The sequence below is a fragment of the Pseudomonas sp. SMSB3 genome (assembly GCF_052041965.1).
Classification (GTDB): domain Bacteria; phylum Pseudomonadota; class Gammaproteobacteria; order Pseudomonadales; family Pseudomonadaceae; genus Aquipseudomonas.
In genome coordinates, this window is record NZ_JBKGGV010000005.1 from 57,288 (window position 1) to 114,958 (window position 57,671).

Sequence of the window (57,671 nt, forward strand, 5' to 3'; positions counted from 1 at the left end):
TCCCCTCACGCCGACTTGATCACGCGAATCTACCCAAACCTTCCCACCCCAATCATCGACGAACTGCTGCGCCAGGCCTCGGCGAGCGAGGTGCAGGCCCTCGCCCAGGGCAAGGTGCCCAAGCGCCTGGGCGAAGAGGTACGCCTTTACCAACAGCAGATTCGCCTGGCGCGCGCTTATGAAGGCTTGTATCTGCAGGCAGTGCACAGCGAAGACACGGACCTGCTGATGCTGTACAGCGTTGCCCAATTGCCGAGCATGCCCCAGGGCCTGAAGATCGAGCTGCACGAAGGCAGGTTCCAGCCGCGCCTTATCGCCAGTATCGGCGATGACCAGGCAGCGACCGTACGCCTGGTGACGCGCTACGGATCGGCCTACACCAGCACTGCCCCCTTCCCCGCCGAGCCAGTGGCCAAGCAGCACGCCACGCTGGCCCACGCGCTGTGCGACGCATTGAACGACCCTGAACTGGCCACTGCTCCTGCGTTGCTCGAACGTTTACGTCAGGGGCCGCATCTGTCGCGCTGGATGTTGCGCAAGCAGCTGGGCATGCAGCGGGCCAGCTTCAGATCGCCCATGCGCTTGGCCGATGGCCGGATCGGCTATCGGTTGAGCCCCACCCCCTGGGTCGATGACCTGTCGCTGCTCGACCGATTCACTCGCCTGTATGTCCGGCTTACCCAGATAGGCGTCGCGCCCGCCACCGCCAACCAGTTGCTCAGCGCCTTGCAGGAACTGCCGTTGAGCGACGAGCAAGCCGATGCAAGGCTCGCACAGCTGGCCGACAGTGCCGTCACCTTGCAGGCCAGTCTGGATCAATGGCGCGCCAGCCCACCCGCGATTGCCGATGCCAACTTCAGCAGCTACAGCCGCGACACCCTGGAAAATGCCTTGTGGACTCACTGGATGCACGCCGCCGTTCCGGAATTCGATGCAGGACACGGCACCCTGTACCTGAACCAGACGTTCCTGTCCGAGTTCCCGACCGACTTCCCGCCTGGCTATGGCGAAGGGGTTCGGCATCTGCACCTGGACAACATCGCCATCGACCATGCGCCGGCAGGCAATCTTCCCAATGCTCGCGTCAGAGCAGTGCTGGAAAACCTGTTCCGGCATTTTCCCAATGTGCAGATGCTGGAAATCGATCGCCCCTTCGCCGCTGAAGCACCGCCGTTCGAGCTACAGGCCAACCTGGATCTGCTCGTCACGTACTTTACGCAGCTCAGAGAATTGCGCCTGATCAACCAGAATCTCTTACTGACGCCAGAGGCAATCGATCGACTGGCCCGCATGCCCCGCCTCGATCTGCTGGACCTGGGCGGCAATCTGCTGGCCCAGGGAGGGGAATTCGTGCCCAGTGCATGGCGCTTGCAGTATCTGGGCATGGAACGCATGTCGCTCATGCAGTGGCCGCAATGGCTGAACGCCGACCTCATGGCCCAGGTGGCGTACCTGTCCCTACGCGAGAATGCGCTTGTCACCGTGCCGGGCTACCTCAGACTCAACCCGCTGAGCGCAGGGCCTGGCACCGTGATCACCCTTGAAGCCAACCCGTTGCCCGAGGCGCTGGTACAGCACCTGGCCTTCAGCCAGGACGGCCTGCCGCGGGCATTCGTGTTCAACCTGGATCTGTCGGCGCCCATTCAAGCCAACCTGGCGACTCTTCAGGCGCAGCGCATCGAGCTGCGAGCATCGCTGCACCAGTGGGCGCTGCAGGGACCCGCCAGCAGAGTGCAAACCGCGACCGATCTCAGCGATTTCTGGGAAGCGCGGGTTCGCCAGTTAGGCCGTGCACCGCTGCATTTGCTGGATGTGCGGCTTGAAGACTTCCCGCCTCAGTTGCCTGCCTTCTACACCGAGCATGTCGATCATCTGATCCTGGAAGGACTGGATGCGAGCCGGCAGCAGCTCGACAGTTGCCTGCGGCAGTTTCCGCGCTTGGTCACCCTAGCGCTGTACGACAATGTCCAGGCCTTGCACAGCGTCCCGCAAGCCTTGGTTCATCTGCCATCCTTGACGGAACTGGAGCTGGTTGGCCAAGGCCTGGTCATCGATAACGCCACGCTGGAACTGCTGCTGCGCCTGCCAGCGCTGGAATTGCTGGACCTGACCGGCAACCGTCTGAGCGCTGACCTGGTTGCGCCAGTGCAGGTGCAGCGCCGGCTGAACCAGCTGACCTTGGCCGACACCGGACTGGAGGCGTGGCCTGCTTGGTTATACGACGTGATGCCTACGCAATTGCTCGACCTCGGCGACAATCTGCTGACCCACTTGCCTGCCGAAGTTCTGGCGGCCAACACCCTGGAGGGTGAACGCACGATTGTCGCGCTCGCTGGAAACCCGCTGGATGACCATGCACGGCAGTTGCTTGGCCAGGCAGAGGGCGCGCCAAGGCTGTATCTGCCGCACGGTTTCAGGCCAGGGTAGAGCGACGCCCACCGCCAAGATGATCTTATATACAGCCCGCCAGGACGGCTAAATAGCATGGGGCAACTCACATGACACGAGATTGCCCCATGATCGATCCGGCCCACCCTGAAGTCAGCGCCATCAGTCCTTTCCAGCAACTGGTCAGCAGCAAAGTCCCCGATTGGCTGACTACCCTTGAACCTGAACATCGGCAACTGATGCGCCAGTCGAGCGATCAGCGCGACCGGCAACTGGAAGCTGCTTGCCTGGCCAATCCCGACGTGGCCAAGGCCTTGATGAGCACATACGCCGAACACTTGCACGCCGAGGCCGCGCTCAAGGCGCTGCTGGCCAGCGTACCCGCCCTGGAGCCATACGCCACGGGCTTGCTGACGGCGGCCTTGGAGCAACGCTTCGAGCTGAAGCTGGATGTGTCGAACACTTACTTGATGAACCTGAGCCGTGCCGCCTCGTTGAAAACCGCACTGGGCAGACCGGGCGACGATCCCTTCGCCACTTCGGCCCGCGCCTTGCAGCTGGCGACGCAGTCCTTGCTGCACAGCGCCCTGCAGAACTTCGAGGCCTCCGAAGCCCAGCCGGACGGCTTGAAGGCCGGCGACCAGGCCTCGTGCCTGCTCGACAGCAACGATGTCAGCCTGTTATCCACAGCCACGCCGCTGAACATTGCCGCCGAAGACTTCGCCGCCCTGGCACGCGAGCTGGATCTCGGCGGCAAGTACCAGCTCATGCTCGATGCCCTCGACCCACCGGCCGGGCACGTCGATGCCGAGGCTGTGCGCGAGGTGTTCAGCGCAGCCGAACGTTCGGCGTTCAAACTGCAGGTGCACCTCGCCCTGCTGCGCGGCAAGATCGACCGGTTCATCCACGACACCCTGCTCAAGCTCGGCAGCGACGAGCCGGTCAAGCTCGACGGGCGTACATTGCTGTGCGGCACCATCGAGGTGCTGCAGACGCCCCTTACCGGCGCCATGACCATCGGCATCGATGCGCGCATCCCCAGTGGTGGCGGGCGCTTCCCGCCTGGGCCGACCTACCCCTACGACGGCTGGGTGGTACTGTATCTCCCCGGTCTGCCTGAGCCTTTGACACAACACGCCTCCAGGCTCGATGCCGAGGCCTTCCTGGCCAGGCACCTGTCGGCATTGCGCCAGCCAGCGGGCCTGCTGCTGGTGTCCGACCGGCACAAGCATGCATTTCTAGAAAAACTTGCCGACACCCTCGAGCCCTTTACCTGGAACGCCAGCGGGCAGTTGAAGGAGCGTGTACCCGACCCAAACGCGCAGGTACGCCTGCATGTGCATCCATTCACCGCGTCGATGCTGGAAGAACGCGTCACCCAGCGGCAACGACGCTTGCGCGACGATGGGCTGTTTCATGCTGTGCCTACAGCGATCCAGGATCAGCAGACCGCGCAAAGGCACCTGGCCTACTTCGAGGCCATCGCGCTCAACGTGCTTAACTTCGCCGGGATGTTCCTGCCACCGTTGGGCGCCGTAATGCTCGGTGTCACTGCCGTGCAGTTGGCCAACGAAGCGTTCGAGGGCATCGACAGCTGGCTGGACGGCGATCGCCAGCAGGCCCTGGCTTACCTGATGGACGTGATCGACAACCTCGCCCTGATGGCGGCTCTGGCTGGCGCTGGCCAGGGCGGCGAACGGCCGGTGGTCGAACACAACCCGGTAGAAACCCCGTCATTCATCGAGGAACTCAAGCCCGTTGAATCGCCTGATGGCGAGCAGCGCCTATGGCTGCCCGACCTCGCGCCCTTTGCCCACGACCAGGTGCTTCCTGCTGGTCTGGCGCCGGATGCATCAGGCCTGATCCATCATGCCGGCAAGACCTGGCTGCCCGTGGAAAACCGAGTCTATGCAATCAACAAGAGCGCCGCCGGCTATCGGCTCGAGCACCCCACTCGGACCAACGCCTATCAGCCCGAGGCCTTGCACAACGGTGCCGGCAGCTGGGTCCTGGAGAGCGAACAGCCGCGCACCTGGGACGGCCCGAGGCTGATGCGGCGCATGGGCCATCTCAGCGCGCAGTTCGACTCGCAGACGCTGCAACAGATCCTGGACGTGTGCGACATCCACGAAGACGTACTGCGCCGTGCGCTGGCAGATAACCTGCGCCTGCCAGCCTTGCTCGAAGACACCTTGCAGCGCTTCGCCATCGACCAGACCCTGCGCCAGCTGCCGGACAGCAGCACCTGGCACAGTGAATTCGCCAAGGCGTACGATCGGTTGCCGAGCCCCGAACACCCCTCCAGCCCCTTGGTGCAGCGCGTTTATCCACACCTGCCAAGTCCTGTCATCGATGAACTCCTGAGCGGTGTGAGCGCCGGTGAACGACAAGACCTGGACAGTGGAAAAATTCCACTGCGCCTAGGTGAGGAGATCCGCGCGTACCAGCAACAGATCCGCCTGGCCCGCGCCTACGAAGGTATTCATCTGGTCGGCGTACAGGGCTGGGACAGTGATCGCCTCGTCCTGCAGACGCTGCAAACCCTGCCGGGATGGCCTGCCGAGACCAAGGTGCAATTGCTGCAACGCAGCCACTGGCCTGACCAGCAGCACACCCTTGGGCCGCTCGACGAGCGCCCTTACATCACGCTGAGCCACGCCCAAACCGGCTACATCGTGCACGATGCCAACCAGCCCAGGGTTTCGGTGGCACCTTACGCCGATCTTCCGGCAGCGTTGCATGCGGCGCTGCCCGAGGCCATGGCGCAGCTGGGCTGCGACGATGCTGCAGCCCTACGGCATCTGCTTCGAACACAGCCCATGCTTGCCCGCGCCGAGTTGCGCCAAGTACTGGGCATGCAACCGATCCGGCCTGGCTACCGGCCTGCAATGCGCCTCGCCGACGGCCGTGTGGGCTACCCGCTGAGCAGCGGTGAAGATGCTGCTGAAGGCAGTACCCGCCAGCACCTGCTGGCAACCGCCCGCGCCACGGGTATTCCTGAGCGTACCGGCAGATCGCCCGAGCAAGTGCTGATGGCGATTGCCGGTCAAGGGCGCAACCGATTGCAAATCATCGAGCACCTGACCACGCTGCTGGGCGAGCGCGACCTGCTGGAGCGCCAGCTGGAAGACTGGAGCGAAGCGATTTCGCCGGCCTCGGATCAGGCCGCGCGCGCCTATGACAGCCTTCGGGAGTCGATCATGCAGCACTGGTACGACACCGCTCTTGAGGACGAGCATGCGCTCAATGCCGAGCTGAGCGTAGAGGGCGTGCCGCTGACGGATATCCCAATGACCTTGCCGGACTTCTTCTACCGGCGTATTCGCAGCCTGCGCCTGATCGACCTGCCCAGCGGCACCCTGGCCGGCTGGGGCCAAACCGAGCGCCTGATGCAACGCCTGCTCGGCCTGGTTCCGCAGCTGCAGTCCCTCGAAATCAGCCGGCCCTACAACCCTCGAGCGACGCCTTCACTGCTGCTCTCGAGCTTACCGACGATTCCCACGGCGCTGCCCAACCTACAGCGACTGGCACTGACCAACCAGAACCTGCTGTTGTCTGGCAGCCACCTCAACGAGCTGGCTAGGCTTGAGCATCTTGGCTATCTGGACCTGAGCGGCAACCGCTTGCAGCAAAGCGGCGATCGACCCAGCTTCCATCTGTTCAGCCTCGAGCACCTGGGGCTCGAGCGCATGCAGCTGAGCCAGTGGCCGATCGGAATCGGCAGCGATGCCCTGGGGCGCATCGGTCACCTGGCCCTCCAGGACAATAACCTGAGTTCGCTGCCCGCCTTCCTGCTCAACGAGGCCGACACCCTTACCCGTGCCCCGGCGATTTCCCTGCAGGGCAATCCCATCAATGAAACGCACCTGCAGCGCTTGCTGCTCAACGAACGCCCGGAAACCTCGCAGGTAGCGGTCGACCAACCGGCCACCTTGCAAGAACGTCTGGAACGCGTGCGCAGCGAACGCCGGCAAATGCGCGATGCCATCGATGGCTGGTCACAGGCGTCGAGTTCGAGCAATCCATTGACTCAGTCGGCCTTGGCAGACCGCCAGCGCATCGCCACGGCGATCAACCAATTCTGGGAGCGTCAGGAGCAGGGCCAGCGCTATCTGCGTCTGCACCTGGAAGACGTAGCGATCGAGCACTTCCCGCGCCGGCTACCAGCGTTCTTCGGCGAGCGGGTAACCGCGATGACACTGACTCGCCTGAGCGGCACGGCGTCTCAGCTCAGCGACCTGCTCGAGCGTTTCCCCTCTATCACCCGCCTGACCATCGATGCCCACCAAGCGCCCACCCCGGCCTTGGTCTCGGCGCTGCCACGCCTACGGCAGCTGACCTATCTTGAGTTTCGCAACATGGACCTCGAGATCGATCAGGCCATGCTCGATACCTTCGCCAGGCTTGAGCACCTCAACTCGCTGGACCTGTCGGGCAATCGGCTGGGCACTATCACCCAGGTGCCGGCAAGCCTGGCTGCCAACCTCACCTCCCTGGGCCTTACCCACATGAACCTGCAAAACTGGCCACAGTGGTGCAACGACCTGCTACCCCTGGAGCTGCTGGACCTGAGTTCGAACCAGATCACCGACCTGCCTGAACACATCCTGTCGAACCTCAACAACGCCATGCCGATCTCGTCGATCTCGCTGTTCGACAATCCGTTGCCCATGGAAACGATCCTGCGCGTGCGGGCGTTTTCCGACAGCCAGCGCAGCCTGTCCTTCGCGCTGGACATCCCTGACAACCTGATGCTGGTCAACACCTCCAGTGAAGAATCACTGAACCATCCGCATTTTCCGCTGCTCGGTGACGACACCCCCAGACTCAACGATTGGATGTTGGGCAATGCCGTGCAAAACGAGGCATTGCAAAGCTGTTGGGAGCAACTCGAAGGCAGCGCCCTGCTGCGCCTGGTCGGTCGACTGCACAATGCCGCACCGTTCGTCGATCCCACCACGCAAACCAGCTTCTGCGAACGGGTTCGCCTGATGCTGGTGGCTGCGGCAGCCAACGCCGAAGAACGGCCGGTGCTGGAGAGCATCGCCACAGCCGCCTTGCCAGACCCTGTAACCGGCTCGCAAACCTGCCACGACGGAGCCTTGCAGGAGTTCAACAATATCGAGCTGTACCTGATGGCCAAGCGCTTGGTGATCGATGCCGGTGACACCCTGGCCCAACTGCACCAGCGCCTGCTGCAACTGTTCCGTATCGAGCAACTGGAAAAACTCGCGAGTAATCGCTCAGGCTCCGGCGACCTGGTTTCCGTGCGCCTGGCCTACCGGCGTGAGCTGGCCAAGGAACTGGACTTGCCCATTGCCGACCGCATGCGCTTTCGCGGCGCCGCGAACCTGGCACGCGGGGAGATAACGCGGGTGCTGGAAAGCGTACGGCAGAGCGAGCGTGGCGAGCCCTTCATCGAATACCTGTTGGCCAACCCCGACTGGACCCTGCGCCTGCGCGCAGATCACGCGCCGCGCTTTGCGCAGATACAGGCGCGCTTCGGTCAGCGGGTGCTGGAGCTCGCCAACGCTGACCATGCTTTGGCAGAAGAACTGGTCCTGCAACAGGCGCTGCAGGACGACAGGGATCAGGAGGAACTGGAGCTGCTGCGCGAATTGACCATCGCCTTCGTGCACGGCGACTGATCTTCGCCCATGGCGTTGACGCGCGGGTTCGCTCGCGCGCCGACGCCGCTCAGCGTCCGTAACGCGCCTGCCCCCAGGCCAGCATTGCCTGCAACAACGCCTTGAGCACCTCGCGGGTAGGCTGGGCAAGGTCATTTCGATAAGCGAAGGGCTCACGTTCATTCATGTAGGTGCTTTGCGCCAGCTCCAATTGCACCGCATGGATGTGCTTGTCAGGGTCGCCGTAATGGCGGGTGATGTTACCGCCCTTGAAGCGGCCATTGAGGACATGGCTGTAACCCGGCGCCTCGCCGCACACCCGTTGCAAACGCGCGGCCAGTGCCGGATCGCAACTGGCGCCGTTGAAGGTGCCGAAGTTGAAGTCTGGCAACTTGCCGTCGAACAGGTGCGGGATGTGCGAGCGGATCGAATGGGCATCCCAGAGCAAGGCGTAGCCATGGGCCTCTCGCAGGCGCGCCAGCTCCTGTTCCAGCAGGCGATGATAAGGGCGCCAGATGCTTTCCAGGTAGCTGCTGCGCTGCTCCGCGCTCGGCTCAAGCCCTGGCTTGAACAACGCCTGGCCATCGAACAGGGTTGCGGGAAACAAGCCGGTGGTGGCGCCGGCATACAGCGGCGTATCGTCCTCGGGCCGGTTGATATCGATGACGAACCGCGAATACTGCGCGGCCACCACGCTCGCACCCATTTCACCGACGAAATCGTACAGCTCGGGGATATGCCAATCGGTGTCCGGCAGGCTACACGCCGTCTCCACCAGCCCATGCTCGACGCTTGGTGTGAGCTTCACGCCGGCATGGGGCATGCTGATCAAAAGCGGCACACGGCCTTGCTGGAATGTCAGTACCTTGTCCATCGTGTCTCGCTCACAGATTCAGTTCATGGCCCATGCGCACCACGCGCTTGGGCAGCTCGCCGCCAAGCCAGTAGGCCAACTCGGCCGGACGTTCGATTTGCCAGGCGACGAAGTCCGCGACCTTGCCGACCTCGAGCGACCCGTGACTATCGCCCAGGCCCAACGCCGTGGCGGCGTGCACGGTGACGCCGGCCAAGGCTTCTTCAGGGGTCATGCGAAACAACGTGCACCCCATGTTCAACATCAGGCGCAGCGACAGCCCAGGCGAAGTGCCGGGGTTGAGGTCGCTGGCCAGGGCCATCTTCACGCCGTGACGGCGCAGTGCATCGATCGGCGGCAACTGGGTCTCGCGCAGGCAATAGAACGCACCGGGCAGCAACACCGCGACCGTGCCCGCCTGGGCCATGGCAACGGCGTCCTGCTCGGTCATGAATTCCAGGTGATCGGCCGACAGTGCCTGGTAGCGCGCAGCCAGGCTCGACCCATGGAGGGATGACAGCTGCTCGGCATGCAGCTTCACCGGCAGCCCCAGCTCGTGCGCCTTGATGAACACCTTCTCCACCTGCGCCGGCGAGAACGCCAGGTGTTCACAGAACGCGTCCACTGCATCGACCAGGCCTTCGTCGGCGAGCGCCGGCAACAGCTGCTGGCAGATGTGCTCGATGAACGCATCGGCGCGCCCTGCGTACTCCGGTGGCAAGGCATGGGCAGCCAGGCAGGTGGCGCGCACGGTCAGCGCCAGCTCATCGCCCAGGCGCCGGGCGACCCGCAGCATCTTGCGCTCGTTGGCCAGGTCCAAGCCGTAGCCGGACTTGATCTCGACGGTTGTCACGCCATCGCGCATCAGCGCTTCGAGCCGCTGGCGGGCGCTGCTGAACAGCTGGTCTTCGCTGGCAGCACGGGTGGCTTGCACGGTGCTGGCGATGCCGCCCCCCTGGGCAGCGATCTGCGCATAGCTGACCCCTTGCAGACGCTGCTCGAATTCGCCGCTACGGTTGCCGCCGAACACGGCATGGGTGTGGCAGTCGATCAGCCCAGGGGTTACCCAGGCGCCAGCCAGATCGACACTGTGCGCGACTGCCGATGACGGCAGCTCGGCGCGTGGGCCGAGCCACTCGATGCGCCCGGCAGCGGTGATGATCGCCGCATCCTCGATAATGGCGTAACGCCCCCCAGCCATGGTGGCCGCGTGACAGTGCTGCCAGAGGGTTCTCATGTGCAATCTCCTTGACCTGCGGTGCAGCCCAATGGGGCGTGCTTGCCTGGGCGTGGCTTGCACCACAGCAGATACGAAACCACCAGGAAGACGACCCAGATCACGCCGACCAGCAAGGCCGCCTGGGTGTCGGGGAAGTAGCCAAGCACGGCGAAAATGAACAGCATGAAGACGATCGCCAGGGCCGGCCCGTACGGCCAGAAGGGCACGGGAAAGCGCAACTGGGCGGCGTCGCTACGGCTCATGCTGCGGCGCATGGCCACTTGCGTGAGCAGGATCATCAACCATACCCACACGGTGGCGAAGGTGGCGATCGAGGCAATCAGCAGGAAGACGTTTTCCGGGATCAGGTAGTTGAGCAGCACCCCGAGCAGCAATGCCGCGCCCATCACCACCACGGTCATCCACGGCACGCCGTGCCTGGACAACTGCCCGAAACTGCGCGGCGCATGGCCTTGCTGGGCCAGACCATACATCATGCGACCGGCGCCGAAGATATCGCTGTTGATGGCCGACACCGCAGCGGAAATCACCACGATATTGAGCACGGCAGCGGCCGAGCCGATACCCAGGTGGCTGAAAATCTGCACGAACGGGCTGCCTTCGCTGCCGATCTGTGGCCACGGGTACAGGCACATCAGCACCAACAGGGTCAGCACGTAGAACAGCAGGATGCGCAGCGGCACGGCATTGATCGCCTTGGGAATCACGCGCTGCGGATCCTTCGCCTCGCCGGCGGTCACGCCGATGATCTCGATGCCGCCGAAGGCGAACATCACCACGGCAAAAGACGCGATCAGGCCGCTGATGCCATTGGGCATGAAGCCACCATGCTCGACCAGGTTGGCCAAGCCCACGACGTGGCCATCACTGACCTGGCTGAAGCCGAAGACCATGATCCCCACCCCGGCGAGGATCATCGCGACAATGGCGCCGACCTTGAGCAGCGACAACCAGAACTCCATCTCGCCAAAAACCCTGACGTTGCACAGGTTCAGCGCGCCAATGACGAAGACGATGCCCAGCACCCAGATCCAGCGGGCCACTTCCGGAAACCAGAAGCCCATGTAGATCCCGAAGGCCGTGACATCGGCAATCGCGACGATGACCATTTCGAAGGCGTAGGTCCAACCCAGGATGAACCCGGCCATGGGCCCGAGGTAGGTGCTGGCATAGTGGCCGAAAGAGCCTGCTACCGGGTTGTGCACGGCCATTTCACCGAGCGCGCGCATGACCATGAACACGGCGGCGCCGCCAACCAGGTAGGCCAGCAATACAGCCGGGCCGGCCATCTGGATCGCCGAGGCTGAGCCGTAGAACAAGCCGGTGCCGATGGCAGAGCCAAGGGCCATGAAACGGATGTGGCGGGCCGTCAGGCCACGCTTCAAAGCTTGAGCTTGCTGCATATCACGTCCTTGAATTGTTCTTGTGGTCGTGAGATCGAGGGGGCCGCGAACCGGCCCCGAAACGTTACAGGCTAGGCAGAACCCCAGCCGGCAGCAGCCCGGTGAGGCTACCCTTGGCCAGCAGTGCGACAGCGGCCTCGATGTCGGGGGCGAAGAAGCGGTCGCGGTCGTAATGCGGCACTTCGCGGCGCAGGGCTTGACGCGCCTGTTCCAGCTTCGCCGAAGTCTTCAGACCTTTACGCAGGTCCAGCCCCTGACACGCGCCCAACCATTCGATGGCCAGCACGCCTCGGGTGTTCTCGGCCATTTCCCACAGGCGCTTGCCCGCAGCAGGGGCCATCGACACGTGGTCTTCCTGGTTGGCTGAGGTCGGCAGGCTGTCGACGCTGTGCGGATGCGACAAGGCCTTGTTCTCGCTGGCCAGGGCCGCTGCAGTGACCTGGGCGATCATGAAGCCGGAGTTGACCCCTCCGTTTTCCACCAGAAACGGCGGCAGCTGTGACATGTGCTTGTCCATCATCAGCGAAATGCGGCGCTCGCTGAGCGCGCCGATTTCGGCAAGCGCCAGGGCCAGGTTGTCAGCGGCCATGGCCACAGGCTCGGCGTGGAAGTTGCCCCCGGACATCACATCGCCTTCGGCGGCGAACACCAGGGGGTTGTCGGACACCGCGTTGGCTTCGATGCCCAGCACTTCGGCGGCCTGGCGGATCTGCGTCAGGCAGGCGCCCATCACCTGGGGCTGGCAGCGCAGCGAGTACGGGTCCTGGACCTTGTCGCAGTTCTTGTGCGACAGCGACACTTCACTGGCCTTGCCCAACAGGTCACGGAAACACGCCGCGGTGTCGATCTGCCCGCGCTGACCGCGCACCGCATGGATGCGCGCATCGAACGGCGCCCGCGAGCCCAGCGCGGCTTCGACACTCAGGCCGCCGCACGCGATGGCAGCGGCGTACAGGTCTTCAGCCTGGAACAGACCACGCAAGGCGTAAGCGCTGGACGCCTGGGTGCCATTGAGCAGCGCCAGGCCTTCCTTGGCGGCCAGGGTCAGCGGCTCGAGGCCCGCCAGCGCCAGCGCTTCGCCGGCCGACAGCCACTGCCCGCGATGACGCGCCTTGCCCTCGCCGAGCAACACCAGCGACATGTGCGCCAACGGCGCAAGGTCACCGGACGCGCCCACCGAGCCCTTGAGCGGGATGTGCGGATAGACCTCGGCGTTGACCAGGGCGATCAGCGCGTCGATGACCTTGCGCCGGATACCGGAGAAACCCCGGCTGAGGCTGTTGATCTTCAGCACCATGATCAGCCGCACCAGGTCGTCGTCCAGCGGCGCGCCGATGCCCGCGGCATGCGACAGCACCAGCGAGCGCTGCAGGTTTTCCAGGTCATGGCTGGCGATGCGGGTCGACGCCAGCAGCCCGAAGCCGGTGTTGATACCGTAGGCGGTACGGTCCTGGGCAATGATCTGCTCGACGCAGGCGACACTGGCATCGATCGCCGCTGCGGCGCTGGCGTCGAGCTGCAAACGTACCGGGGCAGCATGGATGGCGCGTAGCTGAGCCAGGGTCAAGGTGCCTGGCTTGAGGGTCAATTCGGTCACTTCGCTACTCCAATGGCAGGGGCCCGCAGGCCCTCTTGTTATTCAGTATGGGACAACGGCCTGCGCTCAGCCGGTGATCATCGGCAGGTCCAGCCCCTGCTCCTTGGCGCATTCGATGGCAATGTCGTAGCCGGCATCGGCATGGCGCATCACCCCGGTCCCTGGGTCGTTGGTCAACACCCGGGCGATACGCTCGGCGGCTTCGTCGGTGCCGTCACAGACGATGACCATGCCCGAGTGCTGCGAGAAGCCCATGCCGACGCCACCCCCATGATGCAACGACACCCAGGTGGCACCGCCGGCGGTGTTGAGCAAGGCATTGAGCAACGGCCAGTCGGACACGGCATCGGAGCCATCGCGCATGGCTTCGGTCTCCCGATTGGGGCTCGACACCGACCCTGAATCGAGGTGATCGCGGCCGATTACCACCGGCGCCGACAGCTCGCCGCTGCGCACCATTTCGTTGAATGCCAGGCCGAGCTTGGCGCGCAGCCCCAGGCCCACCCAGCAGATGCGCGCCGGCAAGCCCTGGAAGCTGATGCGCTCGCGCGCCATGTCGAGCCAGCGGTGCAGATGGGCGTCATCGGGAATCAGTTGCTTGACCTTGGCGTCGGTCTTGTAGATGTCCTCGGCATCACCCGACAGCGCCGCCCAGCGGAACGGGCCGATGCCACGGCAGAACAGCGGGCGAATGTACGCCGGCACGAAACCCGGGAAATCGAAGGCGTTGGCCACGCCTTGTTCCTTGGCCATCTGGCGGATGTTGTTACCGTAATCGAAGATTGGGACGCCCTGCTTCTGGAAATCGAGCATGGCCTGCACGTGCACGGCCATCGACTGCTTGGCGGCCTTGACGGTCGCGGCCGGGTCGCTCTGCGCGCGCTCACGGTACTGCTCCCAGGTCCAGCCGGCCGGCAGGTAGCCATTGAGCGGATCGTGGGCGCTGGTCTGGTCGGTGACCATGTCCGGACGCACGCCGCGCTTGACCAGCTCCGGCAGGATCTGGGCAGCGTTGCCATGCAGGGCGATGGAGATCGCCTGACCTGCGGCGGTGTAGCGGGCGATGCGTGCGAGGGCGTCGTCCAGGTCAGCGGCCTGCTCGTCGACGTAGCGGGTTTCGAGGCGGAAGTCGATGCGGCTTTGCTGGCATTCGATGTTCAGCGAGCAAGCGCCGGCCAGGGTCGCCGCCAGCGGCTGCGCGCCGCCCATGCCGCCGAGCCCTGCGGTCAGCACCCACTTGCCCTTGAGGCTGCCGCCGTAGTGCTGGCGCCCAGCTTCGACGAAGGTTTCATAGGTGCCTTGGACGATGCCTTGGCTGCCGATGTAGATCCAGCTGCCGGCGGTCATCTGGCCGTACATGGCCAGCCCCCTGGCGTCGAGTTCGTTGAAATGTTCCCAGCTGGCCCAGTGCGGTACCAGGTTGGAGTTGGCGATCAGCACACGTGGCGCATTGCGGTGGGTCTTGAACACCCCTACCGGCTTGCCCGATTGCACCAGCAGGGTTTCGTCGTCTTCCAGGCGGGTCAGGGTTTCGACAAGCTTGTCATAGCAGGCCCAGTTGCGCGCGGCGCGGCCAATGCCGCCATACACCACCAGCTCTTTGGGGTTCTCGGCGACCTGTGGGTCGAGGTTGTTCATCAACATGCGCAGGGGCGCTTCGGTCAGCCAGCTTTTGGCGGTCAGCGTATTGCCACGTGGCGCACGGATTTCAACGTCACGGTATTTATTGTTGTCAGTCACGGGAAGGTCCTTGGCGGGTGTCCGCAGGCAGATGTGTCGTCGCAGCTATACAAACACATCTTTACTTGTATGTACAAGCACGGACAAGCCGCAAGCTTGCCGCTTACGGCCCGCCGCTTACCGCAACGTGAGTTCTACCAAGCAGAAGCGGCCGTTTGCCTTGAGGAACTGAAGGTGGTCGTTGTCGTCCAGACGCAGGCAGTCGTACAAGCCAAGCGGGTGAACCGCCTGACCAGGCAGCGCCACCTCGACGCAGGCACTGGCCGCGAACAGCAGTAGCGTATCTGCCGAGCTGTACAGGTGATGGGTGCCATCGAACCACTGCAAGCGCGCGCGGTAGCGCTGCGGCGCATAGATCAGGTTGAAATCGCGGATCGGCCCGCCCAGCAGGTGACAATTGACCTGGCTCTCACCGGCAAACGCGAACGCGTCGTACGCCAGCAGCGGTCGGCTGAGCTGGCCGTCGACCAGCAAGCGCATGCCATCGCCTTGCAACACGCTGATGATCCGCTGATAACCGGTAAACACCGAGAAACCGCCCGACTCGGCGATGTCGGCAATCGACAGGCGCCAGCCGAAACCCTCCAGGCCTTGGCCATCGTCGCGGGTGATCTCTTCGGTGAAACCGCCGCCGTTCTTCCATGGCATGCGTGGATAATCCCGGGCCCGCAGCACCTGCAGACGCGTCATTTGCTGAAGCGCCCTTCGAGGCGATGACGCGAGCCCGGATGAATCAGGCGCGCGGCGGTGACCGGCTGGCGACCCGACCAGGTGCGCCGCCGAATCAACAGGCACGGCTCGCCGCGCTCGATCTGCAGCAGACGACACTCCTCCGGGTCGGCCAGAATCGCCTCGACCACGTGCTCGCCTTCGGTCAGCGGCGCGACCTGGGAAAGGTAGGCATAAGGCGTCTGACGGGTGAAGTCCTGCTTGAGGTAGTCCGGTGCGATGGCCGCGTTGACGTAACGGTCCTCGATCTGTACCGGCACGCCGTTCTCGAAATGCACGATCAGCGAATGAAAAACCCGTTGGCCCTCACGCATGTCCAGTGCCAGGGCCCGCTCGGACCCAGCGGCCTCTTCGACCAGCGTGATCACCTGACAGCTATGGGCATGGCCGCGGCCGGCGATTTCATCGGCGATGTTGTTGACCTCGAACAAGGCCGAGCGGGTCTTGGGCTCGGCGACGAAGGTGCCTACCCCCTGCATGCGCACCAGCAGGCCGTCGGCGGTCAGCTCGCGCAGCGCGCGGTTGATGGTCATGCGGCTGAAGCCCAGCTGGCTGACCAGCTCACTTTCCGACGGCACCCGATGGTGCGCGGGCCAGCTGCCATTTTCGATCTGCTGGACAATCATCTGCTTGACCCGGGCGTACAGCGGCGCCGGGCCTTCACCTATACGGGTGGCCAGCGCGGAGACAGGAGGTGTCGGCACGGCGTTGAGTCCTTGAGCAATGGAATGGTGGCTAGCTTGCCGCAGTTTACCCGGCAGGCAAACGCCTGTATATGTATATACAAGTACAACTACAACAGGACCCTCGCAGATGCCCGCGTATTTTGCAGAACGTGCCCTGCTGCCCAGCGGCTGGGCGACCAATGTGCGTCTGGAGGTTGGCAGCGACGGCCTGCTCAGCCGCATCGACGTCGGCGGCACCGCCGAATCGGCGCAGCGCCTTGCCGGGCCGCTGCTGCCAGGCATGCCCAACCTGCACTCCCATGCCTTTCAGCGCGCCATGGCCGGGCTGGCCGAGGTCGCCGGCAATCCCAACGACAGCTTCTGGACCTGGCGCGAGTTGATGTACCGCTTGGTCGGCAAGGTCACCCCAGCGCAGCTGCAGGTGATCGCCACTCAGCTCTATATCGAGATGCTCAAGGCTGGCTATACCTCGGTGGCCGAATTCCATTATGTGCACCATGACCCGGCAGGTAGCGCTTACGCCGAGCGTACCGAGCTGTCGCGGTGCATCAGCCTTGCGGCGGCCAGCAGCGGCATCGGCTTGACCTTGTTACCGGTGCTGTACAGCCACGCAGGCTTCGGCGGTCAGGCAGCCACATCCGGGCAACGGCGTTTTATCCAGTCCACTGAGCAATACCTGCACCTGCACGCCGAGCTGGGGCCGATCCTGAGGGCGCAACCAGCGCAGCGCCTGGGCCTGTGCTTCCATTCGCTACGGGCGGTGACGCCCGAACAGATCCACGAGGTGCTGGCCGCCAGCGATCAGCAGTGCCCGGTGCATATCCATATTGCCGAGCAGCAGAAGGAAGTGGATGACTGCCTGGCCTGGAGTGGGCTGCGGCCCTTGCAGTGGCTCTATGAGCATGTCGACGTGGACCGGCGCTGGTGCCTGGTGCATGCCACCCATGCCGATGCCCATGAAGTCAGCGCGATGGCGCGCAGCGGCGCGGTGGCAGGCCTGTGCCCGAGCACCGAAGCCAACCTGGGTGACGGCATCTTCCCGGCCGCGGCGTTTCTCGAACAGGGTGGGCGTATGGGCATAGGCTCGGACAGCCATGTGTCGGTGAGCGTGGTCGAGGAGTTGCGCTGGCTGGAGTACGGTCAGCGCCTGCGCGATCAACGCCGCAATCGCCTGTACCGCCCTGACCAGCCGAGCATCGGCCGCACCCTCTTCGACGCGGCGCTGGCCGGTGGCGCGCAGGCGCTGGGGCAGCCGATCGGCGCTTTGGCGGTCGGCCAGCGTGCGGACTGGTTGGTGCTCGATGGGCAGGACCCTTATCTCGCCACCGCCGAGGACGATGCGATTCTAAACCGCTGGTTGTTCGCCGGCGGTGATCGTCAGGTCCGGGATGTGATGGTCAACGGCACCTGGGTGATACGCCAAGGACACCACGCTCAGGAGGTCGATAGCGCGCAGGCTTTTGCCCAGGTGCTCAGGCAACTGCTGGGCTGACTCACCGGGCCGTTCGCAGCGGCCCACTGGCTCAGTGCATCTTGACGATCTGCCGGTCTGGCGTTCGCCAGATCAGACGACTGGTGTCGTAACCCTGCTGGCGGGCCTTGGACATCAAGCTCTCGCGCTGCCAGGGTGCCAGGGTCGGGGTACGCGACAGAATCCACAGGTACTTGCGATCCGGGCTGCCGACAATCGCGGTGTGGTACTGGCTATCGACGTAGAGAATCCAGTACTCGCCGCGGGTCAGGCCAGGTACCAGGCGGGTGAACCAGTTATCGAACTCGACCCACAACCGGTCGGTGTGTCCAGGCTCCTGGATATTGGCGTGGCCTTCGGCGCGCAGCCATTCATCGCCCAGCGTGCGGCAGCGGTTGAGCACGCCGTAGGAGCCATCAGGCTTGAGGTTGTAATGCGCTTCGGACTGGGCGCAATCGGCCTGGTACTGCATCGGCAGACGCGCCAGTTCGTACCACTTGCCTTGATAGCGCTTGAGGTCGACGTCGCCTGCGGTCTTTGGCGCCAGCGGATCGTTGGCCGAAGTGGCACAGCCGCCGAGCAGCAGCACCAGGCACACCCCCAGCAGCACATGTAGACGCTTCATTTGAGGCCCTGCCCGGAATACATCAATACCTTGTCGGCTGCGTATTGCACGCTGATGAAGCTGGCCTCGTCGCCCCAGGTGCAACTGCTCATGCCCAGCGCGCCGGAGCATTCGGTAGGCTTGCCAAGCAATTGCTCGACCTCGGGCTTGGTCATGCCGGCCTTGAGCTTGGAATAGTTTTCCTGGTTGATCTTGCTGCACGCACTGAGCACGACGCACAGCGACAACAGGGCGAGGGAACGCAACGACATCGAGGAACTCTCCTGGAAAATAGAGACAGGCGAGAGCCTGCAGTGGCCTTCGACGGGAAAAACCCTCCCTGGTTCCCTGGCGGTCGCGTTTCCAGGTGCGCCATTGGTCGGCTGGCATGAACGAAATCATTCATGTTTTGCCGCGCTGCGACGACACAGCGGGCACGCTGTGGCGCATGACCGCAGTTCCTCCTATGCCTTGCCTTGTGCAGACCAGAAAAAAATGACCAAGAACCTGAAGTTCAGCCACAAGATCCTGCTGGCCGCCGCCCTCGTGGTGGCGGTTGCCTTTGCCTGTTTCGTGCTGTTCAACGACTACCGGCAACGCCAGTCCCTGCGCAGCGATACGCAAACCAACCTGCAAGACCTGGGCAGCCTGACCGCTGGCAATATCCATAACTGGCTCGACAGTCGCATCCAGCTGCTCGACTCGCTCGCCCAACAGGTGGCTGTCGACGGCCCGTCCAAGGACAGCCTGGCACGTAGCCTGGCCCTGCCGGTATACAGCCAGAATTTCCAGCTCAGCTACTTCGGCGGCCAGGACGGCAGCATGCAATCGGTGCCTGCAGGCAATCGCGCAGCCGACTACGACCCACGCGCACGCGGCTGGTACAAGGCCGCCAGCGCTGCCGGCCAGACCATCGTCACCGAGCCGTACATTTCGGCTTCGGCCGGCAAGCTGGTGATTACCCTGGCAACGCCGGTGCAGCAAGCAGGTCGCCTGATCGGCGTAAGCGGCGCCGACACTGACCTGCAGACCATCAGCAGGCTGATCAATGCCCTGGACTTCGACGGCCAGGGCCATGCGTTCATCGTCAACGGCCAGGGCAAGGTACTGATCCATCCCCAGGCCGATCTCGCCTCGAAAACCTTGGCCGATCTCTATCCGCAGGACACGCCGGCCATTGGTGCAGGGCTCAAGGAAATCGTGGTCGACGGCCACAGGCAGTTCATCAATTTCACCCACGTCGACGGCGTGCCGTCGGCGGACTGGTACGTCGCCCTGGTGCTCGATCAGGATGCCGCGTTCGCCATGCTCAGCGATCTGCGCACCTCGGCGCTGGTTGCCACCCTGATCGCCATCGTGGTCATCATCGCGCTGTTGGGCTTGCTGATCCGTGTGCTGATGGAGCCCCTGCACGTCATGGGCCGCGCCATGCACGACATCGCCCAGGGCGAAGGCGACCTGACCCGGCGCCTGGCCATTCATGCCCAGGATGAATTTGGCAGCCTTGCACAGTCGTTCAACCGCTTCGTCGAACGCATCCACGAGTCGATCCGCGAAGTCGCCTCGGCCACTGGCCAGGTCAATGCCGTGGCGGCACAGGTGATCGGCGCCTCAAATGCCTCGATCCATAATGCCGACCAGCAGTCGAGCCGCACCAGCAGTGTCGCTGCGGCGATCAACCAGCTCGGTGCAGCCGCCCAGGAAATCGCCCAGAACGCCGCGCTGGCCTCGCAGCACTCCAGCGAGGCACGCGGCTTGGCCAAAGACGGTCAGGACGTGGTCGGGCACACCATCGAGGTGATGAACCAGCTCTCGGCGCGCATCAGCGACGCGTGCGGCAACATCGAGACGCTCAACACCCACACGGCCAACATCGGCCAGATTCTCGATGTGATCAGCGGTATTTCCCAGCAAACCAACCTGTTGGCGCTCAACGCGGCGATCGAGGCAGCCCGCGCAGGCGAAGCCGGGCGTGGGTTTGCCGTGGTCGCCGATGAGGTGCGCAACCTCGCCCACCGCACCCAGGAGTCGGCGCAGCAAGTGCAGCGTTTGATCGAGGAACTGCAGGCCGGCGCGCAAATGGCGGTCAGCACCATGAACCAGAGCCGTCAGCACAGCGACCAGAGCGTGGGCATCGCCAACCAGGCTGGCGAGCGGCTGGGCAGCGTGACCCAGCGCATTGGAGAAATAGACGGCATGAACCAGTCAGTGGCCACCGCCACGGAAGAGCAGACAGCCGTGGTCGAATCGATCAATGTCGACATCACCGAGATCAATTCGCTGAATCAGGAAGGGGTACAGAACCTGCAGAGCACCTTGCGCGCCTGCACCGACCTGGAACACCAGGTCGAGCGGTTGAAGCATCTGGTCGGCAGTTTCAGGATCTGATGACAGCTGGGGCTGCTTGGCAGCCCCAACGGCCTAGAACCTCGACCCAGGCTCGAGCAAGAAGTCCATCTCTTCGCTGGTGCTCGGCCGCCCCAGCACCAGGTTGCGGTGCGGGAAACGGCCGAAGCGGGCAATCACCCGCTGATGCTGCTCGGCGTAATCGAGAAAGCCTTCGAACAAGCGGCGGCTGTCTTCAGGCTGTTCGGCGAGCAGCATCTGGTAGCGCTCGACGCACAGGTTCTGCCAGTCCAGCACCTCGGCATGCTCCAGCACCAGCAGCACGAACACCCGCTGGATCGGCAGCAACTGGTAATCCCAGTGCTTCTGCAGCCCTTGCATGGCCACTACCTGGGCACGCCGATCACCCTCGAAGGCGCGCGGCGTGTCGCGATAGAGCATGCGGGGCAGTTGGTCGAGCAGAATCAGCAAGCCGAGCCAGCCTTGCGGGCTCTGCTGCCAGTCTTCCAGCCCGCCGGCCAGGGCGTGCTCGACCAGCTCGCCAAACAGCGCCTGGGCCTCGGCATCATGATGCTTGCCGAACCACAGCGTGCTCTTCTCGTCAGCCACGGCCTGGGCACTGGTGCCCCAGCCGAACCACCATTCCAGCAACGGCTGCCAAGGTGCGAGCATGACTTACTCCTTGTGGTAGGCGGTAACGCGCTCGACCTCTTGCTTCGAGCCGAGAATCACCGACACGCGTTGGTGCAGGCTCTCTGGCTTGATGTCGAGGATCCGCTCGTAACCATTGGTGGAAGCGCCGCCAGCCTGTTCGATGATGAACGACATCGGATTGGCTTCGTACATCAGGCGCAGCTTGCCCGGCTTGCTCGGCTCGCGGGCATCGCGCGGGTACATGAACAGACCGCCGCGGGTCAGGATACGGTGCACGTCGGCCACCATCGAGGCGATCCAGCGCATGTTGTAGTTCTTTTTCAACGGGCCGGTTTCGCCTGCCAGCAGCTCGCCGACATAACGCTGAACCGGGGCTTCCCAGTGGCGCTGGTTGGACATGTTGATGGCGAATTCAGCGGTGGTTTCCGGCACCTGGATGTTTTCGTGGGTCAGCACGAAGCTGCCCAGCTCACGGTCCAGGGTGAAGCCCTTGACGCCATTGCCCAGGGTCAGGATCAGCATGGTCTGCGGGCCATAGATGGCATAGCCGGCGGCGACCTGCTCGGTACCTGGCTGCAGGAAGGCATTCTCGTTGAGGGTTTCGTTCTGGCTCAGGTATTCGTTAGGGCAACGCAGTACCGAGAAGATGGTACCGACCGAGACGTTGACGTCGATGTTCGACGAACCGTCCAGAGGGTCGAAGACCAGCAGGTAGGCACCCTTGGGATAGCGGCCCGGAATCTGGTAGGCGTTGTCCATTTCTTCGGACGCCATGCCGGCCAGGTGACCGCCCCACTCGTTGGCTTCGAGCAGGATGTCGTTGGAAATCACGTCCAGTTTCTTCTGGACTTCGCCTTGCACGTTCTCGGTGCCCATGCTGCCGAGCACGCCGCCGAGGGCGCCCTTGGACACGTGATGGCTGATCTCCTTGCACGCACGCGCCACCACTTCGATCAGGAAGCGCAGATCGGCAGGGGTATTGTTGCTGCGGGTCTGCTCAATCAGATAGCGACTCAGGGTAACGCGGGACATGTATGGCTCCGAAAGGAAAGGGGGAGAAAAACCCCCGCAGTTTACAGTGAGAGTTGCAGGCTAGCGAGCAAAGAGACTCGACTTGCGGGCGTGAGTTCAGCAAGCGCCCGCTCAGTGGTCGATTGCCCCGCACGCCCTCGGCCAACCACGCAGCCCTTTCGCGACGCAAGGGTGCTGCCACAAAAGTTCGCGTGCCTGATCAATCCAGAGCTTTCCAGATCTCGGTCGCGTATTCGCGGATGGTTCGGTCAGAGGAGAACCAGCCCATGCGCGCGGTATTGAGCACCGCCATGCGCCACCATGCCTGCGGATCGTGCCAGAGTTCGTCGACCCGGCGCTGGGCATCCCAATAGGCGTCGAAATCGGCGCAGACCAGGAAGCGGTCATAGGCCACCAGCCCGTCGATCAGCCCCGCATAGCGCGACGGATCGTCTGGCGAAAACACCCCGCTGCGAATCGCCTCGAGCACTTCGCCCAGCCGGCTGGACCCAGCGATTGCCGCACTGGCCCCGAAATCGCCAGCGCGGCGCCGCGCTTCGACCTGTTGCGCGGTGAGGCCGAAAATGAACATGTTGTCCGCCCCGACCTGCTCGCACATTTCCACGTTGGCACCATCGAGCGTGCCGATGGTCAACGCGCCATTGAGCGCGAACTTCATGTTGCTGGTACCGGAGGCCTCGTAACCCGCCGTGGAGATCTGCTCCGACAGGTCGGCTGCCGGGATGATGCTTTCGGCCAGGCTGACGTTGTAGTTGGGCAGGAACACCACCTTGAGCTGACCGCGCACGGTCGGGTCATTGTTGACCACCCGGGCGATGTCGTTAGCCAGCTTGATGATCAGCTTGGCCTGGTGATAACTGGCCGCGGCTTTACCGGCGAAGATCTTCACCCGCGGCACCCAGTTGGTGCCAGGGTCGTTGCGCATGGCCTGGTACAGCGCCACGGTGTGCAACAGGTTGAGCAACTGGCGCTTGTACTCGTGGATACGCTTGACCTGGACGTCGAACATCGCCTCGGGATTGACCGTGACGCCGATGCGATCCTGGATGATGCTGGCCAGGGCGCGCTTGCTGTGCAGGCGCTGGGCGGCGAACTGCTTGCGAAAGCTCGGTTTGTCGGCGAACGGCAGCAGATCGGCCAGGCGGCCCTCGGGGTCGTCCTTGAGCTGCGGCCCCAACGCATCGACCAGCATCTGCGTCAACTGCGGGTTGGACTGGTACAGCCAGCGGCGGAAGGTGATGCCGTTGGTCTTGTTGTTGATCCGTTGCGGATAGAGCTTGTGCAGCTCGGCGAACACCGTGCTTTTCATCAGCTGACTGTGCAACGCCGACACGCCGTTGACGCTGTGCGAGCCCAGAAACGCAAGGTTACCCATGCGCACACGGCGGCCGTTGTCTTCCTCGATCAGCGACACCGCGCGCAGCACGTCGAAGTCGTGCAAGCCTTTGGCGCGCAGGCTGTCGATATGGTAGGCGTTGATCAGGTAGATGATCTGCATGTGCCGCGGCAGCATGCGCTCCATCAGCGCCACCGGCCAGGTTTCCAGCGCCTCGGGCAGCAGCGTGTGATTGGTATAGGCCAGTGTGCCGACGGTCACCTCCCAGGCGGTATCCCAGGGGATTTCATGCTGGTCGACCAGCAGCCGCATCAGCTCGGCAACGGCAATCGATGGGTGCGTATCGTTGAGCTGGATGGCCGCTGCATCCGGCAGATTCAGCAGGCTATCGTGCATGTTCAGGTGCCTGCGCAGCAGATCCTGCAGCGAGGCCGAGACGAAGAAGTATTCCTGGCGCAGACGCAGCTCCTGGCCGGCTTCGGTGCTGTCGGCCGGGTACAGGACCCGTGAAATGCTCTCGGCCCGCGCCACCTCCGCTACCGCCCCCAGGTGGTCACCGGCATTGAAACGCTCCAGGTGCAGCTCCTCCAACGCCCGTGCGCGCCACAGGCGCAGGGTGTTGACACTGGCGCCGCGCCAACCGACCACTGGCGTGTCATACGCCACCGCTCGCACCGTCTCACCCGGCGTCCACACCTGACGCTGTTGGCCGTGGGCATCTTGCACGGTCTCGACACTGCCGCCGAAGCTGATCGGGTAGATCACCTCGGCGCGCTCGAACTCCCAGGGGTTGCCGAAGTCCAGCCAGTTCTCGGTCTGCTCCTGTTGCCAACCATCGACCACCGCCTGGCGAAACAGGCCGTGCTCGTAGCGAATGCCGTAGCCATGGGCAGCGATGCCCAACGTCGACATGCTCTCCATGAAGCAGGCTGCCAGGCGTCCCAGGCCGCCATTGCCCAGCGCAGCGTCAGGCTCGAGCAGGCGGATACGCTCGAGATCGACATCCAGGCCCTCGAGCGCTTCGCGGGCGATGTCCAGCAGGCCGAGGTTGCTCAGGCTGTCGTAGAGCAGCCGACCGATCAGAAATTCCAGGGAGAGGTAGTACACACGCTTCTGGCTGCGCCGATAGGCCTGGCGGGTATGGTCCATCCAATGCACGACCATGTGATCGCGCGCCGCCAGGGCGATGGCTTCGAACCAATCGTGATCGAAGGCGTGCTCAGGGTCTTTGCCGACGGCATAGGTCAGCTTATCGAGCACAGCAGCGCGAAAATCCGCGACTTCGGCGTCACGAGCTTTGGGTTCCTGAGACATGGGGCATCCTCGGGCAAGTTGACGAAAGCGGAAAGAGACAATAAAGACTAGACGCTTCGACCCGCCATGGCAGCCAGTGTTCGTCTTTTCATCAAGCGTGCTTCAATCGCCAAAAGGTTGTTCACAATTTGAGCAACTCCGGTATCATCGCGCGCCCTACACCGTGATTCACCCCCATACCGATGAAAACGACCCTGATCGCCGCCGCCGAAGTCGACCGCCTGGAGACTTGGCAGCGTTATGCCAGCCACATGTGCCATGGCTGCCATTCGACCTGTTGCACCCTGCCGGTAGAGGTGAAGATCAAGGATCTGATCCGCATCGGCGTGGTGGACGAATTCGAGAAAGATGAACCGCCGAAAAACGTCGCCAAGCGCCTGCAGAAAGAAGGCATCATCGAGCGCTTCAACCAGAAGTCGGGAATTTTCACCCTGACCCGGATGAGCAACGATGACTGCATGTATCTGGATCGCAAGAGCCGACTGTGCACCATCTATGACAAGCGGCCGGATACCTGTCGTAATCACCCCAAGGTCGGGCCGCGGCCGGGGTATTGTGCTTACAAGCCGAAGGTGGTTGGGCGGTGATTCACCTTGTGAGTGAGGGCCACGCATTCACCTTTTGATTGAGTGAGGGCCGCGCATTCGCCTTGCGATTGAATGAGGGCCGCCGGGCGCATGCCTTGGTTGTGAGGGTGTGGCGGATATCGAGCGCCGCCCGCGCGGCGCATCGCGAGCTGCGCTCGCTCCTACGTTTGTTTCGGGCCAGTAACGCCTGTGACAGACGCGCGCGGCCGCCTTGAATGAGGGCCGCCGGGTGCATGCCTTGGTTGTGAGGGTGTGGCGGATATCGAGCGCCGCCCGCGCGGCGCATCGCGAGCTGCGCTCGCTCCTACGTTTGTTTCGGGCCAGTAACGCCTGTGACAGACGCGCGCGACCGCCTTGGATGAGGGCCGTCGGGCGCATGCCTTGGCTGTGAGGGTGTGGCGGATATCGAGCGCCGCCCGCGCGGCGCATCGCGAGCTGCGCTCGCTCCTACGTTTGTTTTGGGCCAGTAACGCCTGTGACAGACGCGCGCGGCCGCCTTGAATGAGGGCCGTCGGGCGCATGCCTTGGCTGTGAGGGTGTGGCGGATATCGAGCGCCGCCCGCGCGGCGCATCGCGAGCTGCGCTCGCTCCTACGTTTGTTTCGGGCCAGTAACGCCTGTGACAGACGCGCGCGACCGCCTTGTTTGTACGACACGATATCCTGCCATGCGCCAAGGCGTACGCGCGCAAATCCCACAGGAATGATTGGCCCGAAACACGCAAATCCCACAGGAATGATTGGCCCGAAACAAACGTAGGAGCGAGCGCAGCTCGCGATGCGCCGCGCGGGCGGCGCTCGATCTCACAGGCGCTGAGAATGTCGAGGCGGACCCATGGTGGCCCACCTGCAACCTAAAGACAGGCGCATCCCAGCACCATTCCCACTCGACCGCCAGACCTTTCCTACAAACCCGGTCTAGCGATCTCACGCCCTGCGAAATACCCTACAAACCCTGTCGACGCGCGTCTCGCTTTCCAAGTCGCTGAAAGGTTCAGCGAACGGGTAAGGGTCTGCGCAGGCATCCCCTGCCAGGACGCCCGCGATCAAGCCTCGGAACTGCTGGGTTGCGCATTGGCCCAAGCCCTGCTGAACGACGCCGGACTGGGCATGCCGCACTCAACCAACTGCTCACGCACCGTCCGCCGGGAAGCTGCGGCATACCCCACCGTGATCGGTCGGCGGATGCTGTGGATAGGTCTGTGGTAACACGCTGACCGGGGTGGTGGCGATGAAGCCATCAGCGAACCTCGCTTCGACGAACTGTGCCTGCCACCCCATGGCCGGCGCCGTGCGCTGCAAAGTGAATTGCTGCTGGGGCACCAGCGTCTCGGACTGATAGCGCACCCCACAGTTATAGCGAAAATCGCGGTCATTCTCGTTCTTCGCCGTCCACACCTTCATTGCCACAGGCTGTTCGGAGAATTCGACGGCCATCTGCCCAGGCGCTGCGCTTGCTGACACCTGCACGCTCGGCAGCGCCTTGCCGTCGCGCAACCGTGTCAGCGCTGGCACCAGGGTGCTGACCACTGCATGCCGCACGCCGCCATGGTCGGAGTTCGGCAATACCCTCAAGCTGGTCGGGCCTGGCAGGCGTTGCTGGTAATCGGTGGCCGGGTCAGGTGCGAAGAAATCGTCACCGCTGGCCGACACCATGTATTTGGGGATCGCCAGACGATGCCCCTTCTCGTTCAAATACTGCATGGGGTCCATCATCGCCATCAGTCGGTCGAACTGCGGCGTACCGAGCTGCTGCATGACACCGGCTCGCTGATACGGCCACAATGCAGCGGGGTAGTGACCGCCATAGCGCTTGCGCAAGCCAAGCAGCATCTGCGAGGTGTCTGCTACATCGATCACGCTGGGCACGATGGCCATCACCCGCTCATCGGCCAGCGCCGTCAGCCAGGCGCTCCAGCCGCGCTTGGAGGCACCGGTGATGACGAAGCGGTCCACCATCAGCCCTTGCTTTTGCAGCTCCTGCTCGGCCAGGTCCATTGCCCGACTGGCCGCTGCTGCCATCGGCACGTGCAGCGGCAGCTCCGGCGCCGCCCCACGAAGCGCATGCGCCCAGGTATGGGCCACGGCGTCATCCTCGCGCAAGGGCTGGTCGGCATCGCTGAAAGTCACGTATTGATTGGGTACATCGCTGATCATGACCACGACCATCTGCGACTTGAGCGCCACTTCGCGCAACGCCTCGCGGCTGAAATCCGGGTTTTGCGCCGGCCCGTGTCGCACACCATTGTTCACCACCAGCAAGGCTTTGCCGGGCGCTGGGTCGCGCGGAATGTGCAGCTCGACATCATGCTGCCATCGACGCGGCTCTGTCACCGGCAGCGGCTCCCAGACCTGCGATACCATCTGTAGCCGGCGCAGCGTATAGCCAGGCTCGGCGACCTGTTCAAGCAACACGGACTGCAAAGGTGCCTGGCGAGCATTGCCGACATGGCACTGGACGATTTGCTGTGCAGGAAGCCCATTGCAGTCTTGCAAGGCATTGGCCTGGAAGCTCGCCATCAGGCAGGGGACGGCGAGCGCTAACCGATAGTTCATGGCTTTGCTTCCTTTTGCAGAAAGCGTTCCACGCTAGGTGGCCTTGCGTCCGCTCACAAGGCCCGAAAGCCGCTGAGAGAGGCGCCCTACATCATCTTGAGACTTGAGCCACGTAGAGCTCACCTACAAAAACGCCCCCGGCCTTTCGACCGGGGGCGTTTTCATTCAGCCTGAGCTAACTCAGTTCTTGGCTTTCTTGGCAGCGCGGGTGCGCTCGCCTTCGTCCAGGATCTTCTTGCGCAGACGGATCGACTTCGGCGTGACTTCGCACAGCTCGTCGTCCTGGATGAATTCCAGGGCCTGCTCGAGGGTGTGGCGAACCGGCGGCACCAGGGCGATGACTTCGTCTTTGCCCGAAGCACGCATGTTGTCGAGCTTCTTGCCTTTGGTCGGGTTCACGCCCAGGTCGTTGTCACGGCTGTTCAGGCCGATGATCTGACCGTTGTAGATCTCCTGGCCGTGTTCGACGAACAGCTTGCCGCGAGCCTGCAGGGTTTCCAGCGAGTAGGTCAGCGCCTTGCCAGTCTCGACCGAAACCAGAACGCCGTTCAGACGGCCGGACATCTGGCCCGACTTCATGGTGTCGTAGCGATCGAAGATCGAGGTCAGGATGCCTGCACCGTTGGTCAGGGTCAGGAACTGGTTACGGAAACCGATCAGACCACGGGCTGGAATGTTGTATTCCAGACGGACACGGCCCTTGCCATCCGGCACCATGTTGGTCAGGTCGCCTTTACGCAGGCCCATTTCTTCCATGACCTTGCCCTGGGATTCTTCAGGGATGTCGATGGTGACGTTCTCGAACGGCTCCTGCTTGACGCCGTCGACTTCGCGGATGATCACTTCAGGACGGCCAACCGCCATCTCGAAGCCTTCACGGCGCATGGTTTCGATCAGTACCGACAGGTGCAGCTCACCACGGCCCGATACCTTGAACTTGTCAGGGGAATCGGTTTCCTGAACACGCAGGGCAACGTTGTACAGCAGTTCTTTGTCCAGACGGTCCTTGATGTTACGGCTGGTGACGAACTTGCCTTCCTTGCCGCAGAACGGCGAGTCGTTGACCTGGAAGGTCATCGAAACGGTAGGCTCGTCAACGGTCAGCGGCTTCATCGCTTCGACCGCGTCCGGGGCGCACAGGGTGTCGGAAATGAACAGCTCGTCGAAACCGCTGATGCAGACGATGTCGCCAGCCTGAGCTTCTTCGACATCCACACGGTGCAGACCGTGGTGGCCCATCAGCTTGAGGATACGGCCGTTGCGCTTCTTGCCGTCGGTGTCGATGGCGACCACCGGGGTGTTCGGCTTGACGCGACCACGGGCAATGCGGCCAACACCGATCACGCCGAGGAAGCTGTTGTAGTCCAGGGCAGAGATCTGCATCTGGAACGGACCATCACGGTCAACCGAAGGCGCTGGTACGTTGTCGACGATCGACTGGTACAGCGGGGTCATGTCTTCGGCCATGTCGGTGTGGTCCAGACCGGCGATGCCGTTCAGGGCCGAGGCGTAGACGACTTTGAAGTCCAGCTGTTCGTCGGTGGCACCGAGGTTGTCGAACAGATCGAAGATCTGGTCCAGGACCCAGTCAGGACGCGCGCCTGGGCGGTCGACCTTGTTGATCACGACGATTGGCTTGAGACCGGCTTCGAAGGCTTTCTTGGTCACGAAGCGGGTTTGCGGCATCGGGCCGTCCTGGGCGTCGACCAGCAGCAGTACCGAGTCGACCATCGACATCACGCGCTCGACTTCGCCACCGAAGTCGGCGTGGCCGGGGGTGTCGACGATGTTGATGTGGTAGCCATTCCAGTTGATGGCGGTGTTTTTCGCCAGAATGGTGATACCGCGCTCTTTTTCCTGGTCGTTGGAGTCCATGACGCGCTCGTCGTTGAGCTCGTTACGCTCCAGAGTGCCGGACTGACGCAGGAGTTTGTCGACCAGGGTGGTTTTACCATGGTCAACGTGGGCGATGATGGCGATGTTACGCAGATTTTCGATCACAAGTGTATCTCGATCAGAGGATTCGGTTGCCGCCCAGTGTAGGCGGCCAATATGTACTGTTTAAGGCTCAGCGGGCCCGGCGGTCGGGAGGGCGATGGCGGATACTGCCGCCATACAGCCCCGGCGTCTTATGTCGGACGATAAACACGCACATTGGCATGTCCCTCACTGAGCAGATGGTGTGCGTGCAAACGGCTCATCACACCTTTATCGCAATACAGCAGGTACTGGCGGTTGCCGTCGAGCTGCTTGAACTTGCTGTTGATGGCATAGAACGGCATGGCCTGGACTTCGATGCCGTCGAGCACCAGCGGTTGGTCTTCCTGGGCATCGGGGTGACGAATGTCGATGACGATCTGCCCTGGCAGGGCCTCGGCGACTTCTTCAACCTGGATATCCTTGCCCAGCTCGTCGATCACATGGTCGATGGAGATGAACTTGGCCCGCTCGATGGCCCGTTCGAGCACTTGCATCTCGAACTGTTTCTCTTCGTGCTCCATGCGGTGACGCTTGGCATGGGTGGTCGGGTTCACCGAGATCACGCCGCAGTATTCGGGCATGTGCTTGGCGAATTCAGCAGTGCCGATCGCGTAGGCCTGGTCGATGATGTCCTGCTTGTGACTGGCCAAAAGTGGGCGCAGCACCAGTTTGTCGGTGGCCGAATCGATGATCGACAGGTTCGGCAGGGTCTGGCTGGACACCTGGGAGATCGCCTCACCGGTCACCAGCGCGTCGATATCGAGACGCTCGGCCATGCGCGCGGCAGCGCGCAGCATCATGCGCTTGAGGGTCACGCCCATGTAGCTGTTGTCGACCTTGTTGAGGATCTCGCCGACGACCTCCTCGAACGGCACGCTGATGAACAGCACACGCTGGCTGCTGCCGTATTTTTTCCACAGGAAGTGGGCGACTTCCATCACCCCAAGCTCGTGGGCGCGCCCGCCGAGGTTGAAGAAGCAGAAATGGGTCATCAGCCCGCGGCGCATCATCTGGTAGGCGGCGACGGTGGAATCGAAGCCACCGGACATCAACACCAGGGTCTGCTCCAGGGCGCCCAGCGGGTAGCCGCCGATACCATTGTGCTGGTTGTGGATCACGTACAGGCGCTGGTTGCGGATTTCGATGCGCACCAGCACTTCGGGTGCCTTCAGGTCGATGCCGGCGGCGCCGCATTGCTGGCGCAGCTGACTGCCGACGTAGCGGTCGACGTCCATCGAGGTGAAGTCATGGTGACCGCCACGCTTGCAGCGCACGGCAAAGCGCTTGCCTGCCAGCTGCGGGCCAAAATGCTGCTTGCACTTGGCGACGATGTCGTCGAAGTCGCCCAGTGGGTATTCTTCGACCTGCAGGAAATGGGTGATGCCCGGGGTGCAGGTCAGGCGCTCGATCATCTCGCGCTGGCGCTTCTCGTCCTCGACGCGGGTGACCACCTCGAGATTGTCCCAGACACCATCGACCGCGAGCTCCGGATCGAGGTCCTTGAGCACGTTGCGGATGTTCTTGGCCAACTGGCGAATGAAGCGCTTGCGCACCGGCCGGCTCTTGATGGTGATTTCTGGAAAGACTTTGACGATGAGTTTCATTGGTTAACAGCGCGCGCAGGGCCTGCCGAAAATGAGGGGCGCGAATTATAGCGGAAATTGCTCAGGATTTGACCAACATTTGATCAGAACCTTGCAGATAAATGTACGCAGGGACTTTTTCGCCGATGGGCTCAGGCCCAGGCGAGCGGTATGCCAGCCAACACGCCGGCAATTTCTCGACCTTGCCTGTGTGCCGAAATGGCCCTGAAAAAATGCACACATCGATACGCCCGCACTCAATTGGTGCATGACCGACAAATTCTGCCTTGAAAGGGTGCAAATCTCTGCCACGCCTTTGCCCGAAATGCCCGCAAACGCCCCCTTTTATCCCGGCCTCGCCATTTTCGGGCACTGGCATGCAATTTGCTCCCTTGTGAGGCAGGTAAGCTTGGCCGACTATCCGCGCCCGGCAACACCATTTTCCAGGGCAGCGGCCAACCGCGCTCTAGACCATCCGGAGGACAACATGTCGAAGTCGGTTCAACTCATCAAAGATAATGACGTCAAGTGGATTGACCTGCGTTTCACGGACACCAAGGGCACTCAGCACCACGTGACCATGCCGGCGCGCGACGCGCTGGAAGACGATTTCTTCGAAGTCGGCAAGATGTTCGACGGTTCCTCCATCGCTGGCTGGAAAGGCATCGAAGCGTCCGACATGATCCTGATGCCGGTTGACGACACTGCCGTCCTGGACCCGTTCACCGAAGAACCAACCCTGATCATCACCTGCGACATCGTCGACCCTTCGAGCATGCAAGGCTACGATCGCGATCCACGTGCGATCGCCAAGCGCGCTGAAGAGTACCTCAAGAGCACCGGCATCGGTGACACCGTGTTCGCCGGTCCAGAGCCTGAGTTCTTCATCTTCGACGAAGTGAAGTTCCAGTCCGACATTTCCGGCTCCATGTTCAAGATCTTCTCCGAGCAGGGCTCGTGGATGACTGGCGCAGACGTCGAAGGCGGCAACAAAGGCCACCGTCCAGGCGTCAAAGGTGGTTACTTCCCAGTTCCACCATTCGACCATGACCACGAAATCCGTACTGCCATGTGCAACGCACTGGAAGAAATGGGTCAGACCGTCGAAGTTCACCACCACGAAGTGGCCACTGCCGGCCAGAACGAAATCGGCGTCAAGTTCAACACCTTGGTGAAGAAGGCCGACGAAGTCCAGGCGCTGAAGTATGTGGTGCACAACGTCGCCGACGCCTACGGCCGTACCGCCACCTTCATGCCGAAGCCGCTGTACGGTGACAACGGTTCGGGCATGCACGTGCACATGTCGATCTGGAAAGACGGCAAGAACACCTTCTCCGGCGAAGGCTATGCCGGTCTGTCCGAAACCGCCCTGTACTTCATCGGCGGTATCATCAAGCACGGTAAAGCCCTGAACGGCTTCACCAACCCGTCGACCAACTCCTACAAGCGTCTGGTCCCTGGCTTCGAAGCGCCGGTGATGCTGGCCTATTCGGCACGCAACCGCTCCGCCTCGATTCGTATTCCATACGTTGGTAGCCCGAAAGCCCGCCGTATCGAAGCGCGCTTCCCGGACCCATCGGCCAACCCGTACCTGGCTTTCGCAGCCCTGCTGATGGCTGGCCTGGACGGCATCCAGAACAAGATTCACCCAGGCGATGCCGCTGACAAGAACCTGTATGACCTGCCGCCAGAAGAGGCCAAGGACATCCCGCAGGTTTGCGGCAGCTTGAAAGAAGCCCTGGAAGAGCTGGACAAAGGCCGCGCGTTCCTGACCAAAGGCGGTGTGTTCTCCGACGACTTCATCGATGCCTTCATCGAGCTGAAGAGCGAAGAAGAAATCAAGGTCCGCACCTTCGTGCACCCGCTGGAATACGAGCTGTACTACAGCTGCTAAGGTGCTCGGCTGCACGCAGCCGGCATGAGCACAAGGCCTCCCTCGGGAGGCCTTTTTTATTGCGTGGGAAATGCCTGACAGACTAATGCAGCCTGGATGTGCAGGGTGAGGGCTTACCCTTCATTCGAGACTGCCCATGCCCAAGCGCTCCTTCACCCTTCTTGCATCGCTTTTCCTGGCCAGCGGCTGCACCACGTCTGCCCCAGCGCCCGGCAGCGCCACGGCAGAAGTACTGCTGCGCACCAGCAGTAGCTGGAATGGCGATGCCTTCACCCACTACCCCACCGGGACACCGGCCCTGTCGCTGACACGCATCGACATCCCCCCGTACACGACGCTCGAATTCCATTGCCATCAAACGTTGGGCTTGGGCTACGTAGTCAGTGGCGAGATCGAAGTCCAGACGCGCGCGGGCGAGCGCATCATCGCCCGCGCAGGGGACACCTTGGCCGAGGTGGTGGACCTGCAGCACCGCGGCCGTACCGCAGCGCTGCCTGCTCAGTTACTGGTTTTCGAGGCCGATAGCACAGCACCACGCACCAAGTTGGGAGAGGATGGGTGCCGTGCTGCGAGCGCCGAACCGGTTCAACTGGCGACCCTGCTCAACCTTATCCAGCGGCGCTTGGCGCTGACCGAAGCGGTAGCGCTGCACAAGTGGGACCGACAACAACCTGTGCTGGACGGCCAGCGCGAGCACCTGATACGCCGCTCGGTACGACGGGCCGCGCACCGTCAAGGCAGCAGCCCCGAGCGAGCGGAGTTGTTTTTCATCGATCAGATGGAGGCAAGCAAGCTCTTGCAGTACTCGCTGCTGCAGCAATGGCATGTTCAGTCGGCGGCGCCCGCCAGCCCTCGGCGCGACTTGGCCAGCCAGATCAGGCCTGAACTGGACGAATTGCAACGGCAGTTGCTCACAGCGCTCAGCAGCTTCGATTCCACGCTCGGCACACAGTGCCAGGCCGAACTGGCCGCTGCGCTTGAGCGGCGCGGTGGCGGTGCGTATTTCAAACACGCAATGATTCGAGCGACAGGAAATCTCTGCCCTAATCCTTGAGAGCGCTATGCTCTAAATTGGTGCACGCTTGAGCCGCAACCTATCCTGCAAGCCCACAAGCGTGCACTGAAACGATTTAACCCCCGCTCGCAGATCCGAACATGCGCCTATTTCGCTCGGCGTGCCGGAATATTTGCATCGTTTCAGAGCTTTGGTTTGGTTCTTGCATTTTTTTGGTATCAGCGGATCCACAGTCCGCCACGCTACAGCCAGCCATGCGCCTCAAGAGGTCAACGACGCCTTATGACCATCAGCGATGCACAGCACCGACTGCTTCTGGACAACCTGACCACCGCGACGTTGTTGCTCAATGCCGAGTTGCGCCTGGAGTACATGAACCCGGCCGCCGAAATGCTCCTGGCAGTCAGCGGTCAGCGCAGCCATGGGCAGTTCATCAGCGAGCTGTTCACCGAGTCGACCGAGGCGCTCAACTCCCTGCGCCAGGCCGTGGAGCAAGCGCATCCCTTCACCAAGCGCGAAGCGCAGCTGACCTCTCTGACCGGGCAGACCATTACCGTCGACTATGCCGTGACGCCCATCCTGCACCAGGGCAATACCCTGCTGTTGCTGGAGGTGCACCCGCGTGATCGGTTGCTGCGCATCACCAAGGAAGAGGCCCAACTGAGCAAGCAGGAAACCACCAAGATGCTGGTGCGCGGGCTTGCCCACGAGATCAAGAATCCGCTAGGTGGCATCCGCGGCGCTGCGCAATTGCTGGCCCGCGAGTTGCCTGAAGACGGCTTGCGCGACTACACCAACGTGATCATCGAGGAAGCCGATCGGCTGCGTAACCTGGTCGACCGCATGCTCGGCTCGAACAAACTGCCGTCGCTGAGCATGACCAACATCCACGAAGTGCTGGAGCGCGTCTGCAGCCTGGTCGAAGCAGAGAGCCAAGGCTGCATCACATTGGTGCGCGATTATGACCCTAGCCTGCCGGACGTGCTCATCGATCGCGAGCAAATGATCCAGGCGGTGCTCAATATCGTGCGCAACGCCATGCAGGCGATCAGCTCGCAGAACGAGCTGCGCCTGGGCCGCATCACCTTGCGCAGCCGCGCCGTGCGCCAATTCACCATTGGCCATGTACGCCATCGCCTGGCGGCGCGGATCGAGATCATCGACAACGGCCCCGGCATTCCCGCAGAACTGCAAGACACGCTCTTCTATCCCATGGTCAGCGGTCGCCCGGACGGTACCGGGCTCGGACTGGCCATCACCCAGAACATCATCAGCCAGCACCAGGGCCTGATCGAATGTGAAAGCCACGCAGGCCACACCGCCTTTTCGATCTTCCTGCCCCTGGAACAAGGAGCCACCGCCCCATGAGCCGAAGTGAAACCGTCTGGATCGTCGATGATGATCGCTCCATCCGCTGGGTCCTGGAAAAAGCCCTGCAGCAAGAAGGCATGGTCACCCAGAGCTTCGACAGCGCCGACGGTGTCATGGGCCGCCTGGCCCGCCAGCAGCCGGATGTGATCATCTCGGACATCCGCATGCCCGGCGCCAGTGGCCTCGACTTGCTGGCGCAGATCCGCGAACAGCATCCGCGTCTGCCGGTCATCATCATGACCGCCCATTCCGACCTGGACAGCGCCGTGGCGTCCTATCAGGGCGGCGCCTTCGAATACCTGCCCAAGCCGTTCGATGTCGACGAAGCGGTATCGCTGGTCAAGCGCGCCAACCAGCACGCCCAGGAGCAGCAGGGCCTGGATGTGCCGCAAGCGCTGGCGCGCACGCCGGAGATCATCGGCGAAGCGCCGGCGATGCAGGAGGTGTTCCGTGCCATCGGTCGCCTCAGCCATTCCAACATCACGGTGTTGATCAACGGCGAATCCGGCACCGGTAAGGAGCTGGTGGCGCACGCCCTGCATCGCCACAGCCCGCGTGCGGCCTCGCCGTTCATTGCCTTGAACATGGCCGCCATCCCCAAGGACCTGATGGAGTCCGAGCTGTTCGGCCACGAAAAAGGCGCGTTCACAGGTGCCGCCAACTTGCGCCGCGGACGCTTCGAGCAGGCTGACGGTGGCACCCTGTTCCTGGACGAAATCGGCGACATGCCTGCCGACACGCAAACCCGGCTGCTGCGCGTATTGGCCGACGGCGAGTTCTATCGCGTCGGCGGCCATGTGCCGGTGAAAGTCGATGTGCGAATCATCGCGGCGACGCATCAAAATCTGGAATCGCTGGTGACTGCCGGCAAGTTCCGAGAAGATCTGTTCCATCGCCTGAACGTGATCCGCATTCATATCCCACGCCTGGCAGACCGGCGCGAGGACATCCCGGCACTGGCCCGGCACTTCCTGGGCCGCGCGGCCCAGGAGTTGTCGGTCGAACCGAAGCTGCTGAAGCCGGAAACCGAGGAGTTCATGCGCAACCTGCCCTGGCCGGGGAATGTGCGCCAGCTGGAAAACACCTGCCGCTGGATCACCGTCATGGCCTCCAGCCGTGAAGTGCTGATCGGTGACTTGCCGCCAGAGCTGCTCAACCTGCCGCAGGACGCAGCGCCCGTCACCAACTGGGAACAGGCCTTGCGGCAGTGGGCGGACCAGGCGCTGGCGCGCGGGCAATCCAATCTGCTCGACAGCGCGGTACCTAGTTTCGAACGGATCATGATCGAGACTGCGCTCAAGCACACCGCCGGGCGGCGGCGTGATGCGGCGATCCTGCTGGGCTGGGGGCGCAACACCCTGACCCGCAAGATCAAGGAGCTGGGCATGAATGTCGATGGGGCCGATGAAGAGGGCGACGACGAGCACTGAGTGGACGCTCGACAAGCAGGGACGCCTGGGGCTGCGGATACGCAGCCCCAGTCATTTCTGCCGCACCCTGCACCGATCATGTGCAACATGCACCTGTGCAAGGCACGAATCCCCTCAAAAACTGGCGCAATCACCGTGAAACCCCGATCAAACGGGCTTTCGCAAAACTGGCACGACCCCTGCAATAGATCTTGCATACCCAGTTTCGGGGGCTCTGGTACAGGCAGGCCGGATGACCCCTCTTTTATTCGCAGCACCGCCAGCTTTGGGGACCTCGGTACAGGCAGGCCGGGACATCCCCTCTTTTATTCGCGCAGCTTCAGCTGCACACGCCAGCCGCCAGCGTCCTCTGCAGCGGTCCACTGCCCTTGCAGGGGACGGGCGGCGACCACCGTCAGCAACAAGCCCTTGTCACTCTGCTGCACTCGCCAACTCACCGGTTTACCCGACAGGTCGAGCTGACCGCGCTGGGCCATGCCCTTGGCCTCGAACAACAGCGCGAGCGTCCCTTCGACATGCTCGCCATGCAGCCTCGGCTGCGCGTTGAACCACAGGTTCAAGCCATCCTGCACCACCTCTACCCGCTCGAGCCGGTGCTCGGTAGGCGCGGTAAGGCGGCCGATCATCAGGCCCACCAGCACTCCGAACAATGCCAGGGAAAACAGCATGCGCGGCCAGGCCTTCGAACGCAGGTCCGGTTCAGGGGTAGAATGCTCGTCATCTTCACGCTTGGAGCCGTGCATGTTTCACGTCATCCTTTTCCAACCAGAAATTCCACCCAACACCGGCAACATCATCCGCCTGTGCGCCAACAGCGGTTGCGCCCTGCACCTGATCGAACCGATCAGCTTCGAGCTGGACGACAAGCGCCTGCGCCGTGCCGGCCTGGACTACCACGAGTATGCCACGCTCAAGCGCCACCAGAGCCTGGCGGCGTGCCTGGAAAGCCTCGGCCATCCGCGCCTGTTCGCCTTTACCACCAAGGGTTCGCACCCGTTCCACGAGGTGGCCTACCAACCCGGCGACGCGTTTGTTTTCGGCCCAGAAAGCCGTGGCTTGCCAGCCGAGGTGCTGGACAGCCTGCCAGCCGAACAGCGCCTGCGCCTGCCCATGCAACCAGGCTGCCGCAGCCTGAACCTGTCCAATACCGTGGCGGTAACCGTTTACGAAGCCTGGCGGCAGAACGGTTTCGTTGGCAGCTGACCGCTCACCTGGGGCAACCTGCTTACCGTGCAACCAATAAAAAAGCGCCCCGCAAGGCGCTTTTTTGCTACCGGCAGGATTATTGCGCGGCGGGTGCTTCGCCGTTTTCCTGCATGCGCTGCATTTCCTGCGCGTACAGGGCGTCGAAGTTGACTGGCGAGAGCATCAGCGCCGGGAACGAACCGCGGGTGACGAGGCTGTCCAGGGTTTCGCGGGCGTATGGGAACAGGATGTTCGGGCAGAACGCACCCAGGGTGTGGCTCATCGAGGCCGCGTCGAGGTTCTTGATCAGGAAGATACCGGCCTGCTGGACTTCGGCGATGAAGGCCACTTCTTCACCGTTCTTGACGGTCACCGACAGGGTCAGCACCACCTCATGGAAGTCGCCTTCCAGGGCTTTCTGCTTGGTGTTCAGGTCCAGCCCTACGCTCGGCTCCCACTGCTGGCGGAAGATCTGCGGGCTTTTCGGGGCTTCGAACGACAGGTCGCGCACGTAGATGCGCTGCAGGGAGAACTGAGGGCTGTTGTCTTCTGCAGCAGCGCCGTTGGTCTGTTGGTCAGTCATGGCAGATCCTTAATCCTAATGTTTTCTGTGCGGTGCAAATCAGGCCGTGAGCAGGGCGTCGAGCTTGCCGGCGCGCTCCAGGGCATACAGCTCATCGCATCCACCGACATGGGTGCTGCCGATCCAGATCTGCGGCACCGAAGTACGCCCGGCCTTCTGGCTCATTTCGGCGCGGACCTGCGGCTTGCCATCGACCTTGATTTCCTCGAAGGCCACGCCCTTGCTTTCGAGCAGGTACTTGGCGCGCATGCAGTAGGGGCAGTAGTCGCTGGAATAAACGATGACGGGCTTCATATCACTTCACCAGGGGCAGGTTATCGGCTTTCCAGCTGGAAACGCCACCGCTGAGTTTGGCGGCGTTGTAACCAGCCTTGAGCAGCTCGCGGCAGAGGGTGCCGGACTGTTGACCCATCGCGTCAACGACGATCAGGGTCTTGTCCTTGTGCTTGTCGAGCTCGGACATGCGGTTGACCAGCTTGTCCTGCGGGATGTTCAGCGCACCGACGATGTGCCCTGCGGCGTATTCCTTGGGCGGGCGAATGTCGATGACCACGGCCTTGTCAGCATTGACCAGTGCGGTCAGCTGGCCGTTGCTCAGGCTCTGGCCGCCACGGCGGACTTCGTTGACCAGCAGAGCGACCAGCAGCACGACGAAGATCGCAACCAGGATGTAGTGATCCGTTGCGAATTGAATCAGGTGAGCAACCATCAGCGGTGTTCCAGGCGATTGAAAATGCCGGCCAGTATACACAGCCCCCCAGTGCCACCAAAGCCCGACGGGCCGGCGGCAGGTGCGGCTTCATCTTGCCCGGCCGCCTGCGCTGGTCGGGGCGCAGGAGGAATATTCGCCGCAGGTGGCGTATTTGCCCTAAAATGCGTGTCTTTATCATCTTTGAACAACCGTGAGTTTGATTGATGACGAGTACGCCCAAACCCCTGGTCCTGATCATCCTGGATGGCTTCGGTCACAGCGAAAGCCCTGAATACAACGCCATCTACGCCGCCAACACGCCGGTCTACGACCGCCTGCGCGCCACCCAGCCGCACGGCCTGATTTCCGGCTCCGGGATGGATGTCGGCCTGCCGGACGGGCAGATGGGCAACTCTGAAGTCGGTCACATGAACCTGGGCGCAGGACGCGTCGTCTATCAGGATTTCACCCGTGTCACCAAGGCCATACGGGACGGTGAGTTTTTCACCAATCCGGTTCTGACCGGTGCGGTGGACAAGGCCGTGGGTGCTGGCAAGGCCGTGCACATCCTGGGCCTGCTGTCCGACGGTGGCGTGCACAGTCACCAGGACCATCTGGTCGCGATGGCTGAGCTGGCTGCCCAGCGCGGCGCCGAGAAGATCTACCTGCACGCGTTTCTCGATGGTCGCGACACGCCGCCACGCAGCGCGCAATCTTCGATCGAGCTGCTCGATGAAACCTTCGCCAAACTGGGCAAAGGGCGCATCGCCACGCTGATCGGTCGCTACTTCGCCATGGACCGCGACAATCGCTGGGACCGCGTCAGCGCCGCCTACAACCTGATTGTCGACAGCGCCGCCGAGTTCAGCGCAGACAGCGCCCAGGCAGGCCTGCAAGCGGCCTATGCGCGTGGCGAAAACGACGAATTCGTCAAAGCCACGCGCATCGGCGAGGCAGCGCCGGTCGAAGACGGCGATGCGGTGATCTTCATGAACTTCCGCGCCGACCGCGCCCGCGAACTGTCGCGCGCCTTCGTCGAGGCGCAGTTCACCGAGTTCCCGCGCGCGCGCCTGCCCAAGCTGGCCGCATATATCGGCCTGACCCAGTATTCGGCGAACATCGCGGCGCCGGCCGCCTTCGCGCCGTCAAGCCTGCACAACGTGCTGGGCGAATACCTGGCGAACAATGGCAAGACCCAGCTGCGCATCGCCGAAACCGAGAAGTACGCGCACGTGACGTTCTTCTTCTCCGGTGGCCGTGAAGAGCCGTTCGCGGGTGAAGAACGCATCCTCATTCCATCGCCCAAGGTGGCCACCTACGACCTGCAGCCTGAGATGAACGCGCCGCAAGTGACCGACCGCATCGTCGAGGCCATCGAGCAGCAGCGCTTCGACGTCATCGTGGTCAACTACGCCAACGGCGACATGGTCGGCCATACCGGCGTGTTCGATGCTGCCGTCAAGGCCGTCGAAGCGTTGGATACCTGCGTCGGTCGCATCGTCGAGGCGCTCGACAAAGTCGGCGGCGAGGCCCTGATCACCGCCGACCACGGCAACGTCGAGCAGATGGAAGACGAGAGCACCGGTCAGGCGCACACCGCCCACACCAGCGAGCCAGTCCCTTTCATCTATGTCGGCAAGCGCCAGGTGCGGGTGCGCGAAGGCGGCGTTCTGGCCGATGTGGCACCGACCATGCTGAAGCTGCTGGGCCTGGAAAAGCCCGCGGAAATGACTGGCACTTCGATCCTGGTCGACGCCTGACATGGCGAGCGGCAAGTACCAACCCGCCGTGGCGTGGTTTTTCTTGCCGCTTGTAGCTTGACGCTTGCAGCTCCTCCATACTAGCCACGTCTCCATCCCCGGTACGCCAAACCCCATGCTACGCGCCCTGATCCCCATCGCCCTGTCCTGCCTGCTCAGCCCGGCCTTTGCCGATGAGCGTGCGCAGACCCAGCAGCAACTGGACGCCACCCGCCAGGATATCGCCGAGCTCAAGAAAACCCTCGGCAAGCTCCAGGAAGAAAAAGCTGGCGTGCAGAAAGACCTCAAGAGCACCGAAACCGACATCGGCAATCTGGAGAAGCAGGTGGAGGCCCTGCAACAAGAACTAAAAAAGACCGAGGGCGAGCTGGAGCGCCTTGATACCGAGAAAAAAAAACTCCAGAGCGCCCGCGTTGAACAACAGCGGCTGATCGCCATCCAGGCCCGTTCGGCCTACCAGAACAACGGTCGCGAGGAATACCTCAAGCTGCTGCTCAATCAGCAGAACCCTGAAAAATTCGCTCGCACCCTCTCCTACTACGATTACCTGAGCAAGGCCCGCCTGGAGCAGCTCAACGCCTTCAACCAGACCCTTCGCCAGTTGGCCGGTGTCGAGCAGGACATCGCCCGCCAGCAGCAGCAACTGCTGGCCCAACGCAGCGACCTCGACAGCCGCCGCGAGGCGCTCGATGCCGAGCGCAGCAAGCGTCAGCAGGTGCTGGCCAAGCTCAACAGCGATGTGAAAGACCGCGACCAGAAGCTCCAGGCCCGCCAGCAAGACCAGGCAGACCTGGCCAAGGTGCTCAAGACCATCGAGGAAACCCTCGCTCGCCAGGCCCGCGAAGCCGAGCAAGCGCGTCAGAAAGCCCTGCTCGCCCAGCAGGAGGCGGAAAAGCGCCGCCAACAGGAGGCCCTGGCCGCCCGCGCGAACAACGACACCCCACCTGCCGAGCCGCCGAAGAAGGCGCGCACCACCCTCGGCCCCTTGGTGTCCAGTGACGGCGCCAACTACGGCGGTGCTTTTTCCGCTGCGCGGGGAAAACTTCCTTGGCCAGTCAATGGTCGATTGCTGGCACGCTTCGGTGATGCCCGTGGCAGCGATGCCCGGGCCAAGTGGGACGGCGTGATGATCGGCGCCAGCCCTGGCACCCAGGTACGTGCCGTACACGGTGGGCGGGTGGTATTCGCCGACTGGTTGCGTGGCGCTGGACTTCTGGTCATTCTCGACCATGGTAATGGTTACCTGAGCCTGTACGGCCACAACCAGAGCCTGCTCAAGAGTGCCGGTGACATCGTCAAGGCCGGCGACGCCATCTCCACCGTTGGCGACAGCGGCGGACAAGACAGCGCAGGTTTGTACTTCGCCATCCGCCAGCAGGGCCGGCCTACCGATCCTTCACAATGGTGCCGCGGCTGAAACACTTCATACGGCGTAGCGCCAGGCGCTGCACCGATGCTCCGCAGGGAGCGCTTACAGGATCAGGAGTTCGTTCGACATGCTGCACTCGCCACGCCTTACCCTGCTGGCCTTGACCGTCGCCCTGGCGATCGCTGCGCCCCTGGCTAGCGCCGCCGAGCCCGCCAAGGCCCCGGCTGCCCAGTCGGGCGCTGCGCCAGCGACCGAGGCGACGGCCAAGGCGCCGCTGCCACTGGAAGAACTGCGCACCTTCGCCGAGGTCATGGACCGCATCAAGGCGGCTTACGTCGAACCAGTGGACGACAAGACCCTGCTCGAGAATGCAATCAAAGGCATGTTGAGCAACCTCGACCCGCACTCCGCCTACCTGGGCCCGGAAGACTTCCAGGAGCTGCAAGAAAGCACCAGCGGCGAGTTTGGTGGTCTTGGCATCGAAGTAGGCCAGGAAGACGGCATGATCAAGGTGGTCTCGCCGATCGACGACACACCGGCTTCGCGTGCCGGCGTGCAGGCCGGCGACCTGATCGTCAAGATCAATGGCGCCCCCACCCGCGGCCAGAGCATGACCGAAGCGGTCGACAAGATGCGAGGCAAGGTCGGCGACAAGATCACCCTGACCTTGATCCGCGATGGCGGCACGCCCTTCGATGTGACCCTCGCCCGCGCGGTGATCCAGGTCAAGAGCGTCAAGAGCCAGCTGCTGGAAAACGACTACGGCTATATCCGTATCACCCAGTTCCAGGTCAAGACCGGCGACGAAGTCGGCAAGGCCCTGGCCAAGCTGCGCAAGGACAACGGCAAGAAGCTGCGCGGGGTGGTGCTTGATCTGCGCAACAACCCAGGCGGGGTGCTGCAATCGGCGGTCGAAGTGGCCGACCATTTCCTGACCAAGGGCCTGATCGTCTACACCAAGGGCCGCATCGCCAACTCCGAGCTGCGCTTCTCGGCCGACCCGGCCGACGCCAGCGAAGGCGTGCCACTGGTGGTGCTGATCAACGGCGGCAGTGCGTCGGCTTCGGAGATCGTCGCCGGCGCCCTGCAGGACCAGAAGCGTGCAGTGCTGATGGGCACCGACAGCTTCGGCAAAGGCTCGGTGCAAACGGTGTTGCCGTTGGCCAACGACCGTGCGCTGAAACTGACCACGGCGCTTTACTACACGCCCAACGGCCGCTCGATTCAGGCTCAGGGCATCGTGCCAGACATCGAAGTGCGTCCTGCGAAGCTGACAGCCGATGCCAGCGACAGCGACAACTTCAAGGAAGCCGACCTCAAGGGCCATCTGGGCAACGGCAACGGCGGCGCCGACCGCCCGACCGGCAGCAGCAAGCGCAAGGAACGCCCGCAGGATGACGACTTCCAGCTGAGCCAGGCACTGAGCCTGCTCAAGGGCCTGAACATCACCAAGGGCAGCTGAGCCCGACATGCGCCATTGGCTGTTTCTGCTGTGCTGCCTGCTGGCAGGCGTCGCGCAAGCGGCGCCCGTCAGCAAGGCCTACTTGAGCATCATCATCGACGATCTGGGCCAGAGCAGCGAACGCGACAATCGCACCTTGGCGCTGCCCGGGCCGATCACCATGGCGATCATGCCCGACACACCGCACGCCAGCGATTTCGCTCGACAGGCCCACAAGGCTGGCAAGACGGTGATCCTGCACATGCCGATGGACCCGGCGACCGGCCCCTATGCCTGGCATCCTGGCATCGCCCTTGAAGAACTGTCCCGCCGCCTGGACGCGGCGCTGAACAAGGTGCCTTTCGCCGCCGGCATCAACAACCACATGGGCAGCCGCATGACAGCCCAGCGCGAGCCGATGACCTGGCTGATGGCCGAACTGCAACGCCGCCAGCTGTTTTTCGTCGACAGCCGCACCAGCGCTGCCACCGTGGCGGCCGCCCAGGCGCAGGCACAAGGGCTGGCGCATGTGTCGCGCGATGTGTTCCTCGATGACGTGCGTACCCCCGAGGCCATTGCCGGGCAGTTGCAGCAAGGCATCGCGCTGGCGCGCAAACAGGGCTCGGCCGTGCTCATCGGACACCCTTACCCGCAAACCCTGGCAGTACTGGAACAGGCCCTGCCGCAGTTGCAGCACCAGGGCGTGCAGTTGATCGGCTTGCAGCAGATGATCGCCGAGCGCGGCAACCTGGCGATGCCCGCCCATGGTCACAAAGGGCGCTACAGCAACGCCGTGCCGCCGCGCTGACACAGCTCTATCTACCGCGAGCCCAGCGTCGGCTTGCCCGACATTAGCGCCTCCATTGCAACGGAGGCATCAACATGAACACATCGTGCACAGCGGGCCTGGCGCTTGCGCTGGGCTGTCTGCCCATGGCAGTGACCGCGACCGACTACGGGCAGGGCTTGCCAGCGCGCGCCACGCCGCACGTGCTGAACAACAGCCAGGGTGAGAATGCGCACTGGAGCGGCATCGGGCGCTTGCAGCTGCCCGATCAACGCCAGTGCATCGCTTCGTTGCTCGACACCCGTTCAGAGCCAGGCCAGGCAACCGGCCCCGCCTACGTGGTCACCGCAGGTCACTGTGCCAGCAAGCGCAACGGTGCCATCGTCCAGGATGCGCCGCTTGAGGCCAGCCTTGTTTTCAACTTCTTTGCCGATACCGAAGGCGAGCGGCCGACCGTCGCGGTACGGCGCATCGTCTGGAGCAGCATGCAGGGCAGCGACCTGGCCCTGCTCGAACTCGATGCACGCCTCGAACAGCTCCTCGATCAGGGTATACAGCCGCTGACATTAGGCCCGGCAGCGGCTGATGGCAGCGCGGTACTGATGGTGGGCGAGACCACAGCGGCTGACCGCGGCCTGCGGCTTTCTACCTGCACCCAGCAAAGCCTGCCCTGGCTGATGGAAGCACCGTGGGTCTGGCGCAACCTCACGCAGAATGACTGCGCTGGAGCAGGCGAAGGCGCCTCCGGCAGTCCCGTTCTCGAGCGTGGTAGCAACGCGTTGCTCAGCGCGGTCAACAGTTTGCTAGACGAGGGCGTGGCGGCGGTACCGGTACAACGCCTGCAGGGCTGTTTCGCGGCCGGCCACGTCATCCCAGACCTGCCGAGCTGTACGCTACTGCCCGGCTTCCAGCTGACTCAGACTGAGGTGGACACCTTCAAGGCCCTTGATCGCTTGCAGGTGAATGATCAGGGGCAGGTCACCGCGCCAACCTGGAATTTCAACTTCACCATCGACACACCACGATACCGCTTCAAATCGGTCGACGATCCGCTGGCGTGCGAAGCACCTGCAGGCTACAGCGGTAGCATCGACAGCGAAATCGGTCTGATTCAGGCGCCGCTCGAGCCGCAGGCGGGATGGCAGTTTCTGTGCGTAGTCGGGGTAGACTCGGCTGAGCAGCTATCCTGGCCGGGCTTGATGGCCAACGCCCTGAGCGTCCCCATGCAGCTGCTGCCCGCAGGCCCAGTGGCTGCTCCAAAGGTGCAAGTCGACTACAAGCCCAATGGCGACGCCGTCGTCAATTGGGTGACCGATCCGCCGCATATCGTGCGTTATCGGGCCAAGCGCGGCGCCCCAGAAACGACGGACTGCGCGGATCCGCGGGGTTACGGGCCGGTCCCGCATGAGCGCTTCGTGTTCAAGGCGAACAGGTTGCCCCTCACGCTCTGCACCATTGCAATCGACGGGCTGCGCGAAAGCTCTGCCCCGCGCACCGATGTGATTGCCCGCGCTGACAACTGACAGGCAGAGCATCGACAAGGGCGGCGGCACGACCGCCACCCTTGCGCGTTTACAGAAACGCAATGATGTCCTTGACCTGCGAGTACAGCAGCGGCCCGCGGTGCACCCACTGGCCCAGTTTGGCCAGCTCCACTTCTTCGGCAGGTCCGTAGCTGCGCTGCTGCGCGGTTTTCAAATGGCCTACGGTGAATTGCGTGGCCGGCGTGTCCTGACGCGGGTAGTGAAAGTGCGCCACCCAGATCAGCTTGCCGCGGCTATCACCCGGCTTTTTCAGCAGGCGTATTTCATAGTCGTCGAATGACCCGTCGCGATAAGGATGGCGCTTGCCGGTGTAGTCGATCTTCAACAGCTTCTGCTCATGCAGATAACGCAACGCCTGGGCATCGGGAAAGCGTGTCTGCGCAAATAGCTGCACCAGTAACGTGCGGCGCCGCTCGGGCCAGGCGGCCAGCTGCTCGCGGACCTTGCGCGCCGTGAAGCCGGCATCGTCTTGCAGGCTATCGCTAAGGCGCTGCAGCTCGGCGATGTGGCCATCGACCAGCCGCTCCAGTACACGGTGGCTGACGTGCTGAGCCAGGTATTGCTCGGCGGTCGCCTGAACGGGTTTGTCGGCAGCGAGCACCGCCACTGCCTTGGCCACCAGCGCCGCCTTGGCTTGCGCGGCCTCGCCCTGCTGGCCACTGCCCACCGGAGCTGGCGGTTTTGGCGGTGCCCACCTGCCGTCGACCCACTCGAAGTGAGTCGTGACCTTGCCGGTTACCAGATTGCGGATCTCCAACCGTGGTCGACCGTCTATTTCCACCCGGTCTCCGACCACGATCTGGCCATTGTCCAGGTAAGCCACTTCGCGGGGCTGTTTGCTACTGGTGTACGGCAGCACCTCGGGCTCGACGCTCGACCCCAGGCGCATACCCGCATCCCTTTTCAAAGCCTGGAGCGACTGTTCGAGCGCTTCGAGCATGGAGACGTCGACCAGTTCACCGCCGTCGCGCTTGATGTCGATGCAGTCGATCAATGCGGCACTGTATTCCTCCCAGGCACTTTGCAGCACCTCGGTGCGCGCGGTGCCCAGCAGATTGCCACGTTGCACTTCGACATGGGCGAACGCCGCAAGCATCAAATTCGGCCCCATCAGGTTCATCCGGTAATGTTGCAGGCGCTCGGACAAACCCAATTCATAATGCAAGGCCAACGTCTTGTAGAAGTGCGCCTGGATGATCAACAGGTTCACGGTGGTCGATTCCCGCTGCCCTTTGACATCCCGCATGACTTGCTGCTGATCGCCAAGCATGGCGACCACGGTGTCTTCTGCAATCAAAGGAATAGAGTGGTCGAGCAAGGTGCTGAGCTCGATAAGCCGAGCCTGGATCGGCAGCATCTTGCGCATGCGTGCCTTCAACTCGGGCCAGCCGGTCGCCGCGACATTGGCTTCCATACGCGCCAGCAACGGATAGTCGATGGTCGCCAACAGCCGGAAATAGGCGCCCCAGGCACTCTTGGTAAGGCCTTGGCGGGCGCGGGTACGCGTGACCAGCAGATCATCGACGCTCTGCTCGACCACCACGTTGCGCCGCCGTTGCAGGTCAAGCTGCTGATCGACGGTGTCGAGAATTATCGAGAGCTGGGCAATGTCAGCTTCCAACCCGTTGACGTACTCGGCCCGGGCACGCTGGTACTCCTGCAGCTTGAGGTCGATCTTCTCGGAAAACAGCACAAGCAACTTCTGCAGTTTTTCCTCGTCCAGGCCTGCCTTGTTGAGCGCGGCGGTGTCACGACGCTCCTGCACATCGAGCATTTCCTGGTACCGCGTCACTTCGGCATCGAAGCGCTCGCGCAATAGCGGCAGATTGTCGTCAATGGCTCTGAAACACTGAGCCACGCGCGCGGCCATCTGGTCGAACTTGCGCTGGTCACGCGCCACCTGAGCAGCGCCTTTGCGGCCAGACTGCCCGCCCCAGGCGAAACCATCGATGCGTACCCGCAACCGGCTGCCGTCGTCGAACAGCCAAGGGCCCCAGTTGCCGGACGGGCCGAGAATGCGTCGCCCGCCTTGATCGTGCCCCACTTCGTAATATTTTCCGTAGAGCTCGGCGTAGAAGCGTTCATCCAGGTAATAGAGGCGATTGGCATAGACCGCGGCGCTCAGGTCTACGTGCGCCTGGTAGGGCTGCAGCGCAGCCTGTTGCGCCAAGGGGCCTGCGCCCCAACCGTGCCCGATTTCAAGGTACTTGGCCTGGGCCGGCAGCGGCGCGTTGGCCAGACCGTGTGCAGCGGCGGGTGCCGGCATCATCGGCAGGCGTGGCAGAGGCTCGCCGGTCAGAGCAACTGCCGAGGCGGGTCGGGGGCTGGGCGGCATTACCGGTCGTGGCAGACGCGCGTGCAGTACGCTCATCGCCAGACTCGCTGCCAGGTTCACGCCAAGCAGCGTATTTGCCTCCTCTTGCTGCTTGCCACTGCCCGCCTGCAGCAGTGGCGCCAGCAAGCCCACCACCCAGGCGACCTTACCCAAAGGCCCAGGCAACACCGGCGCTACCAGGTCGAACAGCATCCAGGCGAAACGCTTGGCCACACGCCAGCGTTGTTCGGCGTTCGACAGCGATTGGCGCTCAGCCATGGCCAGCAGGGCCTGGCGCTTGTCCTGATACAGGCGCGTGTCGATGTCGGCTAGATAGGCGCTCAGTGCCAGTTGCACGGGCTCGACCGGTTCTGGCCAGAGCGAGGTATCGAAGATGACCCGGCGCAGGTGCGGTTCCACGAAACCACCATTGGCGTAGGTGCTATACGCCGAAGGCGGCAGCCATTCCAGCACGCTATCCTGCAGCGCGCCCGCCTGGCTGAGCGCTGCCATCAGCGCGGCATTGTCGGCATATCGGAGCAGCGTCCCTTCGCGGTAGAGCGGGCGATAGAGCAAGACTGCCGAGGGTTGCTGCAGGGTGATGACGTACATGCAGGCAGCGCTGTGACGTTGACGGCTGTCGGGCGCAGCCCGGAACGCCAACGGCGCGAGGCTCAGGTTAGCCCTGAGGTCGCGACCGCTGCGACAGAACTCGGCAAGCGCCTGCCAGCAGGGGGTATCCAGCGTTCCCTCGACTTTGCCACGTAGCGCGTCGAACAGCAGCGCACTGCGCCACTCCCTGGCGAAGCGGGCTATGCGCGCCGGCTGTTGCTGTGGCTCGTCGAGCAGCGCCGCGACATGCCCTGGATAAACGCCACCGACGTCGACGCGCTCGACCAGCTCAACGGCATAGACGGGCGTCATCCACGGCATGATCAGCTGCTCATGGCGATGGCTGATGCCGGTGATGACCGCATTGTCCAAGCCGTCGAGCCGGCCTATGGCGAATTCGGTCAGACTCAGGCTGCCAGCGGGCTGGAGACGCACGGGCAGCTCCTTGTCCAGCAGCGGGTCGGGAATGGAAACCTGCAACAGCAGGTCGTCGGGAAAGTAGTTGGCTTCAGTGGGATAGTCTTTGAGCAATTCCTCGCGCAGGCGCCTGGCAGCGTAGCCATGCAGGTCTTGCACACCCTCCAGAGACGAGCGACCGCCTGCCAGTGCGTGCCCGATCGCCAGATCAAGCAACGCTACCTGATACTCGAACTGGTCGGCGTCTGTGGCTTGCAGCAGCCATTGCGGCAGCGCCGGGCGCTCAGCGTCCACCGGGAAATAATGGTCATTGAGAAAACGCGTCGCCGGGTCGGTCAGCGTCGACAATGCCTGCTCCAGTGTCCGAATGTCGGTTATCGACGACAGCCGCAGCCGCTGCACAGCATCGAGCAGGCCTTCAAGCAAGAGTGCCGATTGCTGCAGGCATGCATCACCCTCGAAGGCAAGGCGGCGCCAGCTCAGGGGCGTGTCCTCGGCTGCGGCGTACTGGCTGGCCAGATGCGCCTCGAAATCGCCCAGCGAGTCGAATGCGGCAAAGCGACCTGGCATGCAATGGATCACCAGGCCGCGCGTTTCCCGTTCGGCTTCGATCAGCAAATCCGGCAGTGCATGGGTAAAGCGCTCTGCACCGACGGAATATTCGAGTTCGATGGCGGCCACCGCCGGCTTGTCCGGCGCGTTCAGCAGCACTTCATAGAGGCAGGCCTTTTCCTCCTCTGCGAGCTCGGACGATTGCGCTGCGCCGAGCAAGCTGGCCCGCAAGACCTGGCGCATCCAGCCATGGCGACCGATGCCGGTGGTCACTGGGATGATCGCATCGTCTTCATTCCAGAAGCGCACCTGGGCCTGTTGGAATGCCGACATCAAGCCAGCCAACGCCGCGTTGAGGTCATCGTTCAGGTCCTTTAGCGCGAGCATGGCGCCTTCATCCGGCGGGGTACCCCCTGGAGTGCTCTCGAACACAGCGTCCAGCAATGACCTGTCGTAGCCTTGCAGCAACAGCTTGTCGTGCTCGCCGAACGCTATCGTGATGCCTTGCAGGTAAGCCTTCAGCAACAGATCGAGCAACCGCTCAGGGCGTAGCTTGCCCTGCTGGTTGCGGCGATAAAGCGTATACGGCTCTTGACTGTCATGATCGACAGTGACGTTGGCCTTGTCGGGAAAACGCCTCGCCACCGCCTCAAGCACCGCTTTGCTGAGGGTGTGGCGGAAGGTCGGGCGGTACGCGAACTGGGCCGCCACGGCTTCTTTGAGCGTGGTGGCGACAGGTGAGGTGAGCGGCATGACGATACTCCATGAACATGAAGCATCGGACCATAAGACGCGACGCTGGCCGGCTAGCGGTAGTTATTGCAGCGGCTCAGCGCAGCGCCGCAGGCTGGCTGCCTGCGGCACGTGCCGAGCGGTCACTCGAACGGGAACAGGTCAGATACCTGGTCCGCCTTCAGGTCGCCGCGGTAGATGAACAACAGCTCGTTTCGGGTCTGTGCTGCGCGCATCTGCGCCTCGCGACCGAGTTTGCGTTCTGACCAGATCTTCAAGTGGCCTTTGCTGAAGGCCAGCGCAGGCGTGGTCGCTTCGGGGTAATGAAAGTGAGCCTCCCATAGGCCTTTGCCTTGGGTCTGGGCGCCGACGGCGCGCCGGCGGACCTCGTAGATGTCCAGGTAATCACCCGCCAGGGTCGCCTTGCGGGCCTGCGAACGGCTGACCGTGACCGCCTCATGCTGCAGCAGAAAGCGCAGGCTCTGCGCCGTGGGATGGCGTGTCGACAGGTACAGGCCGCGCAGCATGTCGGCACGGGCATTGTGCAGCCGGTCAATACCGTCTCCCAGGCGTTCGAGCAATGATTCGTTGTGCTGATCAGGCAGCTTGGCCGACAACTCGGTCAGTTTGTTGATGTGGCCGTCGATCACGGTTTCCAGTCCACGCGGCTCGTCGGCCTTGAAGTATTGCCTGGCCAAGCCAATGACTTTTTCGACCTGCCCCAGCAAGCTGGCAGCGCGTGCGGCAGAAACCGATGCCAGAGTTTCAGGCACCGGCTCTGGGGTGAGGGGCAGCGCTGCGCTGTCCTCCACCCAGCGTCCATCTTGCTGATGGAACGTTTTCAGCACCGCTTTGCGAAAATCCAGCTGCCGGACCACAGTGTGTCCATCGACCTCCGCTTCCTCGGCGACGACCCTGTGTCCCCGCCGGGTGGTCACGACTTTGCGGCGCCCGCCACGGCTCGCGTACACCGGTAACCGCGGCTGCCGAGGTTCGGCCAGCTCCGTTTCCCGCACGGCCTGATCGAGATCCTCCTGGGCAACGTCGATCAGCTGTTTCAAGACTCGGCGATAGGCTGCCAGTGGTTCCTGCCGGACCGCTTCGCCGCCCAGGCTGGTCAAATAGCCACTCATCGCTTCGGCCTGCTTGTAGTCCTGAAGAACACCGCTGAGAATCTCAACGCGTTCCTTGAGGTCCGGCTCAGCCGCAGCTTCGCCATGGGCGCTGCCGGAGCTGCGAAGCTCGGGGTTGGACAGATAGTCCGCATAGTCCACCAGAACCTGCTCGTCGACTGCCGCCAGGCGGTTCAAGCTGGCTTCGGCAAGGTCCATCAACAGCCCGAAGGCATGGTCGACAGCGGTCAACCGACGCTCCTGGATGATCTGCCCAAGCCATGCCTCCTTGTTGATTCTCTCCCCGGTTTCTTCATTCCTGAACGCTACCAGGCGGTCGGCCAGGGAGTCTTCCAGCACCCTGTCGAAACGGGCCAGCAGATCCACCAGCTCGGTGCGCCACCCCACCACCGCTTCAACCTGCTGATAAAACGTTTGATAGCTGCGTTTTTCAGATTCGCTCTCAGGTAACACGGCGATGGCATCGCCCAGCTGCTGCAGGTTTGCCTCAGCGATCAGGACGTTCAGCTCTCGGCTATACACCGTGCAGCGCTCGATCAAATCGTAGCGGGTGGCGTTGCGCTGCCTGCGGATGGCCTCTTGCATGTCCAGCGCTGGGCGTCCCGTGCGGGCGATCTGCGAGACGACCTGATCATGGGCGAAGCCCTTGTCGACCATGCTCTTCAAATCAGCGACGACCCGCAGCCGCGCCTGCTTGGCAATGTTGCTGAGTATCTGCTGCGCAGGCGCCCCCGGCGTGCCTGAATAGCTCGAGAGCTCCTCCACAGCCTTCACCAGGAAAGCCCGGTGCTTATTGAAATCGATCACCAGCGCGTTGATTTCGCGCAACAGACTGGCTTCGGTCGAGTTGAGCGATTCCTGCCGCGCAGCGTTGGCCTCGCGCAGGCGTTCCACCCGACGTTTGGGCATGCCGCCAACGCCACGCATCGCTCGATCGATACGCCAGGCGCCGGCCTGGAACTCCAGCCAGGGGCCGGTCAGTTGATCGCCGTCGAAAACCCTGATGCCACCCTCTGTGAAGCCAACCCGAAAGGTCATGCCAGCCATGGCCAGGTACAACCGCTCATCCACTTCATACAGACCTTGTCGCGTGCCGCTGGCAACCGGCTGCAACGCATCGAGCGAAACATTCACGCGCATCCGGCGCAGCGCCTGCTTGTTCTGCGCCGTGAGAAAGTTGAACCCTTGGTTGCCACGCGGGCGCATGTCCAGTTGACTGGTGGCGAGCAATGACGGGCCTTGCAGCACCACTTTGCCCTGTGTGGCCTGCGCCCCGCTCGCACTGCCAAAGCGCTCGCTGCTGCCCAGCAACCTGGGGCGCGGCGGCGGTTGCATAGCGCCGCCAGGGAATGGAGGCGCATGCTGATGCAGCAATGCCATACCCAGGTTGAGCAGTACGTCCACGGCAGCGGCCCCTCGTTCAAAATCACTGCCGGCGCCCAGCGCGCCCAGGTCATCATCCAGACTTTCGAGCAGTTGGATCAGCCAGGCCACGCTGGCGATGGGACCACGGATCAGCAGGGTGGCGGTGTTGAACAGCAACCACGCGCCTTCAGCCAGGCTCTGCCAGCGGCTTTGCGCCGTCGACGTCGAGTGCAGCTGTGCCAGCTCGAGCAGTAGATCACGGTTGGCCGAATAGAGCTTTTCATCCACTTGATGCAGCCATAGGCGGATGTCGAGGTTGGCCGGGTCGGGCGTCTCTGGCAGATTGAACGGGTCGATACCCAGCTCGGCGATGTGCGGCTCGGCAAAGCCGCCCTGGCCGTAGATGTCTTGCACTTCAGGCGCCATCCAGGCCAGAAGGTTCTTCTGTAACGTCGGGCTGGTGCGCACTGCCGCGAGCAGCTCGGCAAAGCTCGAGTACTCGCGCAGAAGAGGCGGTGCAAACAGCGGGCAGTACAGCAGCAGTTTGGCAGGTTCAGCTGAAAACAGCAGGTAGGCGCCCCGGACCACATCGCGTTGCTTCGAGGCCGCCGCCCGTTTGAAAGCCAGCGGTATCAGGGCAATCCCAGGGGTTTGCAGATCGACGTGGCCGAGGCAATAGTCGGTAACCACCTGCAGGCCAGTGTCGCTCAGGCGGTTGTCCAATTTCGCCGCCAGTGCCTGAAAGGCCAGGTCGTTACGCCATTCGCGGGCGAAGCGTCGCACTCGCGCAGGGCGTACACTGCGCTCATCGAGCTGCTGCGCAACCAGGCGCGGATAGCGCCCGCCGACGTCGGCATCGGTGACCATGCGCTTGATCGCTTGCGCATCCAGGCTCTGGGGAAGCGGCAGGCCAGTGCGATGAGTGACGCTCTTGATGAACGCTCCATGCAACGCGCTCAGATTGCCGATGGCAAACTCGGTAAGGCTTTTCGAACCCAGGGACTCCAGGCTCTCACCGCCGCCAGGTCCTACTCCGGCGCCACCTGGCACACCCCGGGCGATGGCGAGTTCAAGCACGATGTCATCGCTGTCGTAGGCAGCGTCAAGGCCGTGGTTGGCCGTGAGCAGTTGTGCCAGGCGCTGCCTGGCGAACGCCTGCAAGGTAGGGATGCCATCGAGGGCACCGACGCCGTCCGACTCCTGCTGATCGACGGCCAGTTGCAGGAGCGCCGACTGATAAGCGACGTTATCGGCCATCTTGGCGCGGCTGAGCCCCGGTGGCAGCTGGATCCCGGCGGGCGCCGGCTGGATATAACCTGGGATGAAGTGCATCGCAGGGTCGGTCAGGGCATGCAGCACGCGCTCCATGTGCGCAATGTCGTCGAACCGCTGCCAGTGCAGCGCCGCAATGTGCTGCAGCTGGCTTTCCAGTAACAGGCAGACCTGGGAGGCGAACACGTTACCTTCTAGCAGATACCGGTCCCAGACCATGTGCTCGAAGCGGTGCCGTTCTGCCAGTTGTGCGAGCAAGGTCGAACTGAATGATTCGAAGGTATCGAAGGCACGAATCACGCCGCAAGGCGTGCACCAGAGAATCAACCGACGCGCGTCCACCTCATCGACGACCAGAAGCTGGGGCAGGGTAACCACCTGACGGTGCTCGCCGTCGATCAGCTGCGCCTGGACTGCGAACGCCTGGGGCGCCGCTTGACCGCCTTTGAGCAACCCGCGCAGACAACGTCGCTGCGCCTCATCCAGGCTCTGCAGCGGCAGGTTTTGCAGTACGGCCTGTTGCAACACCCCCTGCAACCACAGCTCGCGGCTCACACCTGCACCTGCCTGTGCATTCCAATAGTCGATTTGCGCCTGCTGCAACCATAGCGGCAGCTCGACCAGCAAGGCATTGAGAGCGACGTCGGCACTGCCCAGAGCCACGTACGACAACGAGTCATCGGCGTGAGCGAAGCGATGAGGCGCTGCCACGCTGAGCTGATAGTGGCGCCCCGCTACCGGCGTAAAGTCCATGGGCTGCTGCTCGAAGACAGCCCGCATCGCCACTTCCAGCAGCGGTTGCGAGGACCAGGACGGCTGCAGCGGATCAGGGCTTATCAACAGAATGGCTTGCGCATCCGCTAGCGCCGGCTGCACGGTCAGAAGCAGCGGATGGGTTTGCTGGAGCACGGCGAGCAACTGCTGGGACAGCACCGATCGCAGTGTCGGACGCGTGGCGAACTGCCGCGCAACGAGGGTTTTGAAGTCGCCAGGGGACGTAGCGGACATGAGCGCAACCTTGGTCGGAAATGGCCCTCCAAGGTCGCGCTGGCTCCGGCGCGCATGGCGCTAGATAGTTACGCCCATGCGCATGGGCCGCGGCGTCAGCTGTAGACGCGGCCCAGTACCTGCCGATGGCTTTCGAACTGGTCGAGCACATCGCGCACGATCTGCTCGGGCGTGAAGCCCATCAGGTCGTATTCCTGGCTGCCGTCGTGCAGGTAAACCTCGGCGCGGTAGAAGCGCTGGCGCACCTGGGCGTCGCCTTCGACTTGGGCTTCGCTCGGCGGCGCCAGGTAGCCATCGAGGCTCACTTCGTAAACGAACGGGTTGCCTTCCTCCATCATCACCCGCAGGCCCATCATGTTGCGCGACTGCCCCAACCGCGTCTCGACCTCGAAGCCCAGGGCCTGCAACTGCAGCGCAGCTTCCTTGAGCGCCGGGCTGACCTGCTTGTCCATGAAGCGCTGCACCACGGCCTGGGTCGGCTGCAATTCAAGCTGGCTCAGGCGTTCGCTGAAGCCACGGCGACCGCGGGCGGCCAGTTCGGCGCGTTCCTGCTCGACCGCCACATCCTGCTTCATGGCCTTGTACAGGCCGAACATGAACAGCACCAGCACCACCGAGAACGGCAGGCCCGCCAGTACCACCATGGTCTGCATGGCTTCGAAGTTGCCAGCGAACAGCAAACCGATGGTCACCAGGGTGATCACCACCGACCAGAACACCACCATCCAGTGCGGGGCGTCTTCGTCGACCTTGCCGCCCTTGCACGACAGGTTGGCCATCATCACCGCGCCGGAGTCGGCCGGGGTGAGGAACAGCACGAAGCCCACGAACACCGCCACGCCGATGACGATCTTGGCCGCCGGGAAGTACTCGAGCAGCTGGTAGATCGACATCGAAGGCTGCTCCAGCGCGGTCTTGCCCAGCTCTACGGCCCCTTGGTTGATGACCAGGTCCAGCGCGGTGTTGCCGAAGATCGACAGCCAGGCCAGGGTGAAGCCCAGCGGAATCAGCAGCACTCCCATGACCAGTTGGCGCACCGTGCGGCCCTTGGAGATGCGCGCGATGAACATGCCGACGAATGGCCCCCAGGAAATCCACCAGGCCCAGTAGAACACGGTCCACAACCCCAGCCAGCGCTCGGACTTGCCGCCCTCGCCTTCATACACGTAGAGGTCGAAGGTCTTGAGCACGATGCCGTTGAGGTAGTCGCCGACGTTCTGCACGAAGCCGTTGAGCAGGTGCAGCGTCTCCCCGCCCAGCAGCACGAAGACCAGCAGGCCGCTGAACAGCGCGATATTCAGGTTGGACAGGCGACGGATGCCGTTTTCGACCCCCGACACCGCAGCCACGGTGGCCACGCCTGCCATCACCAGGATCACCATCAGCAGGTTGGTCTTGCTGTGGTCCATGCCGAACAGGTATTCAAGGCCCGAGGCCACCTGCATCGAGCCGATACCCAGGTTGGTGACCAG

At 63.0% G+C, this 57,671-nt stretch carries 36 protein-coding genes and 2 pseudogenes (2 of these 38 cut by a window edge); 16 read left to right on the forward strand and 22 right to left on the reverse strand.

The window, feature by feature from the left end; genetic code table 11:
• On the forward strand, positions 1–2,427 hold the 3' portion of the coding sequence (locus tag ACLEJW_RS10710; protein WP_440777520.1) for a dermonecrotic toxin domain-containing protein. 2,175 nt of this gene lie to the left of the window's left edge; 2,427 of the gene's 4,602 nt are visible here — the last part of the coding sequence; its start codon lies off the left edge, out of view; it ends in the stop codon at positions 2,425–2,427.
• Positions 2,428–2,516: 89 nt separating this feature from the next.
• The gene (locus ACLEJW_RS10715) at positions 2,517–8,036 is read left to right on the forward strand and encodes a dermonecrotic toxin domain-containing protein (RefSeq protein ID WP_440777521.1); all 5,520 of its coding nucleotides are present in this window, start codon (positions 2,517–2,519) and stop codon (positions 8,034–8,036) included.
• A 49-nt stretch (positions 8,037–8,085) separates the two neighbouring features.
• On the opposite strand, the gene hutG is transcribed toward ACLEJW_RS10715, so the two are convergent.
• The 7 genes from hutG to hutC form a co-directional block, all read right to left on the reverse strand.
• Positions 8,086–8,889, reverse strand: a complete 804-nt coding sequence (gene hutG, locus ACLEJW_RS10720) for an N-formylglutamate deformylase (RefSeq protein ID WP_440777522.1) — start codon at positions 8,887–8,889, stop codon at positions 8,086–8,088.
• A 10-nt stretch (positions 8,890–8,899) separates the two neighbouring features.
• A complete protein-coding gene (gene hutI, locus ACLEJW_RS10725) occupies positions 8,900–10,105 on the reverse strand; it encodes an imidazolonepropionase (protein WP_313302212.1) in 1,206 nt (401 codons plus the stop codon).
• A complete protein-coding gene (locus ACLEJW_RS10730; protein WP_313302209.1) occupies positions 10,102–11,511 on the reverse strand; it encodes an amino acid permease in 1,410 nt (469 codons plus the stop codon). Before ACLEJW_RS10730 ends, hutI begins: the two co-directional genes overlap by 4 nt.
• Before the next feature lie 64 nt (positions 11,512–11,575).
• The gene (gene hutH, locus ACLEJW_RS10735; protein ID WP_313302206.1) at positions 11,576–13,108 is read right to left on the reverse strand and encodes a histidine ammonia-lyase; all 1,533 of its coding nucleotides are present in this window, start codon (positions 13,106–13,108) and stop codon (positions 11,576–11,578) included.
• 66 nt (positions 13,109–13,174) lie between these two features.
• Complete coding sequence (gene hutU, locus ACLEJW_RS10740; protein ID WP_440777523.1) at positions 13,175–14,848, reverse strand: urocanate hydratase; 1,674 nt, start codon at positions 14,846–14,848, stop codon at positions 13,175–13,177.
• Between the two features lie 117 nt (positions 14,849–14,965).
• Positions 14,966–15,538 (reverse strand): HutD/Ves family protein, encoded by a 573-nt coding sequence (locus ACLEJW_RS10745; protein ID WP_440777524.1) that lies wholly within the window; start codon positions 15,536–15,538, stop codon positions 14,966–14,968.
• Positions 15,535–16,203, reverse strand: coding sequence for a histidine utilization repressor (gene hutC / locus ACLEJW_RS10750; RefSeq protein WP_440777579.1), 669 nt, complete (start codon positions 16,201–16,203; stop codon positions 15,535–15,537). The genes ACLEJW_RS10745 and hutC overlap by 4 nt, the downstream gene beginning before the upstream one ends.
• A gap of 187 nt (positions 16,204–16,390) precedes the next feature.
• On the opposite strand from hutC, the gene ACLEJW_RS10755 reads away from it, so the two are divergent.
• Positions 16,391–17,755 (forward strand): formimidoylglutamate deiminase, encoded by a 1,365-nt coding sequence (locus ACLEJW_RS10755; protein WP_440777525.1) that lies wholly within the window; start codon positions 16,391–16,393, stop codon positions 17,753–17,755.
• 31 nt (positions 17,756–17,786) lie between these two features.
• Here the strand turns inward: ACLEJW_RS10755 and ACLEJW_RS10760 are convergent, their stop codons facing one another.
• Both ACLEJW_RS10760 and bamE read right to left on the reverse strand, forming a co-directional pair.
• Positions 17,787–18,359, reverse strand: a complete 573-nt coding sequence (locus tag ACLEJW_RS10760) for a lipocalin family protein (protein ID WP_313302195.1) — start codon at positions 18,357–18,359, stop codon at positions 17,787–17,789.
• Positions 18,356–18,610 carry an outer membrane protein assembly factor BamE domain-containing protein gene (bamE, locus tag ACLEJW_RS10765; protein WP_440777526.1) on the reverse strand — a complete coding sequence of 85 codons (255 nt, stop codon included), beginning with the start codon at positions 18,608–18,610 and terminating at the stop codon, positions 18,356–18,358. The genes ACLEJW_RS10760 and bamE overlap by 4 nt, the downstream gene beginning before the upstream one ends.
• 223 nt (positions 18,611–18,833) lie before the next feature.
• Between bamE and ACLEJW_RS10770 the strand changes: the two are divergent.
• A pseudogene (locus ACLEJW_RS10770) lies at positions 18,834–19,871 on the forward strand (HAMP domain-containing protein); the annotation flags it as partial.
• 66 nt (positions 19,872–19,937) lie between these two features.
• The gene (locus ACLEJW_RS10775; protein WP_409525053.1) at positions 19,938–20,726 is read left to right on the forward strand and encodes a methyl-accepting chemotaxis protein; all 789 of its coding nucleotides are present in this window, start codon (positions 19,938–19,940) and stop codon (positions 20,724–20,726) included.
• A 33-nt stretch (positions 20,727–20,759) separates the two neighbouring features.
• On the opposite strand, the gene ACLEJW_RS10780 is transcribed toward ACLEJW_RS10775, so the two are convergent.
• The 3 genes from ACLEJW_RS10780 to ACLEJW_RS10790 all read right to left on the reverse strand — a co-directional run bounded on the left by ACLEJW_RS10780 (position 20,760) and on the right by ACLEJW_RS10790 (position 25,020).
• The gene (locus ACLEJW_RS10780) at positions 20,760–21,356 is read right to left on the reverse strand and encodes a DUF924 family protein (protein WP_145189585.1); all 597 of its coding nucleotides are present in this window, start codon (positions 21,354–21,356) and stop codon (positions 20,760–20,762) included.
• Positions 21,357–21,359: 3 nt separating this feature from the next.
• Positions 21,360–22,370 carry a class 1 fructose-bisphosphatase gene (locus ACLEJW_RS10785; RefSeq protein WP_145189581.1) on the reverse strand — a complete coding sequence of 337 codons (1,011 nt, stop codon included), beginning with the start codon at positions 22,368–22,370 and terminating at the stop codon, positions 21,360–21,362.
• Positions 22,371–22,569: 199 nt separating this feature from the next.
• A complete protein-coding gene (locus ACLEJW_RS10790; RefSeq protein WP_145189578.1) occupies positions 22,570–25,020 on the reverse strand; it encodes a glycogen/starch/alpha-glucan phosphorylase in 2,451 nt (816 codons plus the stop codon).
• Positions 25,021–25,202: 182 nt separating this feature from the next.
• On the opposite strand from ACLEJW_RS10790, the gene ACLEJW_RS10795 reads away from it, so the two are divergent.
• Positions 25,203–25,607 (forward strand): YkgJ family cysteine cluster protein, encoded by a 405-nt coding sequence (locus ACLEJW_RS10795; protein WP_049870388.1) that lies wholly within the window; start codon positions 25,203–25,205, stop codon positions 25,605–25,607.
• Positions 25,608–26,736: 1,129 nt separating this feature from the next.
• Here the strand turns inward: ACLEJW_RS10795 and ACLEJW_RS10800 are convergent.
• From ACLEJW_RS10800 to thiI, 3 genes are all read right to left on the reverse strand, one after another.
• Positions 26,737–28,161: a PhoPQ-activated pathogenicity-related family protein gene (locus ACLEJW_RS10800; protein WP_313457985.1), complete on the reverse strand. Its 1,425-nt coding sequence runs from the start codon at positions 28,159–28,161 to the stop codon at positions 26,737–26,739.
• A gap of 180 nt (positions 28,162–28,341) precedes the next feature.
• Positions 28,342–30,162 carry a translational GTPase TypA gene (typA, locus tag ACLEJW_RS10805; protein ID WP_145191440.1) on the reverse strand — a complete coding sequence of 607 codons (1,821 nt, stop codon included), beginning with the start codon at positions 30,160–30,162 and terminating at the stop codon, positions 28,342–28,344.
• Positions 30,163–30,290: 128 nt separating this feature from the next.
• The gene (gene thiI, locus ACLEJW_RS10810; RefSeq protein WP_145191437.1) at positions 30,291–31,745 is read right to left on the reverse strand and encodes a tRNA uracil 4-sulfurtransferase ThiI; all 1,455 of its coding nucleotides are present in this window, start codon (positions 31,743–31,745) and stop codon (positions 30,291–30,293) included.
• A gap of 466 nt (positions 31,746–32,211) precedes the next feature.
• On the opposite strand from thiI, the gene glnA reads away from it, so the two are divergent.
• The 4 genes from glnA (at position 32,212) to ntrC (ending at position 37,434) form a co-directional block, all read left to right on the forward strand.
• Complete coding sequence (gene glnA / locus ACLEJW_RS10815) at positions 32,212–33,618, forward strand: type I glutamate--ammonia ligase (protein WP_145191432.1); 1,407 nt, start codon at positions 32,212–32,214, stop codon at positions 33,616–33,618.
• Between the two features lie 136 nt (positions 33,619–33,754).
• A complete protein-coding gene (gene aroQ / locus ACLEJW_RS10820) occupies positions 33,755–34,672 on the forward strand; it encodes a gamma subclass chorismate mutase AroQ (RefSeq protein ID WP_440777527.1) in 918 nt (305 codons plus the stop codon).
• Positions 34,673–34,915: 243 nt separating this feature from the next.
• Positions 34,916–36,001 carry a nitrogen regulation protein NR(II) gene (gene glnL, locus ACLEJW_RS10825; protein WP_313298162.1) on the forward strand — a complete coding sequence of 362 codons (1,086 nt, stop codon included), beginning with the start codon at positions 34,916–34,918 and terminating at the stop codon, positions 35,999–36,001.
• Positions 35,998–37,434, forward strand: a complete 1,437-nt coding sequence (gene ntrC / locus ACLEJW_RS10830; protein ID WP_313298159.1) for a nitrogen regulation protein NR(I) — start codon at positions 35,998–36,000, stop codon at positions 37,432–37,434. The genes glnL and ntrC overlap by 4 nt, the downstream gene beginning before the upstream one ends.
• A gap of 305 nt (positions 37,435–37,739) precedes the next feature.
• Here the strand turns inward: ntrC and ACLEJW_RS10835 are convergent, their stop codons facing one another.
• Entirely contained in the window at positions 37,740–38,177 is a 438-nt protein-coding gene (locus tag ACLEJW_RS10835) for a hypothetical protein (RefSeq protein ID WP_440777528.1), read from the reverse strand.
• Here ACLEJW_RS10835 and trmL point away from each other — a divergent pair.
• Positions 38,176–38,637, forward strand: coding sequence for a tRNA (uridine(34)/cytosine(34)/5-carboxymethylaminomethyluridine(34)-2'-O)-methyltransferase TrmL (gene trmL / locus ACLEJW_RS10840; protein WP_313298151.1), 462 nt, complete (start codon positions 38,176–38,178; stop codon positions 38,635–38,637). The genes ACLEJW_RS10835 and trmL overlap by 2 nt on opposite strands.
• A gap of 79 nt (positions 38,638–38,716) precedes the next feature.
• On the opposite strand, the gene secB is transcribed toward trmL, so the two are convergent.
• The 3 genes from secB to ACLEJW_RS10855 are packed head-to-tail and all read right to left on the reverse strand — an operon-like array spanning position 38,717 to position 39,911.
• On the reverse strand, positions 38,717–39,202 hold the full coding sequence (gene secB, locus ACLEJW_RS10845) for a protein-export chaperone SecB (protein ID WP_145191413.1): 486 nt from the start codon (positions 39,200–39,202) through the stop codon (positions 38,717–38,719).
• A gap of 39 nt (positions 39,203–39,241) precedes the next feature.
• Complete coding sequence (gene grxC / locus ACLEJW_RS10850) at positions 39,242–39,496, reverse strand: glutaredoxin 3 (protein WP_145191410.1); 255 nt, start codon at positions 39,494–39,496, stop codon at positions 39,242–39,244.
• 1 nt (position 39,497) lies between these two features.
• Entirely contained in the window at positions 39,498–39,911 is a 414-nt protein-coding gene (locus tag ACLEJW_RS10855; RefSeq protein WP_440777529.1) for a rhodanese-like domain-containing protein, read from the reverse strand.
• Positions 39,912–40,117: 206 nt separating this feature from the next.
• Between ACLEJW_RS10855 and gpmI the strand changes: the two genes are divergently transcribed.
• The 5 genes from gpmI to ACLEJW_RS10880 all read left to right on the forward strand — a co-directional run bounded on the left by gpmI (position 40,118) and on the right by ACLEJW_RS10880 (position 46,773).
• Positions 40,118–41,653 carry a 2,3-bisphosphoglycerate-independent phosphoglycerate mutase gene (gene gpmI / locus ACLEJW_RS10860; RefSeq protein ID WP_313298144.1) on the forward strand — a complete coding sequence of 512 codons (1,536 nt, stop codon included), beginning with the start codon at positions 40,118–40,120 and terminating at the stop codon, positions 41,651–41,653.
• Between the two features lie 115 nt (positions 41,654–41,768).
• On the forward strand, positions 41,769–43,070 hold the full coding sequence (locus ACLEJW_RS10865) for a murein hydrolase activator EnvC family protein (RefSeq protein WP_313644433.1): 1,302 nt from the start codon (positions 41,769–41,771) through the stop codon (positions 43,068–43,070).
• Positions 43,071–43,149: 79 nt separating this feature from the next.
• Complete coding sequence (locus tag ACLEJW_RS10870) at positions 43,150–44,484, forward strand: S41 family peptidase (protein WP_145191398.1); 1,335 nt, start codon at positions 43,150–43,152, stop codon at positions 44,482–44,484.
• A 7-nt stretch (positions 44,485–44,491) separates the two neighbouring features.
• A complete protein-coding gene (locus tag ACLEJW_RS10875; protein WP_145191394.1) occupies positions 44,492–45,271 on the forward strand; it encodes a divergent polysaccharide deacetylase family protein in 780 nt (259 codons plus the stop codon).
• 74 nt (positions 45,272–45,345) lie between these two features.
• Positions 45,346–46,773, forward strand: coding sequence for a trypsin-like peptidase domain-containing protein (locus tag ACLEJW_RS10880; protein ID WP_440777530.1), 1,428 nt, complete (start codon positions 45,346–45,348; stop codon positions 46,771–46,773).
• A gap of 49 nt (positions 46,774–46,822) precedes the next feature.
• Here ACLEJW_RS10880 and ACLEJW_RS10885 read toward each other — a convergent pair whose 3' ends face one another.
• From ACLEJW_RS10885 to ACLEJW_RS10895, 3 genes and pseudogenes are all read right to left on the reverse strand, one after another.
• A complete protein-coding gene (locus ACLEJW_RS10885) occupies positions 46,823–51,442 on the reverse strand; it encodes a hypothetical protein (RefSeq protein ID WP_440777531.1) in 4,620 nt (1,539 codons plus the stop codon).
• Positions 51,443–51,564: 122 nt separating this feature from the next.
• A complete protein-coding gene (locus ACLEJW_RS10890) occupies positions 51,565–56,199 on the reverse strand; it encodes a dermonecrotic toxin domain-containing protein (RefSeq protein WP_440777532.1) in 4,635 nt (1,544 codons plus the stop codon).
• Positions 56,200–56,685: 486 nt separating this feature from the next.
• Positions 56,686–57,671, reverse strand: a pseudogene (locus ACLEJW_RS10895) (BCCT family transporter); it runs 570 nt beyond the window's last position.

What these genes read in the sequence shown, in the direction of transcription:
- ACLEJW_RS10715 (WP_440777521.1), top strand. Translation starts at nt 2,517, where the DNA reads ATGATCGATCCGGCCCACCCTGAAGTCAGCGCCATCAGTCCTTTCCAG.
- hutG (WP_440777522.1), bottom strand. Translation starts at nt 8,889, where the DNA reads ATGGACAAGGTACTGACATTCCAGCAAGGCCGTGTGCCGCTTTTGATC.
- hutI (WP_313302212.1), bottom strand. Translation starts at nt 10,105, where the DNA reads ATGAGAACCCTCTGGCAGCACTGTCACGCGGCCACCATGGCTGGGGGG.
- ACLEJW_RS10730 (WP_313302209.1), bottom strand. Translation starts at nt 11,511, where the DNA reads ATGCAGCAAGCTCAAGCTTTGAAGCGTGGCCTGACGGCCCGCCACATC.
- ACLEJW_RS10745 (WP_440777524.1), bottom strand. Translation starts at nt 15,538, where the DNA reads ATGACGCGTCTGCAGGTGCTGCGGGCCCGGGATTATCCACGCATGCCA.
- hutC (WP_440777579.1), bottom strand. Translation starts at nt 16,203, where the DNA reads ATGATTGTCCAGCAGATCGAAAATGGCAGCTGGCCCGCGCACCATCGG.
- ACLEJW_RS10755 (WP_440777525.1), top strand. Translation starts at nt 16,391, where the DNA reads ATGCCCGCGTATTTTGCAGAACGTGCCCTGCTGCCCAGCGGCTGGGCG.
- ACLEJW_RS10760 (WP_313302195.1), bottom strand. Translation starts at nt 18,359, where the DNA reads ATGAAGCGTCTACATGTGCTGCTGGGGGTGTGCCTGGTGCTGCTGCTC.
- bamE (WP_440777526.1), bottom strand. Translation starts at nt 18,610, where the DNA reads ATGTCGTTGCGTTCCCTCGCCCTGTTGTCGCTGTGCGTCGTGCTCAGT.
- ACLEJW_RS10780 (WP_145189585.1), bottom strand. Translation starts at nt 21,356, where the DNA reads ATGCTCGCACCTTGGCAGCCGTTGCTGGAATGGTGGTTCGGCTGGGGC.
- ACLEJW_RS10785 (WP_145189581.1), bottom strand. Translation starts at nt 22,370, where the DNA reads ATGTCCCGCGTTACCCTGAGTCGCTATCTGATTGAGCAGACCCGCAGC.
- ACLEJW_RS10790 (WP_145189578.1), bottom strand. Translation starts at nt 25,020, where the DNA reads ATGTCTCAGGAACCCAAAGCTCGTGACGCCGAAGTCGCGGATTTTCGC.
- ACLEJW_RS10795 (WP_049870388.1), top strand. Translation starts at nt 25,203, where the DNA reads ATGAAAACGACCCTGATCGCCGCCGCCGAAGTCGACCGCCTGGAGACT.
- ACLEJW_RS10800 (WP_313457985.1), bottom strand. Translation starts at nt 28,161, where the DNA reads ATGAACTATCGGTTAGCGCTCGCCGTCCCCTGCCTGATGGCGAGCTTC.
- thiI (WP_145191437.1), bottom strand. Translation starts at nt 31,745, where the DNA reads ATGAAACTCATCGTCAAAGTCTTTCCAGAAATCACCATCAAGAGCCGG.
- glnA (WP_145191432.1), top strand. Translation starts at nt 32,212, where the DNA reads ATGTCGAAGTCGGTTCAACTCATCAAAGATAATGACGTCAAGTGGATT.
- aroQ (WP_440777527.1), top strand. Translation starts at nt 33,755, where the DNA reads ATGCCCAAGCGCTCCTTCACCCTTCTTGCATCGCTTTTCCTGGCCAGC.
- glnL (WP_313298162.1), top strand. Translation starts at nt 34,916, where the DNA reads ATGACCATCAGCGATGCACAGCACCGACTGCTTCTGGACAACCTGACC.
- ntrC (WP_313298159.1), top strand. Translation starts at nt 35,998, where the DNA reads ATGAGCCGAAGTGAAACCGTCTGGATCGTCGATGATGATCGCTCCATC.
- trmL (WP_313298151.1), top strand. Translation starts at nt 38,176, where the DNA reads ATGTTTCACGTCATCCTTTTCCAACCAGAAATTCCACCCAACACCGGC.
- ACLEJW_RS10835 (WP_440777528.1), bottom strand. Translation starts at nt 38,177, where the DNA reads ATGCACGGCTCCAAGCGTGAAGATGACGAGCATTCTACCCCTGAACCG.
- secB (WP_145191413.1), bottom strand. Translation starts at nt 39,202, where the DNA reads ATGACTGACCAACAGACCAACGGCGCTGCTGCAGAAGACAACAGCCCT.
- grxC (WP_145191410.1), bottom strand. Translation starts at nt 39,496, where the DNA reads ATGAAGCCCGTCATCGTTTATTCCAGCGACTACTGCCCCTACTGCATG.
- ACLEJW_RS10855 (WP_440777529.1), bottom strand. Translation starts at nt 39,911, where the DNA reads ATGGTTGCTCACCTGATTCAATTCGCAACGGATCACTACATCCTGGTT.
- gpmI (WP_313298144.1), top strand. Translation starts at nt 40,118, where the DNA reads ATGACGAGTACGCCCAAACCCCTGGTCCTGATCATCCTGGATGGCTTC.
- ACLEJW_RS10865 (WP_313644433.1), top strand. Translation starts at nt 41,769, where the DNA reads ATGCTACGCGCCCTGATCCCCATCGCCCTGTCCTGCCTGCTCAGCCCG.
- ACLEJW_RS10870 (WP_145191398.1), top strand. Translation starts at nt 43,150, where the DNA reads ATGCTGCACTCGCCACGCCTTACCCTGCTGGCCTTGACCGTCGCCCTG.
- ACLEJW_RS10875 (WP_145191394.1), top strand. Translation starts at nt 44,492, where the DNA reads ATGCGCCATTGGCTGTTTCTGCTGTGCTGCCTGCTGGCAGGCGTCGCG.
- ACLEJW_RS10880 (WP_440777530.1), top strand. Translation starts at nt 45,346, where the DNA reads ATGAACACATCGTGCACAGCGGGCCTGGCGCTTGCGCTGGGCTGTCTG.
- ACLEJW_RS10885 (WP_440777531.1), bottom strand. Translation starts at nt 51,442, where the DNA reads ATGCCGCTCACCTCACCTGTCGCCACCACGCTCAAAGAAGCCGTGGCG.
- ACLEJW_RS10890 (WP_440777532.1), bottom strand. Translation starts at nt 56,199, where the DNA reads ATGTCCGCTACGTCCCCTGGCGACTTCAAAACCCTCGTTGCGCGGCAG.